The following is a 55,477-nucleotide window of genomic DNA, read 5'->3' as shown; positions in this document are numbered from 1 at the left end:
CACCGGCGCGCTGCGTGCGCATCTGCTGGCCGCCCGGTTGGCCGGGCCCGTCGCCACCTCACGGGAGGAGAGCCTGCGCAGCTACCGGTTGTTCGCGGCGGGGGATCCGCGGGTGCTGCTGGGGCTGGATCCCGAGCGGGGCTGGGGCGAGGGTGATCTGCTGAGGCTGATGGCGGACAAGTGCGGGGTGTCGGCGGACCCTTCGCACGTCAGCGGGCCGGACGTGATCGATCCGGAGCGGACGGTGGCGGCGCTGGAGGCGTTCGCGGGGCGGCTCGGCGAGGCGGCGAGGGCGCGGTCGCGCGTGCTGTTCGGGACCGGCCATCCGCATCGGCTCCTGGGCTTCTACGCCGGTTTGGCCGAGGCGATGTCGGCGGCGGGATGTGTTGTCCTCACTCCGGCGCAGGGGGTGAGTGTCGACATGGCGACCCGGTTCGGCGTACGCACGCACCGCATCGCGTACGTACGGGGGGTCGCACTGGTGCGGGAACCCGGCGTGCAGGCGCCGGGGAGTGCGACCGGCGCGCACAGCCATTCGCCGCTGCCGGTTCGGGTGGCTCTGGGGGCCCTCGCGGAGGCCGGCGGGCCGCTTCCGGACCTGGTGGTGGGGGACCACGGATGGGTCTGCGGTGCAGGTCAGCTCGGCGTGGAGGCGATCGGGCTGGCCGACACGGATGATCCCGCGCTGTTCGTCGGGGAGGCCGAGGGGCGGGTCTCGGTGGCCGTTCCGCTTGATGACGCGGTGCGATCGGACTACTACCATCCGCTTGCCCGGTACGTATTGGGCCGGGCGAGCCTGACGGGGCGGCAGGAGTGGCCGTAGCTCCTCTTCCCCACTCGTATCACGCGCCCCTACTCTGGGGAGTGAGCGTGCGACGACGAGGAGTAACCGGAGGGGAAGCCGGTGCCCGTCATGCGCGGAAGGTCAAGGTGTGTCATGGCTGCTGGCGAGAGGCCTCTCAGTGAGGTTCAGTTCCTGACCGTGGCGGAGGTCGCCTCGGTGATGCGAGTGTCGAAGATGACCGTGTACCGGCTGGTGCACAACGGTCATCTGCCCGCAATCCGGGTGGGCCGGTCCTTCCGGGTCCCCGAGAACGCGGTCCACGAGTACCTCCGAGAGTCCTATGTGGGGGTGGAGTCGGCCTGAGACTGACGGACCCTGACGCCTTCGTAACCCCTGGGAAGCACTCGGATTACGGGCTCGGAGCTCGGGCGGGTAGGCTAGGCCGACGTAGGTCGTGTGGGCCCAGACGCCCCGCACCAGTGAAGAGAAGTGAGCGAGGGTAGTCGTGGGCTCTGTTATCAAGAAGCGGCGTAAGCGGATGGCCAAGAAGAAGCACCGCAAGCTGCTCAAGCGCACCCGCGTCCAGCGCCGTAACAAGAAGTAAACGGCAGCTGTACGTGTTCTCCGCAGCCCCTCCACCATCCTTGGTGGAGGGGCTGCGGTGCAGCCGGGTACTTCTTCGAGGGAGGCGCTGAGCTCGTGGGGAAGGTCGTACTCGTCACCGGGGCTGCCCGGCAGCTGGGCGGCCGCTTCGTGCGCCGGATCCAGCGCGACCCGGAGGTCGAGCGGGTGATCGCGGTGGATGCCGTGACACCGCCGCACCGGCTGGGGTCGGCGCAGTTCGTCCGTACGGACATCAGGCAGTCGTCGATCGCCCGGGTCCTGGCCGAGCACGCCGTGGACACGGTGGTGCATCTGGCCGTCACGGGCGGCCGGCCGGTCGCGGGCGGCGCGCACAGCGCCGTCAAGGAGACCAACGTCATCGGGACGATGCAGCTCCTGGGGGCCTGCCAGAAGTCGCCGACGGTACGGCGGCTCGTGGTGAAGTCCAGTACCAGCGTGTACGGGGGCACCCCGCGGGATCCGGCCGTCTTCACCGAGACCACGCCGCCGAAGTCGCTGCCGTCGGGCGGCTTCGCCAAGGACGCCGCCGAGGTCGAGGGGTACGTACGGGGCTTCGCGCGCCGGCGGCCGGACGTCGCGGTGTGCGTGCTGCGGTTCGCGAACATCTTGGGGCCCTTCGCCGATTCGGCGCTCGCCGAGTACTTCTCGATGCCGGTGATGCCGACCGTGCTGGGCTACGACCCGCGGCTGCAGTTCGTCCACGAGGACGATGTGCTGGAGGTGCTGCGGCTGGCCGCGCAGGAGCCCAGGCGCGGGACGCTGAACAGCGGGACCTTCAACATCGCGGGCGACGGCGTGCTGCTGCTGTCGCAGTGCTCGCGGCGGCTGGGGCGGCCCACGCTGCCGCTGCTGCTGCCGGCGCTCACCTGGGTGGGGTCCGCACTGCGGGCGGTCGGGGTCACCGACTTCTCGCCCGAGCAGATGAGGCTGCTCACGCACGGCCGGGTCGTGGAGACCACGCAGATGCGCGAGGTGCTCGGGTTCGAGCCGCTCTACACGACCACCGAGACCTTCGCGGACTTCGCGCGGAGCCGGGGCAACGGACTGCTGCCGCCCGAGCGGGTCGGGCGCGCCGTGGACCGGATGGCGGCCATGCTGGATGCGGACGGCCTGCGGGACGACGTCGACACGGTTGAAGGAGCGAAGCGATAGTGGCGGACGCCAAGGTCATTCCGTTCGACGAGGACCGGCCGCGCCGCCGGATGCCCCGCCGGGTGCGGGCGGTGCCGGCACCGGGGCCTGCGGAGCAGGAGCCGCTCGCTCCCGTGCCGGCGCCCGGGCCGGAGCCCGAGGCGGCCCCGGCGGAGCGCGGAGACGGCTGGGACCGGCGGATCGCCGGCGGGCTGGCGTTCCTGCGCCGACGGGTCACCGGGGAGTACGAGGTCGACGACTTCGGCTACGACAAGGAGCTGACGGACCAGGTCCTGATGTCCCTGATGCGGCCGCTGTACGACAAGTACTTCCGGGTCGAGGTCAAGGGCATCGAGAACATCCCGGCGGAGGGCGGCGCGCTGATCGTGGCGAACCACTCCGGAACCCTCCCGCTGGACGGCCTGATGCTCCAGGTCGCCGTGCACGACCACCACCCGGCGGAGCGTCACCTGCGGCTGCTGGCGGCGGACCTGGTGTTCATGCTGCCGGTGGTGAACGAGCTGGCCCGCAAGGCGGGGCACACCCTGGCGTGCGCGGAGGACGCGCAGCGGCTCCTGGAGGCCGGGGAGCTGGTCGGTGTCATGCCGGAGGGCTTCAAGGGCATAGGGAAGCCGTTCGGGGACCGGTACAAGCTCCAGCGCTTCGGGCGGGGCGGGTTCGTGTCGACGGCGCTGCGGGCGGGCACGCCGATCGTGCCCTGCTCGATCGTGGGGGCGGAGGAGATCTACCCCATGGTCGGGAACGCGAAGACGCTGGCGCGGCTGCTGGGGATCCCGTACTTCCCGATCACGCCCACGTTCCCGTGGCTGGGCCCGCTGGGGGCGGTGCCGTTGCCGACGAAGTGGACGATCCAGTTCGGTGAGCCGATCCCGACCGACGGGTACGCCGCGGAGGCGGCGGAGGACCCGATGCTGATGTTCAACCTGACGGACCAGGTGCGGGAGCAGATCCAGCACACGCTCTACAAGCTGCTGGTGCAGCGGAGATCCGTCTTCTTCTGACGCCCTTCTGCGGTGGCGGGCAACAGGACGTGGTGGTGGGCCGGGGCATCGCCCCGGCCCACCACCGTTTCTCCTGCTGTTACTCCGCGTCCTCCGCACCGAGGCCCAGGCCCGGGAGGAGCCCCGGGAGCAGGGGCGGGAGGGTGATGTCCGGCTTCGGGTTCTCCGGGGTGCCGGCGGAGGGCTGAGCCGACTGCCCCGAGGGCGGGTTGAGCAGGTCGCCCGTACCACCGAGGAGGCCCCCGTCGGCCGGTGGCCGGGTGCTGCCCGAGGGGGCCGGCGCCGGGCTGCTGCCGGACGGGGTGCCCGCGGCCGGGGCGGACTGCTTGGCACCGCTGGGCGCGTCCGGCTTGGCGGGCGAACCCGACGAGCCGGTGCCGCGGGACTGCTCGGGCGGCTTGGGCAGCAGGCTCTGCAGCGGCGCCACGTCTTCGTCTATGGCCTGGAAGACCGAGTCCACTTCACCGCCGACGTCGGTGAGCTGCACGGGGAGCTTCTCGCGCAGCTTGCCCCACGCGTCCCGGTGGGAGCGGGAGAACGACGACAGCGTCTGGATCGGGCCGAGGGAGCCGTCCCGGTCGAACGCCGCCTGGAGGAGGCGGTGGCCCTCTTCCGCGTCGTGCTTGACGCCCGAGAGCGCCCGCCGGATCGCGCCCAGGGACTCGTGGTCCAGGGTGCCCGTCCGGCCCCGCTCCATCAGCCTGCGGGCTTCCGACAGACGGTTGGACGCGCGGTCGAGATAGAGCTCGCCGCGCTCCGCGTCGTCGTCGGCCATCCCCAGCTTCAGGTCCTCCATGCCCCGCTTCACGGGGTAGAGGTGGTCACCGGGCAGGGCGTCGGAACTGGCAGCGGCCACTCCGCTGAAGGCCCCCGCGGCCACACCCACGGTGAGGCCGCCCGCTGCGATGCCCTTGGACCAGCGGGAGCGGGGCCGCAATTTCCGGAGCGGGGTCGCCCGGTGGGCGCCGCGGCCGGTCCGCTGTTCGGGCACTTGAGGGTCCGAGGCGGCACCGCCCCCGGCCCTCTCCTCCAGCACCATGGCCTCCATGGCGGCAACGAGCTGTGCTCGCTGCACCACCTTGACCTCGGGGTCCAGCACGGGGCGCGGCATTCGTTCGCCGAGCACGCTCGCCAGGGCCAACAACCGGTCGTGGTCAGCAGGTTCGGCAGGTGCCTCGGACTGCTCGGCCGCCGGGTCCGGTTCCGAAAGGTCGGATGGGTTCCGATCCTCCAGGGCCTGGGCGAAGGCGTTCGCCCGCCGGTGCGGGGTCACGTTCGCGATCACTGGCGGCACCTCCTCTCGTCATGACGATCGACTCCCCAAGGTGTCCGGAAGGTTGCCTTCCTTGAGCACGTCCACACTTTCGAGTGAGCGGCTTCGGGCAGGGCGTGTCCACAGGGAGCCTGCATTCCGCACAACGAGCGTCGCGGCAGTTGGGTTACGGACGAAGGATGATCGGACCACAGCGTCATCGAGGGGTCACCGGATGTGAGGTCGGGTTGTGTTGTCTGGACGGTCCGTCAGCGGGCGTCTTCGGGGAGGAGGCGGGCCAGGGTGCGGACCGCCCGGTACTGGAGCGTCTTGATGGCGCCCTCGTTCTTCCCCATCACCCGGGCCGTCTCGGCGACCGAGAGGCCCTGCAGGAAGCGCAGGGTCACGCACTCCTGCTGCTGCGGATTCAGCTTCCGTACGGCTTCCAGGAGGGCCGCGTTGGAGAGGGACTCCAGGACGGAGTCCTCGGGGCTGCGCTCCACCTCGTTGGCGTCGAGCATCTCCCCGGTGGTGACCTCCAGCCTGAAGCGGCTGGACTTGAAGTGGTCCGCCACCAGGTTGCGGGCGATCGTCACGAGCCAGGCGCCGAAGTCGCGGCCCTGCCAGGTGAAGGTGGAGATGCGGCGCAGGGCGCGCAGGAAGGTCTCGCTGGTGAGATCCTCCGCGGTCGCCTTGCCGCCGACGCGGTAGTAGATGTAGCGGTAGACCGTGTCGCTGTACTGGTCGTACAGGCGGCCGAAGGCCTCGGCCTCTCCGGCCTGGGCGCGCTCGACCAGGTCCATCATGCGGGCCTGGTCGCTGTCCGCCAGGGGGCGGCGGGGGGCGGCCTGGGTGCTCGTGCCGGCTGCGCCGTTCGAGCCCCCGGCGGCCGAGCGGCCTCGTCTGCCCACCGTAGCCCCGCCGTCGGTCAGGGCGTAGCAGGGACCGGCCGGGCCGAGGCCGGCAGGAACCGCGGCGGCGAAGGCGGGGGCGGTGTACGCGGTGGGGACGAAGCCGCGCAGGTGGTCGAGGACCGTTGCGCGCAGCTGAGCCAGGCCCGAGGCGTCAACCCCGACAGGTGGGTACACGGGACTCCCAGAGGCAGAGCTTCCATCACGTGCAGTGCGGAACCGTTCACCCGTCGTGGCGACAGGTGGCCGGTGGCATGCGTTTGAGGAGAATAACGCTTCGTACAGGCAGCGCTACACCCAGTTGCTCAAATCACCGGTTCCGACACTTCTGTTGCGTGTCGAGGGCATATTCAGTCGCGGTTGGTGATCGATTCTTGATCGCTTGGGTGCGCGGAATGGACGCTTCCAAGGGGGCCCGCGACCGAGTCGGGCAGGGCGGAGTGCCGCGCCCGGAGCGCGGGTAGAGGTGAGCGAATGCCCGTGGCGGGGCCGGGCGGTGGCGCCGGCGGCCGCGGGCGCGGTGTGGCCTGGGCCTGGGCCGGATCCGTTACCTGCGGCGCCGGTGGAGGGCGATGGCGGCGGCCGCGCCGCCCGCGATCGCGCCGACTCCGGCCGCTGCCGGGACGCCGACCTTCACGGCCTTGCGGCCGGTCCGATAGTCGCGCAGCCGCCAGTCGTTGGTCCGGGCATGCTTGCGCAGTTTTGTGTCGGGATTGATCGCGTACGGATGTCCGACCAGTGACAGCATCGGGATGTCGTTGTGCGAATCGCTGTACGCGGCGCAGCGTTCGAGGTCGAGGCCCTCGGCGGCGGCCAGGGCGCGGACCGCCTCGGCCTTGGCGGGGCCGTGCAGCGGCTCGCCGACCAGGCGGCCGGTGTAGACCCCGTCGACCGATTCGGCGACGGTGCCCAGGGCGCCGGTCAGGCCCAGCCTGCGGGCGATGATCGTGGCGGTCTCCACGGGTGCGGCGGTGACCAGCCACACCTTCTGCCCGGCGTCGAGGTGGGCCTGGGCCAGGGCGCGGGTGCCCGGCCAGATCCGCTCGGCCATGTACTCGTCGTAGATCTCCTCGCCGATCGCCATCAGCTCGGAGACCTTGTGGCCCTTGACGATGGACAGGGCGCTGTCGCGGGCGTCCTGCATGTGCTCGGGGTCCTCGACCCCGGCGAGCCGGAACCAGGCCTGCTGCCAGGCGAAGCGGGCGAGTTCGCGGCGCCGGAAGAACTCGCGCTTGTAGAGGCCACGGCCGAAGTGGAAGATCGCGGCGCCCTGCATGACGGTGTTGTCGAGGTCGAAGAAGGCGGCTGCGAGGTCGTCGCCGGCGACCGGGAAGACGGGCTCCGCGGGCCCCTCGGCCGGTTCCCCGGCTTCGAGGAGGTCGAGGTCGGCTTCGTCCGTCTCGGCTTCGGCGAGCTGGTCGGCCCCGGCCTGCGCGGTCTTGCGGGCGGCTTCGGCCGAGGCTTCGCCCGCCAGCACGCTGCGTGCGGTGGCGGAGCGCCTGCGAGGGGGGAGCCATCCGAGAGCGGCCATGACGCGAGCATAGCCACTGTGTTCGGGAGTTCCCGAACCGGTGGGAAACGGAGGCGTTAACTCTTCGCGACGCCGCCGGAGGCGGGGGACGGGGCGGAGGCGGGCCGCGCGGGCGCGGGAGAATGGGGGCATGAGCCCTTTGTTGCGCCGTAAAGAGAAGAAGAGTCCCGGCGAGCGGATGGTGACGCTCATCGGGAAGCCGGGGTGCCACCTGTGCGACGAGGCCGAGGAGGTCGTCGCGAAGGTCTGTGCCGAGACCGGTGCGCAATGGGAGAAGAAGGACATCTCGCAGGACGAGGAGCTCTACCGGCTCCACTGGGAGCAGATTCCGGTGGTCCTGGTTGACGGCGAACAGCACACCTTCTGGAGGGTGAACCCGGACCGGCTTCGCCGGGCGTTGGGAGGGTGACTCTCTCCCCGGTTACCATCGTGGGCGATTTGTGGGGTCTGGGGGCGTATCTGTGAGGAGTGTGCACGGTTTTGCCCCCTTTGGTATTTGAACGGGTTCGACGTGCCGTCGGTTCCGGGTTTGCGTACCGAACTCGCGTGACCCCGGTCACTTTGGTCGGACAAAGCGGACACAATCTTTGTGCACGCGTTCACAAAGGCATAGCCTGCTGTCGACGGGGCGGTCCTGGGACAAGAGGCCGCCTGCAGCCCCGCTCATCCCGCAGGAGCATCGTGGCAACTGGCCGAACTCACCGACCGGCGACCCGCAGCCGAGGTATTCCCGAGGCCACTGTCGCCCGGCTTCCGCTGTACTTGCGTGCCCTGACCGCGCTCTCCGAGCGATCGGTCCCCACGGTGTCCTCCGAGGAGCTCGCGGCCGCCGCCGGAGTCAATTCCGCCAAGCTGCGCAAGGACTTCTCGTACCTGGGTTCCTACGGCACCCGAGGCGTCGGCTACGACGTCGAGTACCTCGTCTACCAGATCTCCCGCGAACTCGGCCTGACCCAGGACTGGCCGGTCGTCATCGTCGGCATCGGCAACCTCGGCGCCGCCCTCGCCAACTACGGCGGCTTCTCCGCGCGCGGCTTCCGCGTCGCGGCCCTCATCGACGCCGACCCGGCGATGGCCGGCAAGCCGGTCGCCGGCATGGCCGTGCAGCACACCGACGACCTCGAGAAGATCATCGAGGAGAACGGCGTCTCGATCGGGGTCATCGCGACGCCCGCCGGCGCCGCCCAGCAGGTCAGCGAGCGGCTGATCGCGGCCGGGGTCACCTCCATCCTGAACTTCGCGCCGACCGTGCTGTCCGTGCCGGACGGCGTGGACGTGCGCAAGGTCGACCTCTCCATCGAGCTCCAGATCCTGGCCTTCCACGAGCAGCGCAAGGCCGGCGAGGAGGCTGCCGCGTCCGCCGCCGAGCCCGGCTCCACCGTGGGCGGCGCCGCACCCGCCGCAGCCGTCCTGCCGCCGGCCGGGCGCACCGCCGCCGAGGCGCGCAAGGGCGGTCCCGAGGGTGACGTCCCGGCGGTGATGCCGGCATGAGCCTGCTCGTCGTTGGGCTGAGCCACCGCAGCGCCCCCGTGAGCGTGCTGGAGCGCGCCTCGCTGTCGGCCGACGCCAAGATCAAGCTGCTGCACGACACCCTCGCCGCCGAGCCGGCGACCGAGGCGGCGGTGCTCGCCACGTGCAACCGCATCGAGCTGTACGCGGACGTGGACAAGTTCCACGCCGGTGTCGCCGAGCTGTCCACGCTGCTCGCCCAGCACAGCGGCGTCGCGCTGGAGGAGCTCACCCCGTACCTGTACGTGCACTACGAGGACCGGGCGGTGCACCACCTGTTCTCGGTGGCGTGCGGACTGGACTCGATGGTCGTGGGCGAGGGGCAGATCCTCGGCCAGATCAAGGACGCCCTCGCGCTTGGCCAGGAGCTGCACTCCGCGGGCCGGCTGATCAACGACCTGTTCCAGCAGGCGCTGCGGGTCGGCAAGCGGGCGCACTCGGAGACCGGGATCGACCGCGCCGGCCAGTCGCTGGTGACCTTCGGGCTGGAGCAGCTCGCGGTGGGCACGCCGGTGGCCGAGTGGGCCCGGGGCAAGCGGGCCCTGGTGATCGGCGCCGGGTCGATGTCCTCACTGGCCGCCGCCACCCTCGTGCGGGTCGGCGTCGCCGAGATCGCCGTGGCGAACCGGACCGCCGAGCGGGCGGAGCGACTCGCGGAGATTCTGGTTGCCTCGGGCACCGGGGTCACCGCCCTCGCCATCCCGATGGCCGAGGTCGCCGATGAACTGACACGAGTCGACGTGGTCGTGTCCTGCACCGGAGCCACCGGGCTCGTGCTGACCGCCGACGACGTGCTGGCCGCCGTGTCCTGGGGCGCCGCCCCGGACCCAGCGCCTCAATCCCCCCCGGCTACCGCTGGGAGGGGCCCCCGGACGGGGCTGGAGTTGGCGGGGCTGGACACCGGCGTGCTCGCCCGGCTGGTCGCCGCCGCCGAGGCCGGCGGGCGGATCGCCGACGCCGGAGCCGCGCGGACCATCAGTGCGCCCGCGGACGCCGAGGCCGACGGGTGTCCCGTGGGGCTCGACGGACGCTCCGCGCTGACCGGCGTCGACGCCAACTCCCTGGAACTGCACGGGACCTGGGCCGACCAGGGCGAGGCCGCCGCGCAGCGGCAGCCCCGCCGCAGCGCCCGTACGCAGGCCCACGCCACCGACGTCCGGCTCGCGCTGCTCGACCTGGCCATGCCCAGGGACATCGACGCGGCCGTGCACCGGATCCCCGGCGTCCGGCTCGTGGACATCGAGTCCCTCGCCGAGGCGTCCGCCGACGCGCCGATGGCGGCCGACGTCGACGCCGTACGCGGGATCGTCGCCCAGGAGGTCGCCGCCTTCGGCGCGGCACAGCGGGCCGCCCACATCACGCCCACCGTCGTCGCCCTGCGCGCCATGGCGGCCGAGGTCGTGGCCATGGAAGTGGCCCGCCTCGACGGACGGCTCCCCGACCTCGACGAGCGACAGCGCGCCGAAGTCACCCAGACCGTGCGCCGCGTCGTGGACAAGCTCCTCCACGCCCCGACCGTGCGCGTCAAGCAGCTCGCGAGCGAGCCCGGCGGCGCCGGGTACGCCGACGCACTGCGCGAACTCTTCGACCTCGACCCTCAGACGGTTGCTTCCGTCAGCCGGGCGGACGCGGCCGATCCGAAGAACGACGACCCAGGACGGGCATCATGAACACACGTCCCGACCAGCCGCTGCGGCTCGGTACGCGGCGGAGCAAGCTGGCCATGTCCCAGTCGGGGCACGTCGCCGAGGCGGTCCGGGAGGTCACCGGCCGACCCGTCGAGCTCGTGGAGATCACGACGTACGGCGACGTCTCGCGCGAGCACCTCGCCCAGATCGGCGGGACCGGCGTGTTCGTCACCGCCCTGCGCGACGCGCTGCTGCGCGGCGAGGTCGACTTCGCCGTGCACTCGCTGAAGGACCTGCCGACCACGCAGCCGGACGACCTCGTGATCGCGGCCATGCCGCAGCGCGAGGACGCCCGCGACGCGCTCGTCGCCCGCGACGGCCTGACCTTCGAGCAGCTGCCCGACGGCGCCCGCATCGGCACCGGCTCGCCCCGCCGCACCGCCCAGCTCAACCACCTGGCACGCTCGCTCGGCAAGCGGATCGAGACCGTGCCCATCCGCGGCAACGTCGACACCCGCATCGGATTCGTCCGCGACGGCGAACTCGACGCCGTCGTCCTGGCGGCCGCCGGCCTGAACCGGATCGGCCGCGGTGACGAGGCCACCGACCTGCTGTCCGTCGACAGCATCCTCCCCGCTCCCGGCCAGGGAGCCCTGGCCGTGGAGTGCCCTGCGTCCTCCACGGACCTCATCGCCGCGCTCAGCAGGCTCGACGACCCGCACACCCGGGCCGCAGTGACCGCGGAGCGTTCTCTGCTCGCCGCCCTGGAGGCCGGCTGCAGCGCACCCGTGGGCGCGTTCGCCGACCTGCTGGCCGACGGACGGATTGTCAATGAAATGCGCCTGCGCGGCGTCGTCGGAACCCTCGACGGCTCGACGCTGGTGCAGCTGTCCACCACCGGTCCCGTGCCCCAGTCGTACGACGAGGCCATGGCGCTCGGCCGCGAACTCGCGGACGAGATGCTGGCCAAGGGCGCGGCCGGTCTGATGGGGGAGCGATCGCTTTGAACCCCTCAAGTCCGACCACCTCCGCTTTTCCGGCCGTCGCCGCCCACGGACGCGTCACCTTCCTCGGTGCCGGCCCGGGCGACCCGGGTCTGCTGACGCTGCGCGCCGTCGAGGCGCTCGCCGCCGCGGACGTACTGATCGCGGAACCCGAGGTGCTCGAGGTCGTACGGACGCATGCGCGCGCGGGTGTCGACACGCCGCAGCTGACGGTGGCTGACGAAGTGTCAGCAGCCGCCGGGGTCCCGGTGATCCGGGACGCGGCCAATCTTGTCATGGAGGCCGCACGCTCCGGCAGGCGGGTCGTGCGAGCCGTCACCGGCGACCCCGGACTCGACGGCAACGCCGCCGAGGAGATGCTCGCGTGCGCCAACGAGGGGATCCCCTTCGAGGTGGTGCCCGGCGTCGCGACCGCCGTCGGCGTGCCCGCGTACGCCGGTGTGCCGCTGCGCGACAAGCAGGGCGCGGACGTGCGGTTCGTCGACGCGAAGACCGCGTCGGCGCGCTGCTGGAGCGAGGCCGGGACGAGCGACGGGATCCTCGTCGTCTCCGCGACGCTGGAGACGGCCTCGGCCGCCGCCGCCGAGCTGGTGGGCGCCGGGCGCAAGCCCGACACCCCGCTGACCGTGACCGTCTCCGGCACGACGACGCGGCAGCGGACCTGGTCGGCGACCCTGGGCACGATCGCCCAGGTGTTCAAGCAGGGCAAGGTGCTGCCCTCGCCCGAGGGCGCCCGACCCGTCATATGCGTGGTCGGCGAGCACGGCGCCGCCGCGCGCCGCGAGGACCTGTCCTGGTTCGAGTCGAAGCCGCTGTTCGGCTGGCGGGTCCTCGTACCGCGGACGAAGGAGCAGGCCGCCTCGCTCTCCGACCAGCTGCGTTCCTACGGCGCGGTGCCGCACGAGGTGCCGACGATCGCCGTGGAGCCGCCGCGCACCCCGCAGCAGATGGAGCGCGCGGTCAAGGGCCTGGTGACGGGCCGCTACGAGTGGATCGCCTTCACCTCGGTCAACGCCGTCAAGGCCGTCCGCGAGAAGTTCGAGGAGTACGGGCTCGACGCGCGCGCCTTCGCGGGCATCAAGGTGGCCGCGGTGGGCGAGCAGACCGCGGCCGCGCTGGTGGAGTTCGGCGTGAAGCCGGACCTGGTGCCGAGCGGCGAGCAGTCCGCCGCCGGGCTGCTGGAGGACTGGCCGCCGTACGACCCGGTCTTCGACCCGATCGACCGCGTCTTCCTGCCGCGGGCCGACATCGCCACGGAGACGCTGGTCGCCGGGCTGATCGAGCTCGGGTGGGAGGTCGACGACGTCACCGCCTACCGGACCGTGCGCGCGTCGCCGCCGCCGGCGGACACGCGCGAGGCGATCAAGGGCGGCGGTTTCGACGCCGTTCTCTTCACGTCCTCGTCGACCGTCCGCAACCTGGTCGGCATCGCGGGCAAGCCGCACAACGTGACGGTCATCGCGTGCATCGGGCCGGCGACGGCCAAGACCGCCGAGGAGCACGGCCTGCGGGTCGACGTCCTCTCCCCGGAGCCGTCGGTGTCGAAGCTGGCGGAGGCCCTCGCCGAATACGGCGCGGCGCGCCGCGAGGCGGCCAAGGAGGCCGGCGAGACGGTCTTCCGCCCGAGCGAACGCCGGCCTGGCGCGCGTCGTCGTCGTACGACGTGAGCGGCTTAGCCGGCCGGAGAACGGCGGACGGTACGGGCGAGGGGCCCGGGTGCGGAGCGATTCCGCGCCCGGGCCCCTCGCACGTAATCCCGTTGTGCGGCGGGCCCCTGTCCGGAAAGGATCACCGCCGGACGGAACGGGGACACGGGAGCGGATGACGGACAGGGACGCGCTGCTGGTGGCGGCGGTTCGGGCAGGGAACCTCCGGGAGGTCAACGCCCTGCTGTGGCCCGGGGGTAATCCCGACGCGGCCGACGAGGGCGGCCTGCCGGTGCTGTGCACGGCGGTGGCCGCGTACGACCCCGCCGTGACCGAGGCCCTGGTCGAGGCCGGCGCGGACCCGGACCGGGAACTGCCGGACGGCACGACTCCGCTGCTGAGGGCGATCGAGGGCGGCTCCCCGACGGTGTTCGAGGCTGCCCTGGGCGCCGAGCCGCGGCTCCGGCTCGCACCGCAGCGGCGCACCGAGCTGCTGGAGGCGGCCCGCGGCTGGTACGAGGAGGGCCCGCCGGCCCGGCTGCGCCGCCTGACGGGGGACTCGGGCCCGGTGTGTGCACGGGCCGTCCGGGAGGGCGAGAGCAAGACCCTCACCGAGTACACCGCGGGCGGGCGGCGCGTCCGGGACGGCCACGGCGCGATCCTGACCAGCCTGGAATGGGCCTTCCGGATCCTGACGCCGGTCGCGGAACTGGTCGCCCGCGCGGTACGGCACGCAGACCCGGAACACGCCGACTGGTCGGAGTCCGAGTGGAACCTCACGCAGCGGCGCAGCGCCGAGACCTGGGCCGAGGTGGTGGCCTTCCACCGGCACCCCGATCCGCTGTCGCGTCTCTTCGTCGTCGACGTACTCGACATGCACGCCATGACGGGCGGACTCACGCAGCACGCCGGCTGGTACGAACGCGAACGCCTCAAGCTGCTGGGCGCCTGGGTGGAGGTGGAGGACGACGGCGCCGTCCTGGCCAGGCTGCTGCGGGCCCTGGCCGACGAGGGCCACCCCGGGGCCGAGGCCGTCGGGCTGCGCCGTGTCGGGCATGCCGAGGCGCGAGTACGCCGCGAGGTGCCGGGCCTGCTCGACCGGCCCCTGACCCCGCGGGGGGCCGGAGCCGTACGTGCCCTGTGCCAGGACCCCGACGCCGGCGTACGGTCGGCTGCCGCCGAGGAACTGGCCCGGGAGGCGTTGCAGGCGGAGGACCGCCCGCTGCTCCTGGCCCTGCTCGCCGACGCCGACCCGCAGGTGGTGCGCCGCGCCGCGTACGCCACCGCCTGGGGCGCCGACCGCTCACCGGACGTCGGCGAGGCGCTCGTACGGCTCCTCGGAGCCGAGGACCAGGACGTCCGGCTCAGCGCCGCCCACGGCCTGGCCCTGCGCGACGCCCCGCACACCCCGGAGGCCTACGCCCGCGTGGGACCGCTGGGCCCGGAGTACGAACACGACCACCGGGCCGACGGGCTGTGGCGCTGGAGGAGCAGGAACGAACCCGGCGGGTGAGACCCGTCCGAGCGGACGCGGGGCGGGCTCTAGGCTTGTTGCGACTGCTGTCGATGCTCGAAGAGGCGACTGGAACATGAGCGCGTACGGATCCTTCCCCGGTTCGCGGCCCCGGCGGCTGCGCACCACCCCGGCGATGCGGCGCATGGTCGCGGAGAACCGGCTGCACCCCTCGGACCTGATCCTCCCGGCCTTCGTACGCGAGGGCATCAGCGAGCCCCTCGCCATCTCGGCGATGCCGGGCGTGGTCCAGCACACGCGGGACACGCTGCGTAAGGCGGCCGTGGAGGCGGTCGAGGCGGGCGTCGCGGGCATCATGCTCTTCGGCGTCCCGGCCGACGAGAACAAGGACGCGCGCGGTACGGCGGGCACCGAGCCGGACGGCATCCTCCAGGTCGCGATCCGCGACGTGAAGGCCGAGGTCGGAGACGACCTGGTGATCATGTCGGACCTGTGCCTCGACGAGTACACCGACCACGGCCACTGTGGCGTCCTCGACGAGCACGGCCGCGTCGACAACGACGCGACGCTGGAGCGCTACGCCGAGATGGCGCAGGTCCAGGCCGACGCCGGCGTCCACGTGGTCGGCCCCAGCGGCATGATGGACGGCCAGGTCGGAGTCATCCGCGACGCCCTCGACGAGACCGGGCACGAGGACGTCTCGATCCTCGCCTACACGGCGAAGTACACCTCCGCCTTCTACGGCCCCTTCCGCGAGGCCGTCGCCTCCTCCCTCCAGGGCGACCGCAAGACGTACCAGCAGGACCCGGCGAACGCCCGCGAGTCCCTGCGGGAGCTGGCCCTCGACCTGGAGGAGGGCGCCGACATGGTGATGGTCAAGCCGGCCGGCCCCTACCTCGACATCCTGTACCGGGTCGCGCAGGCCGTGGACGTACCGGTGGCGGCGTACCAGATCAGCGGCGAGTTCGCGATGATCGAGGCGGCCGCGGAGAAGGGCTGGATCGAGCGCGACCGGGCCATCCTGGAGACCCTGCTCGGCATCAAGCGCGCGGGCGCGGACACGATCCTCACCTACTGGGCGACCGAGGTCGCGGGCTGGCTGCGCGAGGCCCGCTGACGCTCCTTTCGTCCTACGGCCAGTCGACGAGGCCGTGGAAGACGATGAAGTCGAAGACGACGGCGGCCGGGGCGATCACGGCCGGCCACACCCTGGCGGCGGCATTGCCCCGCCGCCAGGGCAGCGCCCACGCGGAGAGCAGCACGACCAGGACCACCACCAGGCCGAACCCGAAGACGGGGAAGGCGAGGTTGTAGGAGTCGTCGAACCGGTCGCTCACCGCACCCCCGCAGGAGTCGCAGGCCATCGGAGCCAGCCCGACGAAGAAGAACGCGACGGCCGCCATCGGCAGCGTCAGCAGGGTCGAGACGAGCGGCGCGACGAACGCGCGCGGATGCCGGTCGGCGCCGCTGTCCGGGGCCGGGGTCGGGTTCATGCCTCCAGTGAACTCCGCGACAGAACGGCGAACATGAGTGCGCGTACTCAGGTGCGCGGCGCGGAGGTCTGTGAACCTCATAGGCATACGTGCGCACTTGGCACGTCGTACCGAGAGGTTCTGTATGCAGGCTGAACACCTGTCCGTTGCCGACCAGGCGTCCTGGGAAGCGGCCGTCCGGCACCTGTACGAGGACGCGACCACGTTCAGTGCGACCGGTCCGCGCGCGCACGAGGACTGGCGGGCGGACGTGCTCGCCGTCATGGCGCGCGCCGTCCCCGACCCGCGCGGCTGGGCGGGGCTCGACGACACCGCGAACGAGCGCTCTCAGGAGCACCCGGACTTCCCGTTCTGCCGGCCGGCCGTCAGGGACGATCCGTCCCGCCCGCTCACCCCGGCCGACATCGGGGAACGGTTGCACGAGATCAACCGTGCGAGTGCCGAGAACCTCCTGTTGGCGCTCACCGACGGCGGCTGCACCCTGCAGAACCTCAAAAGGTTCACCGAGAGCTTCGACGAGCTGCGGGACATGGCCCGCACCATCCTCGCCCGCTACGGGGACACGTTCACGTGCTACACCAACGTCACCGTCGGCGCGCGCAAGGACGACACGCTGGACTTCGGAGCGTCCCACTGGGGCTACACCCCGATGACCTTCTACTGGGAGGACGCCGGCCTGGTCATCGTCTCCGACACAGAGGTCGGGTTGTTCTGGACCTTCGCCTGCTGAGCCAGAGGAGGAATCCATGCAGCCCCGATCCACCGATGCCGCCACCTGGGAAGCAGCACTGCTGCGGCTCCTGGAGGAGGTCTACACCTTCGCTTGGAGCGGGCCTCGGTTGCACGAGGACTGGGCCGAGGACGTCTGCGCCGTCATGGAGCGGTCGGTCGCCGACCCACGGGGGTGGGCCGTCCTGGAAACGCACACGCACAAGGTGGGACGGGAGAGCGGCTATCCCTCTTATCCATTCCATGCGCTGACCGCCGACGAATTGCGGGCCGGGCTCCGGCCGATCACGGCCGGCGCCGCCGTCGAGCTGCTCGCCTCGCTCGCGCAGGAATGGTTCTTCGAGAGCAACCCGGTCCGGTTGAGGGAAGACCGGGGCGTGGTGCTGGCGGACGCCCGGACCCTGCTGGACCGCTTCGGCCCGGACGCGGCGCTCTGGACCTCTTCCCGCCTCGCCCGTACTAGCGACGCGCCCGACTTCCTGGCACAGGACCTCAGAAGCGGCCACCCCTTCACCGGCTACATGATGGACCTCGGCCTGATCGCGGTGTCCGCCGACGAGGTCGGAGTCTTCTGGTCGTTCAACGCGCTGTGAGCGCGCGGCGGGGGCTTCGACAGTGCGGGGTGGTGTGGGGGCGGGAGCCGGTCGGGCCTTGGTCAGTGACGCGTATGGGGGTTTCCCGTCAGTCCCATCGTCTCTCCGTGTCGTGCCGGCCTGTCAAGAGCGCTCCTTCGTCACGTCGCTGCGCGATGTCGCTGCGCTCCACCCCTGACAGGCCGTCCCGCCCCGGAAATCCGAAAGACTGCCGGGAAACCCCCAAAGGAACGGGCCGGGAGCAGAAAGACACAGACGGAGCGGCCGGAAGGCGCGGGCGAAGCCCGGAGCGCCCCAAATCGCTACGCGCTCCTGCGATGAGGCGTCTGCCGGCCTCTTGGGCTGGACATAGGCCGCCATCGATCGCTACGCGCTTCTCGATCACGCGGCCGCAGACCGTCTGGGGCCGGTCATAGGCCGCAGAGGCCGGAATTGCCTCCCATGAACGGCGCCAGAGGGCTGTCGCGGGGAGGGAATCCGGCAGATGACGGCTGAGGCGAAGTCGATCCGGGTCTGGGGGGTGGGCGCCTCAAAGATGCTTCAATATGCCCCAAATGCCCCTGTCTGTGCGCGTGGATGGGATCTCACGGTGGCCCTGACAGGGATTGAGTTCGGCTGAGGCGATGGATCGGCCTTTCGGGCCTCTCATTCGCCCCGATCAGCCCCCCAACTGGGGGCGGACGCCCTCTCGGAGGAACGCGTAGCGATCGATGGCGGCCTATGACCGACCACAGGGGCTCGCAGTCGCGTGATCGCGAAGCGCGTAGCGAACTGTGGCGGCTTATGACCAGACCAAGGGGCTCGCAGACGCCTTCCGGTAGGAGCGTGTAGCGAATGTGGGCGGCTTATGACCAGCCCGCGGGGCTGGCAGACGCCTCTCGACAGGAGCGTGTAGCGATCGATGGCGGCTTATGACCAGCCCAAGAGGCTGGCAGACGCCTCTCCACAGGAGCGCGTAGCGATTGGGGGCGCACCGGGCTTCGCCCGCGCAGCGCCCCGCCCCGTCTCTATCTCACTCCCCCCGGCCCGTTCCTTTGGGGGCTTCCCGGCAGTCTTTCGGATCTCCGGGGCGGGACGGGCGGTCAAGGGTGGAGCGCAGCGACATCGCGCAGCGACGCGACGAAGGAGCGCCCTTGAGGGACCGGCACGACACGGAGAGACGATGGGACTGACGGGAAACCCCCATACCCTCTCTGATGCTGCCCGGCCGTACCGCCGCCCCCGTGCCGCCGCCCCACCGATTTCGCCCGGGCCGGCCCGCCCCCGTACCCCCGCCCCGCCGGCCCGTTGTGGTTGCGGTCGCGTCCGTCGGGGCGTGGGCGCACTCTGGAGGGAAGGGTGACCCCTGGAGGTGATGCACCATGGCCACGCTCGTCGGGTGGCATGTGGAGCTCGAATTCACCGAGGAGGGCCACCGCACCAGTGCGGCGGCCCTGGTAAGGCTCGGGGACGGCTCCGAGATCAGGGCGCGGGGCTATGCCTTGCGTCACCCCTCCGACCCGGAGCAGATGAGGGTCGGGGAAGAGATCGCGGGCGCTCGTGCGCTCATGGATCTGGCGCAGCAGATGTTGCAGAAGGCCCACTCGGAGATCGACGAGGCGACGGGCCGTCATTCCTACCCGCTCAACCGCTGAGCGGCGGGCGGACCACCGGCCCGCTGAGGGGCTCCTGCCGGAGCCGCTCAGCGGGTCCTGCTGCGGAAGAGGACGGCGGCCAGGGTCACGGCCACGGCCGTGATGCCCGCGCACCAGGTCAGGGCCGTCCAGGGGGCGCTTCCGGCGGGCTGCGCAAGGAGCAGCGCGCGCAGGGATTCGATCACCGGGGTGAGCGGCTGGTGCTCGGCGAAGCCGTGCAGCCAGCCGGGCATGGTCTCGATGGGGACGAAGGCGCTGGACGGGTAGGGCAGGAACATCATCAGGAAGGTGAAGCCGCCCGCCGCCTCCGGCGTCTTGGCGAGCAGTCCGAGCGTGGCGGCCAGCCACGAGATCGCCGTGATGTACGCGAACAGCAGGCCGGCCGCGGCGAGGAAGGCGGCCGGGCCCGCCTGGGGCCGGAATCCGATCGCGAGGGCGACGGTGAGGACCAGGGTGGTCGAGAGCAGGTTGCGCAGGACGGAGGCCGTGACGTGCCCGGCCAGGATGGGGATGCCGCCGATGTTGAGGGTGCGGAAGCGGTCGATGACGCCGTTGCGCATGTCGTCGGCGACGCTGACGGCGGTGCCGGCCGCGCCGAAGCCCGCGCAGAGCAGCATGGCGCCGGGGACCACGTACGTCACGTACTCCGTCCCGGTGTCGATGGCCCCGCCGAAGAAGTAGACGAAGATCAGCATCAGCATCACGGGCAGCATCAGCGCGGTGATCAGCGCGTCGGGCTGCCGGCTGCTGATGCGCAGGCTGCGGCCGGCCAGGGCGAGGGCGCTCACGGGTGCGGCGGTCATCGGTCGGCTCCCGTCAGGGTGAGGAACACGTCGTCGAGGGTGGCGGTGCGGACGGCGAAGCGGTCCACGGAGGTGCGGTCCGGGTCGAGTTCGTCGAGCAGGGCGCGGACGTGGGAGGCGCTGCCGTCGGTGGCGACGCCGAGGGTGAGGTCGTCCGGGGCGAGGTGGACGGCGCGCGGGACCAGGGCCTCGTAGGCGGCCTGTGTGGTGAGGGTGAGGTCCAGCCGGTGGCCCGCGACGCGGGCCTTGAGCTCGGCCGGGGTTCCCTCGGCGGCGATCCGTCCACCTGCGAGGACGGCGACGCGGTCGGCGAGCCGGTCGGCCTCCTCCAGGTACTGGGTGGTGAGCAGCACGGTCGTGCCGTCGGCGCGCAGTTCCCGTACGAGTTCCCACAGGTCCTGGCGGCTGCGCGGGTCGAGGCCGGTGGTCGGCTCGTCGAGGAAGATCACCTCGGGGCGGGAGACGAGGCTCGCGGCGAGGTCGAGGCGGCGTCGCATACCGCCCGAGTACGTCTTGGCCGTGCGCGCGGCGGCGTCGGCGAGGCCGAAGCGGGTGAGGAGTTCGTCGGCGCGGGTGCGGGCGGCGCGTGGGGCGAGTCCGCTGAGGCGGCCCATCATGCGGAGCATTTCGGCGCCGGTCTGGAGGTCGTCGACGGCCGCGAACTGGCCGGTGAGGCTGATGCGTTCGCGGACGAGGGCCCGCTGGGCGACGGTGTCGTGCCCGGCGACGCGGGCGGTGCCCGCGTCGGGGGCGGTGAGGGTGGCGAGGATCCGGACGGTGGTGGTCTTCCCGGCGCCGTTGGGGCCGAGGAGGGCGAGGACGCTGCCGCGGGGGACGGCGAGGTCGATGCCGTCGAGGACGCGGACGTCGCCGTAGGCCTTGGTCAGTCCGGTGGCGTGGATCCCGAGGGCGCCGGAGGCGTGCGTGGTCATGAGGGGATGTGCTCCCTTCGCGGGCTCTTCTGCGTATGCCTTACGCTCTTCTGTGTAAGTAATACACAGAACTAGGATGGGGGTCAATCGAGGAGTGGGCGGTCATGGCGGACGAGGACGACGAGGGCGGCGAGAGCGGCGGGACCGGCCTCCCGGCCAGCCTGGAAATGGCCTGGGGCCTGCGCGAACGCCCCGGCAAGGGGCCGCGCCCCACGCTCACGCTGCCGCGCATCGTGGAGACGGCCGTGACACTGGCCGCCGGTGAGGGGATGGACGCCGTCTCCATGGGCCGGGTGGCCAAGGAGCTGGGCGTCTCGACGATGTCCCTCTACCGGTACGTCACGGCGAAGGAGGAGCTCTACATCCTGATGTCGGACGCGGGCGTCGGCGCCCCGCCGGCGCTGCCGCCGGAGGCGGAGGGGTGGGGCTGGCGCGAGCTGCTGACCCAGTGGGCGTACGCGCAGCGGGCCGTGCTGATGGCCAACTCCTGGATCCTGCGCATCCCGATCACCGGGGCGCCGGTGAGCCCGAACCAGCTGGCCTGGATGGAGCGCGGGCTGGCGGCGATGGCCGGCGCGGCCCTGACCGAGGGCGAGAAGATCTCGACGATCATCCTGATCGGCGGCCTGGTCCGCAACGAGGCGACCATGGCCGCGGACATGATGGACGCCATCGTGAAGTCCGGCGTCGCACCGGACCAGGTCCTGGGCCAGTACGTGCGCACGCTGCGGCTGATGACGGGCCCGGACAGCCACCCGGCCGTGACGCGACTGCTGGAGTCGGACGCTTTCACGGGCTCGGACGAGCCGGACTTCCAGTTCCGCTTCGGCCTGGACCGGATCCTGGACGGGCTCGCGGCGCTGGTGGAGGGGCGGGCGGGGGACTGACGGGGGCTCCGGCGGGTCGGGATTGGAGACGCGACGGCGGCGGTGTGGGGAGCGGGATGCGCTCGGGCGGGAGTCAGATGCGTTCTGGGGTTTTCCCGTCCGTCCGATGGTTTTCCGGGTCGTGCCGGTCCCTCAAGGGCGCTCGTTCCTCGCGTCGCTTCGCGATGGCCTTCGGCCACCCTTGACCGCCCGCCCCGCCCCGGAACGACAAGGACCGCCGGAAAACCCCAAAAGAACGAGCCGGTCCAAGTTTCCAGGGACGGGTGTCGGCGCTGCCCGGGCGGAGCCCGGAGCGCCCCACATCGCTACGCGCTCCTGTTTGGAGGCGTCTGCGAGCCCCTGTGGCTGGGCACAAGGCGCCATCGATCGCTACGCGCTTCGCCCTGACCGCGTCCGGCCCTGGTCAGGGGCTGATGGGGGCGGAGTTCCGGCAGGTCAGACGGGTGGCAGTAGGTCGCTCTCGCTGACGGTGTACGTCAACGAGGGGTAAGTGAAGGCCGTTTCGTCGTTCTCGCGGCGCCGCAGTCGGTAGAACTCGCGCCGCTGCTCTGCGTCGGCTGATGTGAGGCGCGCGCCCTGCGGGAGGTAGGGGTGTCCGTCGCGAAACCGAAGGAAGGTCTTCGACGTTCTGAACGTCACGCCCAGCCAGTGGTTATCCGCCGTCGGGACGGCGTCCAGCACGATCTTGTGCTTGAAGCGCCGATTCGACTCGACGGAGAACACGACCACACTGTTGTGGGTGAGGGGGATCTCGAACCTGTCCGAATCCGACTCCTTCGATTCGAAGACCAGCTTCCGTGGGTCCGCTTCGGGGTGCTGGTAGCAGGAGAAGACGGCGATGAAGGAATCATCGGCCAGATCCAGGGCCTGGTCGGAATGGCTGCCCATGGCTCTGTAGGCGTTCGTGTAGCTCTCGATGAGCGCGTTGTTGAATCCGACAGGGATCGCCGCGTGTTCTTGGATCTGGTGCGCCAGCCATTCGTGCACCGTGCGGAAACGTTGTATGGGCCTGCTGTATTGGGTAGTGGTGCGTACGAGAGGGACTCCATTCGCCTCGTCGACCCTGGTGAGCGTGGCGCCTCGCCGGCCCTTCCCGACGTCTTCCCAGCAGATCGACGCGGACAGCTCCGCGAAGAGATCCCGCCCGGTCGGCACGGAATGCGAGGTGATCCTAGACCCGGGGGGCAACGTAGTCTCCCGTGTTCATGCTGAAGAGGAACCTGTCGCCGTAGTCGATGAAGGACGACGTCCTGTTCTCCTCGGCGTACAGCCCGCGCAGCTCGTCCATGCCCTCAGGTGTGGGCGGACCCAGCTCCACCAGTCCGTCTGCCACCTTGAGGAACGTACGGCCGCTCTTGTGGACCGCCTCGGCGCTCGAACAGCGCACCACGTATCCCAGTCGGGTCGGGAGCATGTCGGCGTCCAACGTCGAGGGTCGGATTTCGTGCGTGTACAGACGGTTGGTGGACAGGGGCATGAAGAACACGGAGCCGGGATAAAGGGTGACGGTGAACTGCGAGGGCAGCGCGTCCGTTGCCGGTTCCTTGAGACGGAAATGCAGCCGGGTCAGCCCGCTGGCGCGCTTCACACCGTAGTCGAAGGCGTCTTCCGCCATCGGATGGAGCTTGTCGAGACCGTCGTAGAAGGTGCAGAAGGCCATGATTCCGTTGGCGGGCATGTCCTTCGTCTTGTCGGCATGGGCCGATATCTTCGCCTTGGACTGCTTGCGCTCGGCCGTGGCCAGGGTGTTGTGATAAACCTGCGCCAGCACGTGATTGAGCGGTGCCTGATTCCGGAATACGGTGGAGGCCTCGCGGTTCAGAGCCTCGACGATTCGGTTGTCCGTCGGACGAAACCCCTCGGTCGGTCCCGACAGATTCGTGGAGCACCGCAGCAGACGGAAGTGCAGGTCGTCACCGTCCTGTGTGACGGGTGTCAGATAGATCCCGCTCCGACGAGCCGTTCCGGGCTTGGTGGACTCCGTCAGCGACTGAAAGGCGTGCTCCGCGCGGATCCGCCCGAAGTGATCGGCGTCGAGGTCGAAGAAGCGGCGGTAGTACACCCCCGCGCCGTGCGCCCGAAGGGGAACCCGGCCGCCATCGACGACGGTCCACCCCGTGTCGATGTCCCCATGGAACAGCTCGCGGACGACGAACACCCGCTCCGCCGAAACCAGTTGCTGTCTGCCGATCTCGGAGGCGTCCCCGCACAGGTAGACGGTCTTCTGCGCGAGGTCTGCCGACCCCAGCTGCTCCGGCGTGATCGTGGACCCGAAGAAGTCCCTGACCAACTGGTCGTCCTGCAACGCCGAGGGCGCCACCAGGATGTTGCTCGCATCATCGATGCAGGCCTCTGTCAGCCCTGCCGGGTGCATCGAACGGCACCTCCCCTTCGTAGATCTTGATCGAGTGAACCGTGGACCAGCCCAAGACGGCCTGCGGACGCCGTCTTGGAAGAGCGCGTAGCGATCTGGGGCGTTCCCCGACCGCCCCGCGCATCGCTGATCTCCCCGATGGTCTCTTGTCGCCCGGCTCGTTCTTTTGGGGTTTTCCGGCGGTCCTTGTAGTTCCGGGGCGGGACGGGCGGTCAAGGGTGGCCGAAGGCCATCGCGCAGCGACGCGACGAAGGAGCGCCCTTGAGGGACCGGCCCGACCCGGAAAACCATCGGACGGACGGGAAAACCCCAGAACGGCCCCGACTCCCGGCCGGCGCAGATGCCGTCCCCGTGCTGCGGCTCCGGTTCGCGACGAGCCTCTCTCTGTCTGCCGCCGCTCACCGCGGGCTAGCGAGCGAGCCAGCCCGTCAGCGCCGTCCAGCTCGCCGGCGCGAGCGCCAGGATCGGCCCGTCCTGGACCTTCGAGTCCCTGACGTGCACCGTGTCCGGGCCGGTGGCCACCTCGACGCACTGGCCGCCGTCGCTGCCGCTGTACGAGGACTTGCGCCAGCCCACGGCGACCTCCAGGCAGGCGCCGCCTTCACTGCCGCTGTAGCTGGACTTGAACCACTTCAGTGCGGTCGTGGCGCTCATGTCTCTCCTGCCAGGCGGTCCAACAGGCCCCGTGTCTGCTCGGTGTTGAGGGCCTGAGTCCGCAGCATTGCATACTTGCGCGCCATGATGCTGACCTCATCGGGGGCGGAGATGAGCTGGCTGCCGCGTTGGGTTTCGGTGTAGCCGAGGTGCTGATGGTCCGGTGTTTCGAGGAGGATGAACGGGCCGTCGAGAGCGGCATGCGAGGTCCGTCCCAGCGGCAGCACCTGGAGGCTCACGTCCGGCAGACCAGTGCACGTGTGGAGGTGGCGCAGCTGCTCCGCGTACACCTCGTCCCCGCCGAGCCGGTCGCGTAGTACCGCCTCCCAGACCACGAAGCTCAGCGTCGGAGGAGTGCTGCGGCGCAGGATTTCCTGGCGGGCGAGGCGGCGGGCGGTCAGGGCCTCGATCTCCGCCTCCGGGTAGGCCGGGACGCGGCACCTGAAGACGGCCCGGGCGTAGTTCTCCGTCTGGAGCAGGCCAGGTACCACCTGGTTGTCGAACCAGGACAGCGCGACCGCGCTGTCCTCAAGGTCCATGTACTCCTCCGCCCACGGTGGAGTCGCATCGATCGCCGGCATTCCGTTGGCCGCCAGTGTCAGCAGTCCCGGCAACCCCAGGTGCTGGTCCATCAGTTCGGCGACGTTCGGCATCAGGGCCCGCCGTCCCTGCTCGATCGACGCGATCGTCTCCGCGTCCAGGCGGACCAGCTCGCCCAGCTGGCGCTGGGTCAGGTTCTTGGCGACTCGGCCGGCGGCCACCTGCGAGCCGACCATCTTCATGGTCGTCGCGTTCGGCCGTGCGCGTTTCCTCGGTGGCATGACGACGAACTCCCCACCCGAACATGCGGAATACCCCGTGCGGACCCGTACTCATCGAGGAGTACGGGTCGGCGCTCAGCCACACGCTAGTGACGCAGCGCGACGATCGTCCCGTGAATCCAACTATTCAGGCGGCGCTCGTGCGCGAGCGGCTCTACCTGCGCTCACCCCGGACCGTCGCAGCTGCGCGCCAGTTCACACGTGACACCTTGCGGGCGTGGGACGCCCACGACCGCCTCGACGACGTGTTGCTCTGTGTGAGCGAGCTGGCGACCAACGCCCTCCGCTACGGCGTCCCGCCCGGCCGCGGTTATCTCCTGCGGCTGTTCGGCTTCGAGGACGCGACCGTGCGGGCCGAGGTGCACGACAGCGGGCCGGGCCTGTCGCGGATCACTGACCGGCCGCACGGGCGGGGCCTCACCCTCGTCCAGGCGCTCGCCGACGAGTGGGGGGTGCTGGCGCGCACGCCCGGAAAAGTCGTCTGGTGCGAGTTCCGGAACGCCCCCGACTGCCGGAATCAGCCGGGGGGTACTCGCGCACGGGGTGACCGGATCAGGCGGGCTGCTCCGGGGCGGTCGCCTTGATCACCGAGAACGTGCCGCCCTGGGGGTCGGCGAGGACGGCCATGCGGCCCGCCACCATGTCGAAGGCCGGGGCCATGACGTTGCCCCCTGCGCGCACCGCGGCGGCCTGGATCTCGTCGACGTCGTCGACGTGGAAGTACGGCATCCAGTGCGGCGGCACGCCGGCCGGCAGCTTGGCGAGGTCCATCATCCCGCCGACGGCGCGGTCGCCGACCTTGAACTCGGTGTACTCCCCGGCGTCCGGCATCTCGGACCTCGCCGTGGTGACGGGGAGGATGGAGGTGTAGAAGGCGGCCGCGGCGGGGACGTCGCCGGTGCTCAGCTCGTTCCAGATCAGGGCGCCGTGCTCGTTGACGATGCCCGCGCCGTCGAAGGTGCCGGCCTGCCACAGTCCGACGACGGCGCCGGTCGGGTCGGTGATCACGGCCATCCGGCCGAGGTCCATGACGTCCATCGCGCCCATCATCACCGAGCCGCCCGCGTCGGTGACCGACTTCAGGGTGGAGTCGATGGAGTCCGTGGCCAGGTACGTGGTCCACGCGGTCGGCGGCATCGGGTCGGGCACGGTCCCGTCCGGGTTGCTCGCCTTCATGATGCCGGCGACGGGCTTGCCCTTGAGGAGGCAGACGGAGTAGCCGCCCTGCTCGGCCGGGCCGACCTCGCCCTGCCAGCCGAAGAGGTCGCAGTAGAAGTCGAGGGCCGCCTGCTGGTCGGGGACCATCAGGTCGATCCAGCACGGGGTGCCGGGCTTGTAGGGGCCGTTCATGTCGGGCACGGATGCCTCCGCTGGTGGATGGGGGAAGGACGCGCCGTCCCCTACCCGGCCCGCATACCCCGAATCGGCCCATTCGGGTGACCGTCGAACCCTTGGGGCGGCTCACCAGCCGCTGATATCTTCTTCTCGGATCGTATATACAGCGGCGTTGCGACCTGGAGGCGGCCATGTCCAGAACGGTGATCGACCTGGACGACGACGCGCTCGCCGAAGCCGCGCAGCTCCTGGGCACCACGACGAAGAAGGACACCGTCAACGCGGCGCTGCGGGAGATCGCGGACCGCAGGCGACGGGCGGCGGCCATCGAGCGGATGCGGCAGATGGTCGACGAGGGCGAGATCGACTTCAGGACGATCGAGCACGGCGACGCCGACGCCGACGCCGACGGTCTGGCCGACGGCAAGGGGCAGTCGGCCGCGTGAGCGAAAACTTCCTCATCGACACGAGCGCGCTCGTGCGGTTCTACCGGCGGCAGGCCGGATCCGAGTGGGACCAACTGGTCGAGTCGGGCCGCGTGGGGCTGTGCGAGCCGGTCCGGCAGGAGTTCCTGCGAGCGGTCGGCGGCCGGCCCGCCTACTACGAGGCCGACGGCCTCCTGCGGGCGGTGTTCCCCTACTGGACCGCACGCGATGCGGTGTGGACCGGGACGGAAGCCCTCCAGCGGCAGTTGGCGGACGCCGGTGCGCACCAGTGCGCGAGCCCCGTGGACCTGCTCGTGGCCGTCATCGCGCAGCAGCACGGGCTGACGGTCCTCCACCAGGACGCCGACTTCGAGACGATTGCCGAGGTCACGGGGCAGCCGGTACGGCGCATCCTGGGCTGACGGGAACGCGACGGCCCCCGGCGTATCCGCCGGGGGCCGTCGCGTGGATCAGGGGATGAGGTCAGAGCTTCTCGGGGGTGCGGATGCCCAGGAGGGACATGCCCTTCGAGAGGGTGCGGGCCGTCAGCTCGCACAGGAACAGGCGGTTCTCGCCCACGACGAGCTCCGGCTCCGGCTTCACGACCGGGCACTCGGTGTAGAACGTCGTGAACAGCGACGACAGCTGGTAGAGGTACGCCGCCACCTTGTGCGGGGCGTGCTCCGCGGCCGCCTCGGCGATCAGCTCGCCGAAGCCGTCCAGGTGCAGGCCCAGCGCGCGCTCCGCCGGGGCCAGCTCCAGCTCCGGGTGGGCGACCGGCTTGCGGTCACCGGCCCGGCGCAGGATCGACCTGATCCGGGCGTACGCGTACTGCAGGTACACGGACGTGTCGCCGTTCAGCGAGACCATCTGGTCCAGGTCGAACTTGTAGTCCCGCGACGCCGACGTCGACAGGTCGGCGTACTTCACCGCGCCGATGCCGACGTACTGGCCGTTCTCGACGATCTCCGCCTCCGTCAGGCCCACCTTCTCGGCCTTCTCCCGGACCACGGCGGTCGCCCGCTCCACCGCCTCGTCCAGCAGGTCCACCAGCCGGACCGTCTCGCCCTCACGGGTCTTGAACGGCTTGCCGTCCTTGCCGAGTACGGTGCCGAAGGCCAGCTGCACGGCCTTGACGTCGTCGTTCAGCCAGCCCGCCCGGCGCGCCGTCTCGAAGACCATCTTGAAGTGCAGCGACTGCCGCGCGTCGACCACGTAGATCAGCTCGGTCGCGCCGAGGTTGGTCACGCGGTCCCGGATGGCCGACAGGTCGGTGGCCGCGTAGCCGAAGCCGCCGTCCGACTTCTGCACGATCAGCGGGGTCGGGTTGCCGTCCGGACCCTTGACGTCCTCGAAGAACACGCACAGCGCACCGTTGGAGCGGACCGCGACGCCCGACTCCTCCAGCAGCTTGCACGTCTCGACCAGCATGTCGTTGTAGCCGGACTCGCCGACCACGTCCGGGTCCTGGATGTCCATGTCCAGCTTGTTGAAGACGGAGTAGAAGTAGATCTTCGACTCGTCCACGAACCGCTGCCACAGGGCCAGCGTCTCCGGCTCGCCCGCCTGCAGGTCCACCACCCGCGCCCGGGCCCGCGTCTTGAACTCCTCGTCGGAGTCGAAGAGGGCGCGCGAGGCCTTGTAGAGGCGGTTGAGGTTGGACATGGCCTCCTCGCCGGAGACCTCCGAGTCCGACTTGTGGTCCAGCTCGTGCGGGTGCTCCAGCAGGTACTGGATGAGCATGCCGAACTGGGTGCCCCAGTCGCCGATGTGGTGGCGCCGGATCACCTTCTCGCCCGTGAACTCCAGGATCTCCACCATCGCCGCACCGATCACCGCGGACCGCAGGTGCCCGACGTGCATCTCCTTGGCGACGTTCGGCTGCGCGTAGTCGATCACCGTCGTGCCGGCGGAGGCGTTCAGCGGGACGCCGAGCCGGTCGTCCGCCGCGCGGGCGGCCAGCGTCGAGATGATCGCCCCGTCGGCGACGGTGATGTTCAGGAAGCCCGGGCCCGAGACCTCGATCTCCTTGATCAGGTCACCGGTCGGGATGCCCTCGACCACGGTCGTGGCCAGCTCGCGCGGGTTGGCCTTCGCCTTCTTCGCGAGCGCCAGGATGCCGTTGGCCTGGAAGTCGGCCCGGTCGCTTCGTCGCAGCAGCGGGTCGGCGCCACCGGCCTCCGGCAGGGCGGAGGCGAGGGCGTCGGCGACGCGCTGGTTGACGGACGAAGCGAGCGAAGGGACCGAGGCCATGAGCTGCCGTTCCTGTGAGGTCTGGTACTGGGGTCGGACTTGGGTCTTCCGACAAGTGCCGAGTATCCCACGGGGGCGCCATCCGTTTCGCGGGATATCACTGTGCGGAAGCAACCCCGGAGTGGCCCGTTCCGTCTGGGAGAATGGCCAAAGCCATCATTCGAGATAGAAGGACGTGTCGTGGCTCAGAGCGCGCAGAGCAGCACCGAGACCGACTGGGTCTCCCGTTTCGCGGACGAGGTCATCGCCGAGGCGGAGCGCCGAGCCCCGGGCAAAGCCGTCGTCGTCGCGTCCGGACTCTCCCCCTCCGGCCCGGTCCACCTGGGCAACCTCCGCGAGGTCATGACCCCGCACCTGGTCGCCGACGAGGTCCGCCGCCGCGGCCACGAGGTCCGCCACCTCATCTCCTGGGACGACTACGACCGCTTCCGCAAGGTCCCCAAGGGCATCCCCGGCGTCACCGAGGAGTCGCACGCCCAGCACATCGGGCGCCCGCTGACCGCCGTCCCCGCCCCCGAGGGCTCCGCGTACCCGAACTGGGCCGAGCACTTCAAGGCCGCCATGGCCGAGTCGCTGGCCGAGCTCGGCGTCGAGTACGACCCGATCAGCCAGACCGAGCAGTACACCACCGGCGTCTACCGCGAGCAGATCCTGCACGCGATGAAGCACCGCGGCGACATCGACGCCGTCCTCGCCCAGTACCGCACCAAGGTCAAGCCGGGCGGCAAGAAGCCCCAGCAGAAGCAGGTCGACGAGGCCGAGCTGGAGGCCGCCGAGGGCTCCGGCGCGGCCGCCGAGGACGACGGCAGCGCCGGCGAGGGCGGGTACTTCCCGTACAAGCCGTACTGCGGCCAGTGCGGCAAGGACTTCACCAAGGTCACCTCGTACGACGACGACACGACCGAGCTGACCTACGTCTGCACCGAGGACGAGTTCACCGAGACGGTCAAGCTCAGCGAGTTCAACCGCGGCAAGCTCGTCTGGAAGGTCGACTGGCCGATGCGCTGGGCCTACGAGGGCGTGATCTTCGAGCCCTCCGGCGTCGACCACTCCTCGCCTGGCTCCTCCTTCCAGGTCGGCGGCCAGATCGTCCACATCTTCGGCGGCGAGCAGCCGATCGGCCCGATGTACGCCTTCGTCGGCATCAGCGGCATGGCGAAGATGTCCTCCAGCAAGGGCGGGGTCTTCACCCCCGGCGACGCCCTGAAGATCATGGAGCCGCAGCTCCTGCGCTGGCTCTACGCCCGCCGCAGGCCCAACCAGTCCTTCAAGATCGCCTTCGACCAGGAGATCCAGCGCCTCTACGACGAGTGGGACAAGCTGGAGGCCAAGGTCGCGGACGGCACCGTGCTGCCCGCCGACGCAGCCGCGCACGCCCGCGCCGTACGCGTCGCCTCCCACGAGCTGCCGCGCACCCCGCGCCCGCTGCCGTACCGCACCCTCGCGTCGGTCGTCGACATCACCGCAGGACACGACGAGCAGACCCTGCGCATCCTTTCCGACCTGGAGCCGGAGAAGCCGCTCACCTCCCTCGACGAGGTACGGCCGCGCCTGGACCGCGCCGAGAACTGGATCACCACCCAGGTCCCGGCCGACCAGCGGACCCTCGTGCGCGAGGACGCCGACACCGAGCTCCTGTCCTCCCTGGACGACGAGGGCCGCGAGTCCCTGCGCCTGCTCCTGGACGGCCTCGACTCGCACTGGTCGCTCGACGGACTGACCACGCTCGTCTACGGCGTCCCGAAGGTCATGGCCGGGCTGGAGCCTGACGCCAAGCCGACCCCCGAGCTCAAGGTCGCGCAGCGCACCTTCTTCGCCCTGCTCTACCGGCTCCTCGTGACCCGGGAGACCGGGCCGCGACTGCCCACGCTGCTGCTGGCGGTGGGCGCGGACCGCGTGCGCAAGCTGCTCGCCGTCTGACACCCGCCGCGGGCCGTGGCCAGGCACGCGGAAGGGCCCGCACCCCGAGGGGTGCGGGCCCTTCCCGCGTCCGCGTCCGGCGAGTCGGCCGCTAGGCGATGTGCTCGTTCTCCAGCTCCCGCTGGTAGCGCAGCTTCAGCTGCGGGAAGATCTTGCGGATCAGCGAGCCGCTGCGCGGGTGGACCACCCCGTAGCGGTCGGCCAGCAGTATGTCGAGCTGCTCGGCGGTCAGCACCTCGCCGCTCTCCACCAGGTGGGTGCGGAAGACCTCGTACGCCGCCTCCGCGAACTTCTCCGCGTCCCCGTCGACGTCGGCTCCCGCCTCGGCTGCCGGGTCCGCCTCGGAGCGGGGACCGGGTACGGGCACCTGCGTCTGCTGCTCGTCCGGGCCCATCGGGGCCAGGACCGGGGTCGGCTCCAGGCCCTCGACGTACTGCGGGTTGTAGCCGCCCTCGTACGCGGCCTGCGGCGCCAGCGGCGCCGCGAACCAGGCGCTGTTGTGGGCGGCGGGCATCGCCGTCGGGTCCACGGCGAACGCCGGCGGGGTGTGGGCGGCCGCTGCCGAGGACGCCGCCTGCTGGGCCTGGGCCTGGGCCGCGGACTGCTGTGCCTGGGCCTGCTGAGCCGGGTCCTGCTGCTGGAACTGCTGGGCCTGCGCGCTCTGCCCGTCCAACTGCGGGGCACCCGCCACGGCACCCGTCACCGGGGCCTCCAGAGCAGGAGCCGCACCCGCGAGCTGCTGCTCCAGCGGAGGCAGCACCGCCGGGTCGATCCCGGTCGCCGCCAGCGCGTCCGGCGTCGTCTGCGAGAGCGGGACACCGATCCGGGCCAGCTTCAGCGGCATCAGGGCCTCCACCGGCGCCTTCTGCCGCCAGAAGCGCCCGTACCGCGCCTGCAGGCGCGCCTGGTAGATCAGCCGGTCCTGCTCCATGCCGATCGCCTGCTCGTAGGAGCGCAGCTCCCACAGCTTCATGCGGCGCCACAGCTTGAACGTCGGCACCGGCGACAGCAGCCACCGCGTGATGCGCACGCCCTCCATGTGCCGGTCCGCCGTGATGTCGGCGATCCGGCCCACCGCGTGCCGGGCGGCCTCCACCGTCACCACGAACAGGATCGGGATCACGGCGTGCATGCCCACACCGAGCGGATCCGGCCACGAGGCCGCGCCGTTGAACGCGATCGTCGCAGCCGTCAGCAGCCACGCCGTCTGGCGCAGCAGGGGGAAGGGGATCCGCATCCAGGTCAGCAGCAGGTCCAGAGCCAGGAGCACGCAGATACCGGCGTCGATGCCTATCGGAAACACCAGGGAGAAGCTGCCGAAGCCCTTCTTCTCCGCGAGCTCGCGCACCGCGGCGTACGAGCCCGCGAAGCCGATGCCCGCGATGACGACGGCTCCGGCGACCACGACACCGATGAGTATTCGGTGCGTACGAGTCAGCTGCATCGCGGCCACCCGCGATCCCCTCCCCTTGTCGAGCACAGACCGAGCGCTTACCGCGCCTTTACGGAGCTGCGGCAGGCACAGCGTACGGGTGACCGGAAGTCAGCGCTCCACGAGGCCCCGACCTGCCGCCGCTCCTACTGGGGCTGGGGGGACTGGGGCTGCTCCGCAGGCTTGTTGGCGCCCGCGACCGAGCCCACGGCCTCCTTGGCCGCGGTGATCGCGTCCTGGAGCAGCTTCGCCTGGTCCGGGGCGCCGGCGCCCTCGTAGGCGGCACCGTTGTAGTCGAGCGTGACGACCACGTTCTGGGTGCGCGCCACGATCGTCGTGTTGAAGAAGTCGACGTCCTTCTTCACCGAGTAGACGATCGACGTGCCCTGGTCGCCCAGGCCCTCAGCGGCCTCGGCCTTCACGTTCTGCGCGCCCTCGGAGGCCTTCGCCGCCTCGACCTGCTTGCCGTACTGCTCCTCGGCGCGCTTGTTGGCGCCGCCGAGCGAGGCGTGCGAGTCGGTGCGGAAGAAGGAGAGCGACAGCCAGCGGTACTGCGAGCCCTTCAGACCGTCCTCGTCCAGGCCGTTCCAGGAGCAGCTGGCGCGGGTGGCCAGGTCGTTCGACTTGGTCGCCGTACCGTTCTTGTCCTTCGCCTCCGGGACGAGGGTGTCTATCGTCCCGGCCTGGAGCGCCTTGCAGGGGTCCGGGAGCGTGGCGAAGGCGGCCTTCTCCAGCTCCGGCTTGGGCTTCTCGCCGGGCTTCGAAGAGGCGGACGAGCCGGACTTCTTCTCGTCCTTCGCGGCCGATTCCTTGCCCGAGTCGGACGAACACCCGGCCACGGTGAGGATCACCGGGACGGCTGCGCAGGCGAGAACGCGGGTGAGGCGCGAGGCTGATCGGTGCATGGTTCCTTCAGTGCTCGGGGGTCTTCTTCGGACGCGGGACCCGGTCAACGGTAGCCCGACCGGGCGTCGCACTGCTGTGCGCGCCGTCACGTGGGGGTGTGGGGCGCCCCGCTCACTCGTTGAAGCGTTCGGCGAGAGCCTGCGCCAACTGCCTTGCCCTGTCCTGGGTTTCGCCGCTCGGCGGGATGGTGCCGGGCAGGGTCGGCTGCACGCTGTATTCGACCTTGACGATGACATTCGAGGTGCGGAACACAATCCGCACGGTGCGCGACTGCGCGGCCGTGGCCCCGGCGGCGCTCAGCTTGTCGTCCAGGAACGCCTCGGTGCCGAGCCCTTCCAGGACGCGGGAGCCGAGCTCGGGCTGGGCGGACGGACTGGTGCCGGGAGCGGGCGTCCCCGCGGCCGGTGCCCCGGCCGACGGTGCCCCGGCCGACGGCGCGCCGCTCGCGGGCGGTGCGGCGGGCGGGGGCGGGGAGGCGGCGGGGCCGGCCGGGTTGGCGGCGCCCTGGCCGGGGGTGGTGGCGGGGCCGGGGAAGGGCAGGTGCGCGTCGGTGAGCAGGCGGACGTAGACCTGCTTCGCCTTGTCGTCGTCGCTGGCGGCGCCGCGGTCGTAGGAGACCACGCGCTCGAAGCCGACGGACAGCAGCCGGGTCTCCTCGGGGGTCTGCGAGGTCCAGCGGCAGCCGACGTGCCGGTCGCCGTCGTACGAGGCGTCGGCGACGCCCGCGTACAGCTGGTCGCGCTGTTCGGGGGTGAGGCCGTCCGGCTCGGGGAGCATGGCCTTGAGCTTCTTGCTGTCGGCGGCCGCCCTGCAGGGCGCGGGCAGGCTGCGGTACTTCCCCGGCTGGGCGGGCGCGGCGGAGCTGCCGCCGGCCTTCGAGTCGCTGGTGCTTCCCCCGTCGCTCGCGCCGCTGCACCCGGTCAGGCCGGCCGCACCGGCCGCGAGCGCGGTGAGCATCGCGAGGCCGGGCAGGACTCGCCGTACCGCTGTGCGCTGCACGTCCACTGGCTCCCTTCGACCGGCGGGCCCCCGACGGTCAGGAAAATGCGTTGCCGCGACTTGGGCGCGGCTGGACACAATGTCTATCGCACACGCTGGTGCTGGCGCCGGTCCCCTGTCGTATTTGGGATCAAGAGCGAGGCTTTTGCGCATTCTCACCTTTCTGTTGGTTTCGGGGGATTGATTCCTATGTCGTATGTAGAGGTACCGGGGGCGCAGGTCCCGATCCGGATGTGGACCGACCCGGCGTCGGTCGAGGCGGGAGCGATGCAGCAGCTCCACAACGTCGCCACGCTTCCGTGGATCAAGGGCCTGGCGGTCATGCCGGACGTCCACTACGGCAAGGGGGCCACGGTCGGCTCGGTGATCGCCATGAAGGACGCGGTCTGTCCGGCGGCGGTGGGCGTGGACATCGGCTGCGGGATGTCGGCGGTGAAGACCTCGCTGACGGCGAACGACCTCCCGGGCGACCTCTCCAAGCTCCGCTCGAAGATCGAGCAGGCGATCCCGGTGGGGATGGGCCTCCACAAGGAGGCGGTGGACCCGTCGCGGCTCTACGGCTTCTCGGTGCCGGGGTACGAGGACCTGTGGAAGCGGTTCGACTACCTCACCGATGCGGTCAAGTTCCGTCAGGAACGTGCCACGAAGCAGATCGGAACGCTCGGATCCGGGAACCACTTCATCGAGTTCTGTCTCGATGAGTCAGGTTCGGTCTGGCTGATGCTGCACTCCGGCTCCCGGAACATCGGCAACGAGCTCGCCGCGCACCACATCGGCGTGGCCCGGGGTCTCGCGCACAACCAGAACCTGGTAGACCGGGACCTGGCGGTCTTCCTCGCGGCGACGCCCGAGATGGCGGCCTACCGCAACGACCTCTTCTGGGCGCAGGAGTACGCGAAGTTCAACCGCGCGGCGATGATGAGCCTCTTCAAGGAGGTCGTCCGCAAGGAGTTCCGCAAGGCCAAGGTCTCCTTCGACCGCGAGATCAGCTGCCACCACAACTACGTGGCGGAGGAGCGGTACGACGGCATGGACCTGCTGGTCACCCGCAAGGGCGCGATCCGCGCCGGCAGCGGCGACTACGGGATCATCCCCGGCTCCATGGGCACGGGCTCGTACATCGTGAAGGGCCTCGGCAACGAGAAGTCCTTCAACTCCGCCTCGCACGGTGCGGGCAGGAAGATGAGCCGGACGGCGGCGAAGAAGAAGTTCTCGGCGCGCGACCTGGCGGAGCAGACCAAGGGCGTCGAGTGCCGCAAGGACTCGGGCGTCGTGGACGAGATCCCGGGCGCGTACAAGTCGATCGAGCACGTCATCGACCAGCAGACGGACCTCGTCCAGGTCGTGGCCAAGCTCAAGCAGGTCATCTGCGTCAAGGGCTGAGGCCCGGGCGCGGCTGTCGGGGGAGTGGAGGGGCCCGGACCGATCACGATCGGTCCGGGCCCCTCCGCGTCGAGCTTCAGGCCTTGCCTGTGCGCAGGCGCCGGAGTCGCATGGTGCAACTCTGCTCGGTCCGGTCGAGTGCGACGGCTGCGGCGGCGGGGTCGTTCAGCCGCGAAAGGGTCTCGTCGTCCTGTGGACTCCACCTGCGGCAGGGTGGGGCCGCCCGCATGCCGAGGGCCGCCGGGCTGAAGCCGGCGGCCCTGATGCCGCACCTGAAGAGTGCCGGGGTGCTGTAGGCGGACGACCTAGAGCTCGCGGTGGACCTTCGTGTTCGAGGCCTGGGCGCGGGGGCGGACGACCAGGAGGTCGATGTTGACGTGGCTGGGGCGGGTCACCGCCCAGGTGATGGTGTCGGCCACGTCGTCGGCGGTGAGGGGCTCGGCGACGCCCGCGTAGACCTTCTCCGCCTTCTCCGCGTCGCCGCGGAAGCGGGTCTTCGCGAACTCCTCCGTCCGGACCATGCCGGGGGCGATCTCGATGACGCGTACGGGCTGGCCGACGATCTCCAGGCGGAGGGTCTCGGCGAGGACGCGGGCGCCGTTCTTGGCGGCGACGTAGCCGGCGCCGCCCTCGTACGTGGCGTGGCCGGCGGTGGAGGAGAGGACGACGACGGTGCCGTCGCCGGAGGCGGTGAGGGCGGGGAGCAGCGCCTGGGTGACGTTGAGCGTGCCGATGACGTTGACCTCGTACATGGTGCGCCAGTCGGCGGGGTCGCCGGTGGCGACGGGCTCGGCGCCGATGGCGCCGCCCGCGTTGTTGACGAGTACGTCGCAGCGGTCGAGGGAGGCGGCGAGGGCGTCGACGGCGGCGCGGTCGGTGACGTCGAGGGCGTGGGCGGTCGCGGGGTGTCCGGCCTCGGTGAGCTCGGCGGCGAGGGCCTCGATGCGGTCCTTGCGGCGGGCGGTGAGGACGACGTGGTAGCCGGCTTCGGCGAGCTGCCGGGCGGTGGCCGCGCCGATGCCGCTGCTCGCGCCGGTGACTACGGCGGTTCGGGTGCCGGCCGTGCTCATGTGCGTGCTCCTCGGTCGTTCGTACGGGCGATTAACCGCCAGCATAGGCGCGGCCGGGTGGCTCAGCGGCCGCGCGGGGCGTACATGATCACGGCCATTCCGGCGAGGCAGACGAGGGCGCCGGCGATGTCCCAGCGGTCGGGGCGGTAGCCGTCGGCGACGGCGCCCCAGGCGAGGGAGCCGGCGACGAAGACCCCGCCGTAGGCGGCGAGGACCCGGGCGAAGTCGCCCTGGGGCTGGAGGGTGGCGACGAAGCCGTAGAGGCCGAGGGCGATCGCGCCGGCGCCGATCCAGGCCCATCCCCTGTGTTCGCGCACGCCCTGCCAGACGAGCCAGGCGCCGCCGATCTCCAGGAGGGCTGCGAGGGAGAAGAGGGCGGCGGAGCGGGCGATCAGCATGGCTCAAAGGTACGCAGGGCAGATGGGGGAGGGCGCGCCCTCGTTCGTGTGATGGTCCGACTTTTCGGGGCGGGTGGGGGCTAGCCTCCGCGCGAGACGCGAGGAGGTGGTGGCGGTGCGCCGTGTCGCCGTACGGAGTGTGGTGGTGGCGGGGTTGCTGGCGCTCGGGGCGGGTGTGCCCGGGCCGGCGCAGGCGTGGGGTTCGGGGTGGGCCGGGCCGGAGGCCGACGTGTCGTACCGCGGCCGGGTGGCCCTGTCCGGGGCGCAGCTGCGGGTGTGGCTGGTTCCGGAGAACGACGGGCCGGCCGCGCTGCCGAACGCGACGCTGCGGGTGCGGCTGTCGGCGGACCTTGCGGACCGGCAGCAGCTGGCGGAGGGCTGTGCGCGGGCCGGTCTGCGCGAGGTGGTGTGCGAGACGGGGCCGTTGCCGCTGCACGGGCGGGGCCGGCACGTGGGGCTGGCGCTGGAGCTGCGGGAGCCGGCGGCGGAGGTGGTGGTGCGGGTGGACACGTGGTGGAACGGCGGTGCGACGGACCGGAACCGCGCGAACAACGAGCACGTGGTGCTGGCTCTGGACACGGGTGACGCCTACGCCTTCTAGGGCCCGGAAGGCGCGGGCGTCCGGTCGGGCCTTCCGTCAGGCGGTGCCGAATTCGACCAGTGCCTCGTCGACGATCCGCTCCAGGCGGGCGTGGTGGGCGCCGCGCCAGTAGACGCGCTCGCATTCGGTGCACTGCGCGAAGACGTCGTAGGAGCGGTGCGTGCCGTGTTCCAGGCGGTCGCCGACGCTCTCCTTGTCGGCTTCGTGGAGCGGCCCGTTGCAGGCGGTGCAGCGGGTCCACGGGGCCAGGGCGGGTGCGAAGCGGCCGAGGACGTCGCGCAGTTGCTCGTCGGGGTTGTCGCTGTAGACGTACGCGCCGGCGAAGATCTCGCGGCGGCGGAGCAGGCCGCGGTCGCGGGAGAGCAGGACACGCCGTTCGGCGGCGGAGCGGGTGGCGAGGGCGGGGTCGCCGATGTCCTCGTTCTCGTAGGCGGCGTCGACGCCGAGCAGGCGCAGGCGGCGGGCGAGCGTGCCGAGGTGGACGTCGAGGAGGAAGCGGAGCGGGGCGCCGGTGATCTGTTGGGGGCGCTCGACCCCGAACACCTCGACGTTCTGGCCGTCTTGGGGCACGTAGGAGACGGGGACCTCCTGGCCGTCGACGAGGAGGCGGCCGACCTCGGTGAGCGGGACCCCGGCGGACTCGACGACGTGGCCGAGGCTGGAGGCGCCGTCGGTCGCGGTCGGTACGCGGTCCGTGCGCCGGCTGGGCGGGGCGAAGAGGCGCAGTTCGGGCGCGAGGGTGAGCTGAATGCCGGGTCCGTTCACCCTGTCAGCATGCCATTGCGGGGTGGGTGGTCGCGCCTGATTTCAGGAGGCCGCGGCGGCCCGGTCGTAGGTGTCGCGGTGGGCGCTGACCTCGTCGAAGTGGTTCTCGGCCCAGACCTTCACGGAGGAGAGCAGGCAGCCGAGGCTGCTGCCGAGGTCGGTGAGCCGGTAGTCGACGCGGACGGGGACGGTGGGGGTGACGTGGCGGGTGATGAGCCCGTCGCGTTCGAGGGAGCGCAGGGTCTGGGTGAGCATCTTCTGGCTGACGCCGGGGATCTTGCGGCCGAGGTCGCTGTAGCGCATGGAGCGGTCGTCGGCCTCGCCGAGGGCGCTGACGATGAGGCCGACCCACTTGTCGCTGATCCGGGCCAGCAACTGGCCGGTGGGGCATTCCTTGAGGAAGGCGTCGTAGGCGGAACGGGCTTCCTCGCGGCGGGCCGCGGCGGTGCTGGTGGCCATGGGCACCCACTTCCAGGTCCGGTACGCACCTTGGAGTACGCACTTACGAAAGGAGAGTACCTCTCCCTAGGTTAGTGGTCATCGGAACGAGCGAAGACGACGGAACGGGGAGAACGATGACCGAGCGGACGAGTGCCGGGCGGACGATGCTGGCGGCCGTGGTGACCGGGTTCGGCGGCCCGGAGCGGGTCGAACTGGCCGAGGTGCCGGTGCCGCGTCCGGGGGCGGGCCAGGTCAGGATCCGGGTCGTGGCCGCCGGGCTCAACCCGGTGGACGCAGGGGTCCGCGCCGGGATCTTCGGCGGAGCCGGGCAGCGGCTGGGCCTCGGCTGGGACGTCGCCGGGGAGATCGACGAGACCGGCCCGGAGGTGACCGGCTGGAACCGCGGCGACCGGGTGGTGGGCCTGCACTACGGCACGGTGAAGCCGCTGGGCACGCACGCCGAGTACGCGGTGCTCGACGCCACCGCCGTGGCCGCCGCACCGGCCGACGCTGACGACCTGGCCGCGGCGGCGCTGCCGCTGGCCGGCCTGACCGCCGCCCGCGCCGTGGAGCAGCTGGGGCTCGCCCCCGGAGCCTCGGTGCTGGTCACCGGCGCGGCGGGCGTGGTCGGCGGCCTGGCGGTGCAGCTCGCCGCGCGGGCCGGCCTGGTGGTGACGGCCCTGGCGGGCCCGGGGGACGAGGAGCTCGTACGGTCGCTGGGCGCGGCCGCCTTCGTCCCGCGCGGCGGGGCTCCGGCCGGGCCGGTGGACGGGGTCCTGGACGCGGCCGTCCTGGGCGGGGCCGCGCTGGCCCTGGTCCGCGACGGCGGGGTCTACGTGGGACTGATCCCGAACCACGCCCCGGCGGCGGAGCGCGGGATCCGGGTGGAGGAGCAGGAGGTCGCCGCGGACGGGGAGCTGCTGGCCCGCCTGGTGTCCCTCGTCGAGGAGGGCGCGCTCACCCTGCGGGTCGCGGACGTCTTCCCGCTCGCCGAGGCGGCGAAGGCGCACGACCGGCTCGCGACGCCGGGCGTGCGCGGCCGGATCATCCTGACGGCGTGACCGCGGGCCGCGGCCCCACCCGGTAGCGCCAGTCGAGGCTCGGGTGGGGCACGCCGGGCGGGTACTCGAAGTCGACCTCGCCGAGGCATTCGAAGCCGGCGCGCCGGCAGACGGCGTTGGAGGCGGGGTGGTCCGTTCCGGGGAAGGCGTGCACCCGGTCGCGGGAGCCGTGGGCCCGTACGTAGGACAGGAGTTCCGCCAGGGCCGCCACGGCCAGCCCCCGGCCCTGGAACTCGGGCAGGATGCCCCAGCCGGCCTCGTAGACCGGCTCGCCCCGCCACTGCCGCTCCCAGAAGCCGATGGCCCCGGCGCTGTCGCCGGAGGCCTCCAGGACCACCCGGAACATCCGGCCGGCGGCCGGCTCCCGCGCACTCAGGGCCTCGTAGCGCCGCTGGCGGTCGCGGAGCCGCTCGTCGGACTCGGGGCCGCCGAGGTGCTCCGTCATGACCGGTTCGTTCGTGCGTTCCAGCAGCCAGAAGTCCCGGTCGGACCACGGTTCGAGTCGTAGGCGTGTCTTCTCCACGGGCCCACCCTACGGACGGTGCAGGAGGGGTGCCGGCCGGCCGGTCCTGATGTCCCCGTCCCGGCCGGGAAGCCTGCTGCCCGTGGCCGTTGACCGCACGTCAGGGGTCGGTTTCGCGGTGTGACGAGGGGTGTCGGGCGCCGAGATTTTGTTCGCGTGTTCGCGCCTCGTCCGGGCGCCGGGGATCCGGACAGCGCGCACCCCTCGGGTTCTGCCTCTCCCGCGGCGTGGCTGACCTGCGCCGGTCCCCCGGGCGGAGCGCGGGTGGCGCGCCGAAATGGAAGACCGACGAGCCGGATATCGGACACTGAATGATCAATTCCAAACGCCAACGATCCCTGTTGCAAAGGGAATTGACCTTTGACTTCCGATCGGCGTGGCCTAGCCTGGCTCTCAGCCGACCGGGGGGAAGGGCTTCGGCTGCCCTGCCCTCTCACTGCATCAGTCACCACCCGAAGAGGGGGAGTAACGAGTGCTCAGTAAGAGGATTTCGGCCGGATTCATCGCGATGGCGGCGGTCGTCGGCGTCATCGCCGCGGCGCCGTCCGCATCGGCCGTGGACCGCACCTGCTACGACGGCAATTTCTGCATCTACAAGGACCGGGACTACTCCAAGAACAACTCGATGTACCGGACGAAGTACGAGTCCGCCCGCTGGGACATCGACATGCCGGCCGTGTACGAGGCCGACAGCTCCTGGTGGAACCGGCGTGGCCAGTCGTCCAAGACCTACGGCGGTCGCTGGATGTCGTTGGGCGTCGAGATCTGTCTCATTCCCGGCGGTTCCGTGAACTACTACTGGGACGCCAACGACGATGGTGCGAGCAACACGCTGAACGACGGCTCCCGCTGCTGACCATCGCTCGAAGGCCGGGCCCGCCCCCGCCGCGCGGGGGCGGGCACGGCCGCACCTTCCGGAGGACACGGACATTGAACAAGCGCACCCGGGTTGTGACGGCGATCGCGGTGGTGGCGGTCTTGGCCGGCTCCGCCACAGCCTGCTCGGAGGAGTCCCCCAAGGACATGGAGACGGCCCGAAGGGCGCAGGCCGCGCTCGACAGCGCCGGCGAGGCGCTGGATCAGGAGCGTGAGGCCGAGACCAAGCTGATCCGCAAGTGCATGAACGACCAGGGCTTCAAGGTCTTCCCGTCCGACGGTGCCAACAGCAACAAGGGCCAGAAGCGCAGCGAAGACCTCACCCCGTCGCTCGAGACGGCGCGCGCGGTGGGCTACGGCGCGGACCCGCGCCGGTCGGAGAACCAGAAGGCCCAGGAGGTCGGCGACGACTTCGACGCGTTGCCCGAGGACGTCAAGCGGGCCCACAGCATGGCCATGGACGGCTACGTCGACAAGCCCGAGGGCGGGGTCGAGTTCGACTTCGGCGGCGGCAAGGTCATGGTGCCGTCGAAGGGCTGCCGCGGCGAGACCCTCAAAGCCGTGTACGGGGACGTGAAGGAATACCTGCGCCTCAACTGGACGGTGTACAACACCGTGAAACAGGACAGCGCGCGCATTCTCGCCGACGACGACGCGTACCAGAAGGCGTTGTCGGAATGGGCCTCCTGCATGAAATCCGCCGGCTATCCGGAGATTCCGACTCCCGAGAAGGCCAGGGAGGCGGCGCTTTCGCATTATGCGAATGTTCCGGACGGTGACACCGCCGCGCTCGACAATGCCCAGCGTGCCGAGATCAAGCAGGCCACCACCGATGCCGAATGCGGTACGAAGGTCGGGCTCAACACGAAGGCGCGGGAGGCCAAGAGCAAGGCGTCCGCCGATTCGCTGGTGAAGCACGAAGCGGAGATCACCGCCTGGCTGGAACTCGTCACGAAAGCCAAGGGCAGGGCACAGGAACTACTGCGAGAGACGTCCTAACACCGTGATGAGCCTCGAACACCCCGAGCGCCCCGAACGGTCCCAGCCGACCGAGCCGGCCGGCGGGCGGGCCCGGCGCAGGTCCAGGCGGGGCCTCGTCATCGCCGCCGCCGTCATCGTGCTGTTCGGAAGTTCCGGATCCGTCTGGTGGATCGCATCCCAGGCCAGAACACCCGAGCAGCGTGCCTCGAACGCCGCGGCGCCTCCGCCCTCCCGCATCACGGGGAAGGTCTCCGACCAGCAGCTCGTCGAGAAGATGGAACTGACCGGGAAGGTCGAGACGGCCTCACGGACGACCATCACCGGCGTCCAGCCGCAGGGCACCAGCCGCGCGGTCGTGACCGCCCTGCCCGCGACCTCGGGCAAGAGCCTCAAGGCCGGCGCGGTCGTCGCCGAGGTGTCGGGCCGCCCGGTCCTCCTCCTTCCAGGACGCTTCCCCGCGTACCGGGATCTGAAGGCGGGCGACAAGGGCCCGGACGTGCAGCAACTGCAGCGGGCGCTGCAGCCGTTGTACGGGACGGCCGTGAACGGCACGTACGGACAGGCCACCGTCGAGGCGGTGCGCAAGCTGTACGCGGCGGCCGGGTACGAGGCGCCTTCCGGGCAGGAGCAGGGGCAGGGGCCGAGCCAGGGCGCCAGCGGGGCGAGGGGTGGCGGGGCCGCGGCCCCCCGCGGCGGCGCGGAGACCGACGGTGGCACGGGTGCGGCCCCCGCTGCGAACGGAGCCGCGAGCACGGCGCCCGCCCGCGGCAACGACGCGCCGCCCGCCTCCGGGGCAGCCAAGCCCGGGGAACTGCTGCCGGCCGCGGAAGTCGCGTACGTCAGCGCCCTTCCCGCCACGGTGGTGCAGGTCACCGCGGTGGTGGGTGACGCGGCCGACAAGCCGCTCGTCGTCCTCGGCAGCGGCGGCCGCCAGGTGCGGGCGACCCTCACCGCGGACCAGCGCACCCGGCTGCGCGATCTGCCGGACGACGCTGTCATCCGCTTCGGCACCGGGCCCTACGAGGGCCGGGAGGGCAGCCTGGGCTCCCTCGCCGACCCCTCGGACGCCAAGAGCGGCGACCAGCAGCAGGGCAACGCGAAGGCGGGCGGACAGGACGGCGGGGGCACCTCCGGCGCCGCGGGTAACGCGGGCGCGGGCGCGGGAGCAGGAAATGCCAGTGGCGGGGGAGGTGGGGGCGGCGGTGGAGCGGGCCAGCACGAGGCGCTGTTCGTCCCCAGCGGCTCGGAGGCCAAGGAAGGGGCGGTCCAGCAGATCAGCGTCGAACTGCGGCGCAGCCCCAAGGGCGCGCTGACCGTGCCGGTGTCGGCCGTCTGGACCGACCTCGGCGGCGCGTCCACGGTCACCGTCGCCGAGAACGGCAAGGAGCGCAACGTCCCCGTCGAGGTGCTGTTCACCCATGAGGGCCTCACCGCGCTCAACGCGCTCGACGCGAACCTCGGCGCCGGCCAGACGGTCGTCCTCGTGCGCCGTGGAAAGGCCGCGGACGGCTCCGAAGGGGGCTCCGATGGCTGACCCGGCCCCCGTCATCGAGATGGCCGGCGTCGCGAAGACGTACCCGGGACCGCCGCCCGTGCACGCGCTGACCGACGTCACCCTCGACATCCGGCCCGGCCGGCTCGCCGCCATCGTCGGCCCGTCCGGTTCGGGGAAGTCCACGCTGCTGAGCGTGCTCGGGCTGCTCGACGTCCCCACCCGCGGCCGCTACCTGCTGGAGGGCAGGGACACCACCGACCTGTCCGAACGGGCCCGTACCGCCCTTCGGGCCTCGACGCTCGGCTTCGTCTTCCAGGCCTTCCACCTGGTCCCGCACCTGACCTGCGTACAGAACGTGGCACTCCCGCTCGTGCACCTCGGTGTGCCCCGTGCCCAGCGGCGGCCCCAGGCCGTGGCGGCCCTGGAATCCGTAGGACTCGGGCACCGGCTGGACGTCAGGCCCACCACCCTGTCGGGCGGGGAGCGGCAGCGGGTCGCGGTCGCGCGGGCGATCGTCCACCGGCCGGCCGTCGTGCTCTGCGACGAGCCGACCGGCAACCTGGACACCGCCAACTCGGCCCGCGTCATGGACCTGCTGACCGGACTCGTGGCGCAGGACCGGGCCGTCGTCGTGGTCACGCACGAACCCGACGTGGCGGCCCGCGCCGACCGGGTGTTCAAGGTGGTGGACGGCCGTGTTGCGTAGGCGCGGGACGCGCGAGCCCTCCGCGGAGGGGACGGCGGCCCCCCGGACGTCCGCCGCGGACCTGCTCGTCCAGGCGTTCCTCGCACTGTTCGGCCGCCGGTTCCGCACCCTGCTGACGATGGTGGGCATCTCCGTGGGGCTGGCCGCGGCGCTCGCGACGCTGGGCATCACCGCCAGCGCGGCCGGCGCCGTCTCCGACCAGTTCGACTCCCTCAAGGCGACCCGGGTCACGGTCAAGTACCCGTCGGAACCCGTCGCGGGGATCCGGCCGAGGCCCGACGGCGGCGACACCCAGCAGGTACGGGGCCTCAACGGGGTCCGCACCGCAGGTCTCGTCAGCAAGGCCGGTGAACAGCCGCTGGTCTCCAGGCTGTCGTCGGGCACGTCGAACGACCTGCCCGAGGGCACGGTCCTGGCCGCGCAGCCCGACGCACTGCTGGCCATGTCGGCCGAACTCACGCAGGGCCGGTGGTTCGACACCGGGCACGACGCGCGGCGGGAACGGGTGGCCCTGATCGACACGGCCGCCGCGTCCCGGCTGACCGTCGACGGCGGTGCCGGCAACTCCGTGATCCACGTCAACGGCGTCGCGTTCAGCGTGCTCGGCGTCTTCCGCGCCCCCTCCGGCGACACGAACCTCACCGGCTCCGTGGTCGTCCCCTACTGGGCCGCACTCCAGGACCCGGCCGGGCTGAGCTTCGCCCCCGCGGAAATGATCATCCGTACGGATCTGGGCGCCGCCGACCAGATCGGCGCCGAGGCCCCCTTCGCCCTGGCCCCGGGCGCCCCGGACAAGCTGGTCGCGCTGGTGCCCCCGGACCCCCGGTCCCTGCGCCGGGGCGTCGAGTCGCAGACCCGGGCCCTGTTCCTGGGACTGGCCGCCGTCTCCCTCGGCGTGGGGGCGCTCGGCGTCAGCAACACCGCTTACGTGTCCGTACTGGAGCGGCGCTCCGAGATCGGCCTGCGCCGCGCCCTGGGCGCCTCGCGACGGGCGGTCGCCGGGCAGTTCTGCATCGAGAGCGGCCTGGTCGGGCTGGCCGGCGGTGTCGTCGGCACGGTACTGGGCATCCAGATCACCGCCGTGACCTGCCTGGCCAAGAACTGGCTGGTGGTCCTCGACCCCGCCCTCACGTCGGCGGGGCCGCTGGTGGGCCTCGTGGTGGGTCTGGCCGCAGGGCTGTACCCGGCCCTGGCGGCCGCCCGCATCCTTCCCGCCGAGACGCTTCGCGCGGGCGTCTAGCGGGCGCTCGGGCGGGCGGACGCCTGAGCGGGCGGGCGCCCGCGCGGGCGTCCGGGCGTCAGCTGCGCTGGAAGAACTCCACCTCCGCGAGGGCGAGGGGGCCTTGCGGGGCCGAGCCGGCGGGTTCTTCGAGGGTCAGCCGGATCGTCGTGGCGTCGCTGATGCCCGTGGGGAACGTCTGGGGTCCGGGCTTGTCGCTGAGGACGAGCTTCTTGTGGACCGTGGCGCCGTCCCGGTCCGTGACCTCCATGTCGATCCGCAGCGCCCGTCCCTGCTTCGCGTACTCCTCGGGTGCCGGCGAGGCACCGTTGGTGACGATCACGGCGACCAGGCGGAACGGCTTGCCGAAGGTGTACGTCGCCGAGGTGCCGGGTCCGGGCGCGCCCCAGTAGCGGTTGCTGAGCCCGTCCGTGCTCTGGCCCACCGGGTGCCCGGGGAGTTCGGCGCTCGCCCGGACGCGGGTCGGGGTCACCGCCTTGGCCTTGCCGAGCTTGTCCAGGGTGTCCTGCACCAGGTGGCGTCCGGCCGGCAGGAGCAGGAAGCCGGCCGCGCACAGGGCCAGTACGACGGTCAGGACCACCAGGAAGCGGACCATCCGGCCGGAGCCGGCGCGTGTGCGGCGGCGGAACGGCCAGACCGTGCGCCACCAGGGGAGGGGGGCGGCGGCGGTGGAGGGCGTCAGCGGTGTCGCGCAGCGGCGGCAGAAACGGCGGTCGGGCGGGTTGGGTGTGCCGCAGGCCGGGCACGGCACGCCGGCGACGTCGTCGTTCACCGCGAGGGGACGGATGACGGGACGCGGTGCGACGGGCATGGCGGGCAGCACGGGAGCGGGGGACGCTGCCGCTGGGGGTGCGGGGGGCCGCGGCGCGGGCGGTGCCGGGCGTGCCGGAGCCACGGGCGCGGGCCCGGCGGCTACCGCCGCCCCCGAGGGCGCGACCGGTCCGGGCTCGGCGGGCGCCGCCGCCGTCCGGCCGGCCTCGGACGCGGCCCCTGCAGGCTCGGCGGATTCGGCCGCGTGCGGCTCTGCCCCGGCGGGTGCGGGCCGGCCGGGCCGCCTGCGCGGCCATGCCCACCGCCGGTCCGCGGCAGGGCCGGACTCCGTCCCGGCGGGCGCGGCCGCGGAGGGCCCCCTGCGCAGCCGGGAGAACCACCGATCCGCAGCGCCGGGCGCGGGTGCGGCCGACTCCGCCCCGTCCTCCGTCGCACTCTCCTGTGCGGCGCCCTGTCGGGGGTTGGCCCCGTGGGGGGTGTCCTGCCGGGACGGCGTTCCGCCGCGCGGGGTGCCTTCTTGTTCCGTGCGCCCGTGGGGTGTTGTGGCCTCGGGCGTACCCTCCCGGGCGGTCCCGCCCTGCGGTGCGCCGCCAGGGTGCGCCGGATCCTGGGCGGCGCCCCTCCCGGGCGTGCCGCCCAGGGGTGCTGCCTCCTGCGTTGTGCCCGGTCCGGGGGTTCCGGTCTGAAGGGTGGGTTCCTGGGGCGTCCCGCCCAGGGGCGCTGCTTCTTGTGCTGTGCCCCGTCCGGGGGTCCCGCCCTGCAGGTGGGCCTCCTGGGGCGCGGTGCCTCGGACCGTGTCCTGCCGAGGCACGTCGGCGCGGGGGGCGCCGCCCAGAGTGGTGCCCTCCGCGTTCGTGCCCTGCCGGGGCGTGCCGCCCTGGGCCGCGGCCTGTCGGGGGGCGCCTTCGTGGGGCGTGGCCCCGGGGTGCGCCGCCCCTTCGGCCGCCCCCGGCCGGGACGTGCCGCTTTGAGCCGTCCCGCCCCGGGCCGCCCCCTGCCGGGCCGTGCCCCCCTGGGGGGTGGTCTCCGGGGTCGTTCCGCCCTGGGCGGTGGCCTGTTGGGTCGTGCCTCCTTGGGCCGTGCCCTGCCGGGCCGTGCCCCGCTGGGGGGTGGCCTCGGGGGTCGTTCCGCCCTGGGCGGTGGCCTGTTGGGTCGTGCCTCCTTGGGCCGTGCCCTGCCGGGCCGTGCCCCGCTGGGGGGTGGCCTCGGGGGTCGTTCCGCCCTGGGCGGTGGCCTGTTGGGTCGTGCCTCCTTGGGCCGTGCCCTGCCGGGCCGTGCCCCGCTGGGGGGTGGCCTCGGGGGTTGTCCCGCTCTGGAGGGTGGTCTTCGGGGTCGTTCCGCCCTGGGGGGTGCCCTGTTGGGTGGTGCCTCCCCAGGGCGCACCCGCCTGGGTGGCCGTCCCGGGGTGGGGCGTGCCCCGCTGGGGGGTCGCCTCTTGGGCTGAGGTGCCCTGAGCCGGGGCGGCCTGGTGGGTGTCCTGACCGGTGGTGTCGTTCTGGGGCGTTGCGTCCCCGGGGGCGCTCCCCTGGGCAGTGCCTTCCCGGGGTGTGCCGGCCTGGGCCGTACCGCTGGGGTGGGTGCCGTCCTGGGGCATGCCCTGCCGGGCCGTTCCGCCCTGGGCCGCGCCCCGGGGCGTGTCGCTCCGGGCTGGGGCCGGCTGGGGTGGGGCGGGCTGAGGGGTGGGCCCCTGGGCAGTGTTGTCCCCGGGTGTCCGACGCCGGCCCGTGGCTCCCGGGGGCGGTCCGCTTCGGGCCGGACCGGTCCGGCCGGGCGTCGTGCCCTCGGGGGCGTTCCCCTGGGCCGGAGCGGCCTGGGGCGTGCCCTGCTGGGGGGCGGGCTCCTCGGCAGGGGGTGCCGTTGGGGTGGGGGAGGACCAGTTGAGGTAGGCGCCGCAGTTGGTGCAGAAGTCGTCCGTCGGGGCGTTGGAGGCCCCGCACGCGGGACACGTACGCATGGCCGTCAGCTCCCTTCGGGCGCGGGCGGGCCGGGCAGGATCTCCACCCGGCAGACCGTGTGCACGGGGCACAGGGTGCGGACGAGTGCGCGGACCCGGTCGGCGTCCACCCCGTACGGGGCGTCCGCCTCGCGCGGCCACACCCGTACGAGGACCTCGCCGGCCGCCACGGGGGTCGGCTCGGTGCCGGCCGTGCGGGACCAGACGGCCCCGCCGTCCCCGCTGACGTCGGCGGACACGCCCAGGACCAGGCGCAGGGCCTCCACCAGGCCGCGCCGGGTGCCCCGCCACCGGTGCAGTTCCACCGCGCGGGCCACCGCCTCGCGCCGCAGTGCGGTCGGCCAGTCGGCGTCGTCCGCGGCGCCGACCCAGGAGGCCAGCCAGGACAGGAAGTCGGCCGGGGCCAGCCGGGGGTCGAAGTACGCGGGCAGGTTGTCGAGGGTCGTGAACATCGGGGCCAGGACCGTGTCCAGGCCCGCCGTGAACCGCTGGGCGAAGTCGTCGTCGGCGTACAGCGCGGGCAGCTGCTCGCCGATCGGATGCCGGCTGGGGAGGCCGGGTACGGCGGCCCGGTTCATCCGTGCACCCCCGTCCCCGGCTCGGGCTCGGTCACGACCACCTGGTGCTGGTAGGAGAAGACGAGCGTGCCCGCGCCGATGTCGATGCGGTCGACGGGTGCGCCGCGCCGTCCCGTGATCGGGTCGGCGGCGAACAGCCTGATCTCCTCCACCAGCACGTCCCCGACGGCGCGTTGCAGTACGCCGAACACCTCGCCGTACTGCACGGGCCGGCCGAACGGCCAGCCGGTGCCGTCGGGTCCGCCGTGCAGCGGGTTGAGGTGCCGGAACAGTGCGGCGAGCGCCGCGTCGCGCACCCGGTCGGCGTCGGCGGCGGGCGCCGACAGGCGGGCGACGACGGTGACGCCCTGGTAGACGGGGGGTTGCACGACGAGGCCGGTGCCGATCAGGCGCCTTTCGTCGAGGGTCGTGGTGATCGCGGCGAGGACCTGGTCGGAGGGGATCAGCTGCTCGAAGCGGAGCCGGTCGCCCTCGTCGGCGACCGCGTCGGGCACCACGAGGACGCGTACGGAGCCCGCGCCCTGCCCGCCGTCCGTGGCGGGCAGGCAGCGCACGCGGCGCACCGAGGGCGCCGCCCGGCGGGCGATGATCTCGTAGTCCTCGGCGGTGACCGCGCGTTCCTGCATGCGCAGTGCCTCGGGAGCGCGCAGCTTGGCGTTGTCGATGGTCTCCCCGGCGACGCCGCCGCGCGCCGCCTCCCGGTTGACGACCCGGGCTATGTACGGGACGGAGCTGCGCAGTACGGAGATCGCGCCGCGCGAGACGTTGCCCGCCGGGCCGCCGCCCGTGCGGTAGCGGGCCACACGGATCTGGGAGCCCTTGGGCGGTACGGCGCCGCAGGGGCGCAGGCTGCCGTCGGCCTCGCGCAGCACCGGCGGGAAGGAGAACTCGCCGGTGGTGGCGTCCACGCGGACGTGCCGGTCGTCGGGCCCGGAGCGGCCGAAGTGCTCGACGACGTCCCAGCGCTGCCAGCCCTCGGGAGAGGACACCTCCACCACCGGGGGCTCCCCGTCGAGCAGTACGGGCGGGCGGCCGAGGCGGAAGCTCTGCCCGGCGACGCCCTCGGACGCGCCGAGCGGTACGTCGGCGACGCGCTCGGCGTGCTCCACGGTCATGGTGCCGCCGACGGTGAAGACGGCGGCCTCGCGCACGGTCGGGGATTCGGAGTAGAACGGCTGGCCGGGCTCGGGCTCGGTGACCCGGCAGCGCAGCCAGCCCGCGCGGGTCCCGCTGACCACCGACGCGGTGTGTCCGGCCGGGACGTAGACGATGATCTCGCCGGGCCGGTTGAGGCCGCCGGTGCTGTCGGAGTCGGTGGCGCAGCGCTGCCAGCGGCCGCCGTCCCAGGCCTCCCACACCAGCGGGGGCTGGCGCGGGTCGACGCCGACGCCTTCGACGCGGCTGTCGAGGCGTACCGCGACCACGCAGCGCGGCACCGCCGTCGGCAGGCCGAAGAGCAGGGCGTCGCCGGGTTCGGGCGTCGCCTGGAAGCACGGTATGTCGCGGCCCTCGGTGAGCGCGCCGGTCCGGTCGGCGGGCTCGCCGGTGCGGGGCGCGGTGACCAGTTTCGTCAGCTCGCTGGGCAGGATCCGCAGGTCGTCGGTGGTGGCGAAGACCACGGCCTCCTCGGTGTCGCCGGCCGCGGTGGTCACCTCGGTCGTCACCTCGGTGCCCGCGGGCAGGGTGACGGTGTCGGGCTGGGGTGCCGACAGCCAGAAGTCGACGTCGGCGGCGGCCGCCGCGGGCGGGTACAGCTGGATGCCCAGCAGGTCGAGGAACGCCAGGTAGTTCTTGTCCGGGACCCGGTTGAGCCGGTACAGCAGCTGGTCCACGAGGTAGGCGAACGTCTCGATGAGGGTGACGCCCGGGTCGGAGACGTTGTGGTCGGTCCACTCCGGGGCGCGCTGCTGTACGTACCGCTTCGCCTCGTCGACGAGCTGCTGGAACCGTCGGTCGTCCAGGTTGGGGGAGGGCAGGGCCATCAGTCCGCGACCATTTCCTCGGCCCCCTCCTCGGAGGGGATCGTGTAGAAGGGGAAGACCAGGTTGCGCCGGTCGTTGGTGGTGCGCACCGTGTAGTGCACATCGATGTAGAGGGTGCCCGCCTCGACGGCGTCGAAGGCGACGACGACGTCGTCGACGGTGATCCGGGGCTCCCAGCGTTCCAGGGCCTCGCGCACCTGCTGGGCGACCCGGCCGGCGGTGTCGCCGTCGCCGGGGGCGAAGACGTACTCGTGGATGCCGCAGCCGAATTCGGGCCGCATGGGCCGTTCGCCGGGCGCGGTGCCCAGGACGAGGCGGATGGCCTCCTCCAGTTCGCGTTCGCGTTCGACCATGGCGATGCCGCCGGTCGGTCCGACGCGCAGGGGGAAGGCCCAGCCGCGTCCGATGAACCGTTCGCTCATCACACGCCTCCGATCAGGACGTCGAGGGCGCCGGTGAGGACCATCGCGCCGCACGCCGTCTGGTCGCGGGCGCGGGCGGCGGGCAGCCCGCCGATGAGCACCGTGCCGGAGGCGAGGGCGGCCGGGTTCGGCATGATCACGTTGGCCGGTCCGAGGGCGGCGTGCGGCGGGACCACGCAGACGTGCAGGCTGCCCACGACGGCGGCGGGTCGGCCGCCGATCAGCACCGTGGCCACCCGCGCGGCGGCGCCGGGCGGTGGCGTGGCGAGCCGGCCACCGTGGTTGGTGGGGTCGCCGGTACGGGCTGCGGCTGGCATCGGGTGCTCCTCGGGGACGGCGGGCGTGGCGTAAGGGGGCTGGGGCGGGCGTCAGTTGATGCGGATGAGGCGGGCCTTGAGGACGGCGAGCAGGCCGCCGTTGACCGTGACGTCCGCGGTTCCGGACACCTTCACCGACCGGCCGCCGATGCTGACGCCGGCGGTCCCGTCGATGTCCACCTGGCGGCCGGACACCTTCACGGTGCCCTGCCGGGCGTCCAGGGTGATGCCGTTCTTGTCCATGAGGACGGAGGTCAGCGGGCGGCCCCGGCCGGCGTACACGGTGAGCTCGATGCGGTCCCGGCGGTCGTCCATGCGTACTTCTAGCCGCTCGTCCCCGGTCACCAGCCGCAGCCCGGAGGGGCCCGGCGCCGCCGCGTCCAGCAGTTCCACGCGGTGGCCCGAACGCGACACGATCGAGCGGCGGTTGACCTTGCCGCTGGTCTTGTCGACCAGCGGCACGTCGTGCGGCGAGGGCTGGTCGACGCCGTTGTAGAGGCCGCCGATGACGTACGGGCTGTCGAGCAGGCCCTGCTCGAAGCCGACGAGCACCTCGTCGTTGACCTCGGGGCTGACCACCCCGCCGCCGCCCTTGCCGCCCCACTGGACGGTGCGCACCCAGTCGGAGACGTAGGTGTCGTCCAGCCACGGGAACTTCAGCCGGACCGCGCCGCGTTGGGAGCCGTTCGGCTCGCGCACGTCCGTCACCACGCCGATCGCCAGCCCGGGGATGCGCGGCCCGCGCCCCGGCGCGTTGGCGCCGGTCACCAGGCCGGTCAGGGAGCGGTCCGGGCTGGCGCTGACCCACACGGTCGTGCGGAAGCCGCCGTGCGGCTCCAGGACGTGCTGGACGGCCGTGGCCGTGTACCGGCCGGAGAACGCCTGCCCGACGTTGCCGAGCGCGACGGGCTTGCCGGCCCGCAGCAGCGGGTTGCCCTCGGCGACCGCCTCCAGTTCGCCGAAGCCGGCGCTGATCTGGGCCGCCGTCGCCTTCGCGACCGCCGCCGTCTCGGCCTGCGTGCGGTAGGGGGTGTCGGTGACGGACACGGACGCCGTCCCGAAGCGCGCGGCGGTCTGCGGGCCGAGGCCCGGCACCACCGTGTCGCTGACCACGGACGGCTGCTCGGCGACGAGCGGCCGCTTCGTGGTCACGTCCCAGCCGCGCACCTGCACCTTCGAGGCGCCGTCGGCGGCCGACAGGGCGGCCCGCAGGGCGAGGAGGTTGCGCCCGTACTCCAGGACCATCGGGTCGCGCACCGCCGACGTCGACGGGGCGGGCGCCCCGGACGCCTTCACGGGCCGGGTGAACTGGAGCAGTCCCTTGTCGTCGACGCGTACCTGTGCGCCGCTCTCGCCGGCGAGGAACTGCAGGAAGTCCCAGTCGGAGACGTTCGCCTGGGACAGCTGCTTGTACGTGACCGGTGCGGCTTCGACCTTCCCGACGGACAGGCCGGCTCCGGCCGCCACCTTGCGGACGATGGCGGCGGCCGTCATGTTCCGGTACGCGACGACCTTGCGGCCGCGCTGGAGGCGGTGCGCCTTGGAGTAGGCGCGCACGACGGTGAACGAGCCGGTGCGGTCCCGGTCGATCTCCAGGGCCGTGACCTCGCCGTTGAACAGCCGCTCCCGTGCCTGCCCCTTCACGGTCGCCACCGACACCCGCAGCGGGGTGCCGATGGTGATGCCGGTGGCGCGCAGGAACTCGTGGTCGGGGTCGCGGTAGGTGAGCAGCGCGGTGTCGGGCAGGCCGACGTTCTCGTCGACGACGCAGGAGACCAGCTGCGCCGCCCAGATCTGCGGCAGTTCACCGGGGGCTTCCACGATGGGGTCGGCCGCGAACGACCGGCCCCCGGACTCGGACCCGCTCACCGCTGTTCCTCCTCGCCGTGCTGGTCCCGCGTGCCCGGCACCACGATCTCGGTGCCGGGGACGAGTGCCATCGGGTCGTCTATGCCGTTGGCCTCCGCGATGACCCGCCAGGCCGTCGCGTCGCCGTATTCGCGCCAGGCCAGCATGGCCAGGCTGTCGCCCGCCACCACGGTGTGCGTGCTGCGGGCGGTGCGTGAGCCGGAGGTCGGGTTCTGGCCGGGCGGGTCGACGCTCGCTTCCTCGATGGACAGCGAGCAGGTGGCCCGCAGCGGCTTGCCGTCCACGTCGAAGAGCGTGTACGACACCGACAGGTTCGACAGGACCCCGTCGAACGACGTCGTCCGCGCGCTGCCCCACTCGAAGCGCACCCAGGGGCTCGCCGGCTTCTTGCGGCCGAGGCTGGCCGGGGTCGGCACGCACGCCTTCATCAGCTTCTCCACCGCCTGCTCGACCGAGTTGTCGTGGGTGGCGGTGGCGTCCAGGAACACGTCCAGGCTCAGGGTGCGCGGTCCGCTGCCGACGAACTCGGGCAGCGCCGACTGGCCCGCCATCCTGGACGGGGAGCGCCGCCACTCGGTGGTCTTGCCCAGTTGCAGGGTCGACGGGTTGAACTGCAGGTCGAGCCGGGCGATCGTCCCGCCGGGCTTGGCCCCGACGGAGGCCGGGGGCTCCTTGAGGGTGAGCTGGGCCCGGGCGCGGCTGGCGCGTGCCGATGAGGCCATGCCGTGGACTTCCTTCCGGGGCGGCGGGGACGGGGACGAATGGGGGGCGGAGGGGGCGGACGGGGACGGTGGGAGGTCAGGAGGGCAGCAGCCCCTGGTGGGCGATCTCCAACGTCTCCACCGCAGCTGCGGAGTTGGCCGGGTCGAAGGACGGCCCCTGCCAGCGCACCGGGACGATCCCGAACACCTGCCAGCTGATGATCCGGCTCAGGTCGGGCCGCAGCGCCACGATCTCGCCGTCCTTCGGCTCGACCCGGCGCAGCGTCTCGTCCAGCCAGCGGCCGATCTTCGCCGTGTCGGCGGTGACGGGCCGGGTGAGGGTGATGTTCGACCAGGTCACACGGCCGGGCAGCTGCCAGGTGAAGCCGTTGTTGCCGCCCTCGGCGTAGCTCTCCATCTCGACCTCGGCGCCCATGCCCGAGCAGGTGTGGAAGGCGCCCAGGTCGTTGCCGCCGATCGCCAGCCGGAAGAACACGCTTGTCGCGAAGATGTTGTCCGTCATCGGTCCGTCGTCGTCCGTTTCTCGTGCGTACGTGTTCTCAGCGGCGCCCGTCGAAGGGCCTGCCCGCGCGTTCCCGACCGCGCCGCAACTCGGTGCGCAGGAGGCGCGCGACCG

The 55,477-nt window shown here is 71.9% G+C and carries 57 protein-coding genes (2 of these 57 running past the window's edge); 28 read left to right on the top strand and 29 right to left on the bottom strand.

Annotated elements, in window-relative coordinates:
- The 5 genes from OHA91_RS16920 to OHA91_RS16900 all read left to right on the top strand — a co-directional run.
- On the top strand, positions 1-823 hold the 3' portion of the coding sequence (locus tag OHA91_RS16920) for a phosphatase (RefSeq protein ID WP_031155310.1). The gene continues 8 nt to the left of window position 1, outside the view; 823 of the gene's 831 nt are visible here — the last part of the coding sequence; its start codon lies off the left edge, out of view; it ends in the stop codon at positions 821-823.
- A gap of 114 nt (positions 824-937) precedes the next feature.
- Positions 938-1,147, top strand: coding sequence for a helix-turn-helix domain-containing protein (locus tag OHA91_RS16915; RefSeq protein ID WP_008738568.1), 210 nt, complete (start codon positions 938-940; stop codon positions 1,145-1,147).
- Positions 1,148-1,289: 142 nt separating this feature from the next.
- Positions 1,290-1,388, top strand: coding sequence for a 30S ribosomal protein bS22 (locus tag OHA91_RS16910; protein ID WP_003948845.1), 99 nt, complete (start codon positions 1,290-1,292; stop codon positions 1,386-1,388).
- Positions 1,389-1,483: 95 nt separating this feature from the next.
- The gene (locus tag OHA91_RS16905) at positions 1,484-2,560 is read left to right on the top strand and encodes an NAD-dependent epimerase/dehydratase family protein (RefSeq protein ID WP_037633414.1); all 1,077 of its coding nucleotides are present in this window, start codon (positions 1,484-1,486) and stop codon (positions 2,558-2,560) included.
- On the top strand, positions 2,560-3,561 hold the full coding sequence (locus tag OHA91_RS16900; RefSeq protein ID WP_031155314.1) for a lysophospholipid acyltransferase family protein: 1,002 nt from the start codon (positions 2,560-2,562) through the stop codon (positions 3,559-3,561). The genes OHA91_RS16905 and OHA91_RS16900 overlap by 1 nt, the downstream gene beginning before the upstream one ends.
- Positions 3,562-3,640: 79 nt before the next feature.
- Here the strand turns inward: OHA91_RS16900 and OHA91_RS16895 are convergent, their stop codons facing one another.
- From OHA91_RS16895 to OHA91_RS16885, 3 genes are all read right to left on the bottom strand, one after another.
- The gene (locus OHA91_RS16895) at positions 3,641-4,846 is read right to left on the bottom strand and encodes a DUF5667 domain-containing protein (RefSeq protein ID WP_266498766.1); all 1,206 of its coding nucleotides are present in this window, start codon (positions 4,844-4,846) and stop codon (positions 3,641-3,643) included.
- 236 nt (positions 4,847-5,082) lie between these two features.
- Entirely contained in the window at positions 5,083-5,901 is an 819-nt protein-coding gene (locus tag OHA91_RS16890) for an ECF subfamily RNA polymerase sigma factor, BldN family (protein WP_030833467.1), read from the bottom strand.
- A 370-nt stretch (positions 5,902-6,271) separates the two neighbouring features.
- Positions 6,272-7,255 carry an HAD family hydrolase gene (locus tag OHA91_RS16885; protein ID WP_328739559.1) on the bottom strand — a complete coding sequence of 328 codons (984 nt, stop codon included), beginning with the start codon at positions 7,253-7,255 and terminating at the stop codon, positions 6,272-6,274.
- A gap of 130 nt (positions 7,256-7,385) precedes the next feature.
- On the opposite strand from OHA91_RS16885, the gene OHA91_RS16880 reads away from it, so the two are divergent.
- The 7 genes from OHA91_RS16880 (at position 7,386) to hemB (ending at position 15,633) form a co-directional block, all read left to right on the top strand.
- Complete coding sequence (locus OHA91_RS16880) at positions 7,386-7,664, top strand: glutaredoxin family protein (protein WP_031155320.1); 279 nt, start codon at positions 7,386-7,388, stop codon at positions 7,662-7,664.
- A gap of 272 nt (positions 7,665-7,936) precedes the next feature.
- The gene (locus tag OHA91_RS16875) at positions 7,937-8,746 is read left to right on the top strand and encodes a redox-sensing transcriptional repressor Rex (RefSeq protein WP_031155322.1); all 810 of its coding nucleotides are present in this window, start codon (positions 7,937-7,939) and stop codon (positions 8,744-8,746) included.
- Positions 8,743-10,434: a glutamyl-tRNA reductase gene (locus OHA91_RS16870; RefSeq protein ID WP_031155324.1), complete on the top strand. Its 1,692-nt coding sequence runs from the start codon at positions 8,743-8,745 to the stop codon at positions 10,432-10,434. Before OHA91_RS16875 ends, OHA91_RS16870 begins: the two co-directional genes overlap by 4 nt.
- A complete protein-coding gene (gene hemC, locus OHA91_RS16865) occupies positions 10,431-11,399 on the top strand; it encodes a hydroxymethylbilane synthase (protein WP_031155326.1) in 969 nt (322 codons plus the stop codon). The genes OHA91_RS16870 and hemC overlap by 4 nt, the downstream gene beginning before the upstream one ends.
- Positions 11,396-13,063: a bifunctional uroporphyrinogen-III C-methyltransferase/uroporphyrinogen-III synthase gene (locus OHA91_RS16860; protein WP_031155329.1), complete on the top strand. Its 1,668-nt coding sequence runs from the start codon at positions 11,396-11,398 to the stop codon at positions 13,061-13,063. The genes hemC and OHA91_RS16860 overlap by 4 nt, the downstream gene beginning before the upstream one ends.
- Before the next feature lie 154 nt (positions 13,064-13,217).
- Complete coding sequence (locus OHA91_RS16855) at positions 13,218-14,555, top strand: ankyrin repeat domain-containing protein (RefSeq protein WP_328739558.1); 1,338 nt, start codon at positions 13,218-13,220, stop codon at positions 14,553-14,555.
- A gap of 76 nt (positions 14,556-14,631) precedes the next feature.
- Positions 14,632-15,633, top strand: a complete 1,002-nt coding sequence (gene hemB, locus OHA91_RS16850) for a porphobilinogen synthase (RefSeq protein WP_266498754.1) — start codon at positions 14,632-14,634, stop codon at positions 15,631-15,633.
- A 13-nt stretch (positions 15,634-15,646) separates the two neighbouring features.
- On the opposite strand, the gene OHA91_RS16845 is transcribed toward hemB, so the two are convergent.
- Complete coding sequence (locus tag OHA91_RS16845) at positions 15,647-16,009, bottom strand: hypothetical protein (RefSeq protein ID WP_328739557.1); 363 nt, start codon at positions 16,007-16,009, stop codon at positions 15,647-15,649.
- Positions 16,010-16,133: 124 nt separating this feature from the next.
- Between OHA91_RS16845 and OHA91_RS16840 the strand changes: the two genes are divergently transcribed.
- The 3 genes from OHA91_RS16840 (at position 16,134) to OHA91_RS16830 (ending at position 18,965) form a co-directional block, all read left to right on the top strand.
- A complete protein-coding gene (locus tag OHA91_RS16840; RefSeq protein WP_031155339.1) occupies positions 16,134-16,739 on the top strand; it encodes a hypothetical protein in 606 nt (201 codons plus the stop codon).
- Between the two features lie 16 nt (positions 16,740-16,755).
- Complete coding sequence (locus OHA91_RS16835; protein WP_328739556.1) at positions 16,756-17,331, top strand: hypothetical protein; 576 nt, start codon at positions 16,756-16,758, stop codon at positions 17,329-17,331.
- 1,361 nt (positions 17,332-18,692) lie between these two features.
- On the top strand, positions 18,693-18,965 hold the full coding sequence (locus tag OHA91_RS16830; RefSeq protein ID WP_030027023.1) for a DUF1876 domain-containing protein: 273 nt from the start codon (positions 18,693-18,695) through the stop codon (positions 18,963-18,965).
- A 47-nt stretch (positions 18,966-19,012) separates the two neighbouring features.
- Here the strand turns inward: OHA91_RS16830 and OHA91_RS16825 are convergent, their stop codons facing one another.
- Positions 19,013-19,768: an ABC transporter permease gene (locus tag OHA91_RS16825; RefSeq protein WP_328739555.1), complete on the bottom strand. Its 756-nt coding sequence runs from the start codon at positions 19,766-19,768 to the stop codon at positions 19,013-19,015.
- On the bottom strand, positions 19,765-20,700 hold the full coding sequence (locus OHA91_RS16820) for a daunorubicin resistance protein DrrA family ABC transporter ATP-binding protein (protein ID WP_031155347.1): 936 nt from the start codon (positions 20,698-20,700) through the stop codon (positions 19,765-19,767). Before OHA91_RS16820 ends, OHA91_RS16825 begins: the two co-directional genes overlap by 4 nt.
- 104 nt (positions 20,701-20,804) lie before the next feature.
- On the opposite strand from OHA91_RS16820, the gene OHA91_RS16815 reads away from it, so the two are divergent.
- On the top strand, positions 20,805-21,587 hold the full coding sequence (locus OHA91_RS16815) for a TetR/AcrR family transcriptional regulator (RefSeq protein WP_328739554.1): 783 nt from the start codon (positions 20,805-20,807) through the stop codon (positions 21,585-21,587).
- A 435-nt stretch (positions 21,588-22,022) separates the two neighbouring features.
- On the opposite strand, the gene OHA91_RS16810 is transcribed toward OHA91_RS16815, so the two are convergent.
- From OHA91_RS16810 to OHA91_RS16795, 4 genes are all read right to left on the bottom strand, one after another.
- On the bottom strand, positions 22,023-22,775 hold the full coding sequence (locus tag OHA91_RS16810; protein WP_328739553.1) for an alpha-ketoglutarate-dependent dioxygenase AlkB: 753 nt from the start codon (positions 22,773-22,775) through the stop codon (positions 22,023-22,025).
- Positions 22,759-23,961, bottom strand: a complete 1,203-nt coding sequence (locus OHA91_RS16805; protein WP_328739552.1) for a hypothetical protein — start codon at positions 23,959-23,961, stop codon at positions 22,759-22,761. The genes OHA91_RS16810 and OHA91_RS16805 overlap by 17 nt, the downstream gene beginning before the upstream one ends.
- A gap of 408 nt (positions 23,962-24,369) precedes the next feature.
- The gene (locus tag OHA91_RS16800; RefSeq protein ID WP_328739551.1) at positions 24,370-24,615 is read right to left on the bottom strand and encodes a DUF397 domain-containing protein; all 246 of its coding nucleotides are present in this window, start codon (positions 24,613-24,615) and stop codon (positions 24,370-24,372) included.
- On the bottom strand, positions 24,612-25,436 hold the full coding sequence (locus tag OHA91_RS16795; protein WP_328739550.1) for a helix-turn-helix domain-containing protein: 825 nt from the start codon (positions 25,434-25,436) through the stop codon (positions 24,612-24,614). The genes OHA91_RS16800 and OHA91_RS16795 overlap by 4 nt, the downstream gene beginning before the upstream one ends.
- A 113-nt stretch (positions 25,437-25,549) precedes the next feature.
- Here OHA91_RS16795 and OHA91_RS16790 point away from each other — a divergent pair, with 113 nt between their 5' ends.
- Complete coding sequence (locus OHA91_RS16790; protein ID WP_328739549.1) at positions 25,550-26,020, top strand: ATP-binding protein; 471 nt, start codon at positions 25,550-25,552, stop codon at positions 26,018-26,020.
- Here the strand turns inward: OHA91_RS16790 and OHA91_RS16785 are convergent.
- Positions 25,989-26,786, bottom strand: coding sequence for a VOC family protein (locus OHA91_RS16785; RefSeq protein WP_266499893.1), 798 nt, complete (start codon positions 26,784-26,786; stop codon positions 25,989-25,991). The genes OHA91_RS16790 and OHA91_RS16785 overlap by 32 nt on opposite strands.
- Positions 26,787-26,962: 176 nt before the next feature.
- Between OHA91_RS16785 and OHA91_RS16780 the strand changes: the two genes are divergently transcribed.
- Together OHA91_RS16780 and OHA91_RS16775 are read left to right on the top strand one after the other, a co-directional pair.
- The gene (locus OHA91_RS16780; protein WP_328739548.1) at positions 26,963-27,217 is read left to right on the top strand and encodes a type II toxin-antitoxin system VapB family antitoxin; all 255 of its coding nucleotides are present in this window, start codon (positions 26,963-26,965) and stop codon (positions 27,215-27,217) included.
- A complete protein-coding gene (locus OHA91_RS16775; RefSeq protein ID WP_328739547.1) occupies positions 27,214-27,618 on the top strand; it encodes a PIN domain nuclease in 405 nt (134 codons plus the stop codon). Before OHA91_RS16780 ends, OHA91_RS16775 begins: the two co-directional genes overlap by 4 nt.
- A 61-nt stretch (positions 27,619-27,679) precedes the next feature.
- On the opposite strand, the gene argS is transcribed toward OHA91_RS16775, so the two are convergent.
- Positions 27,680-29,449, bottom strand: coding sequence for an arginine--tRNA ligase (gene argS, locus OHA91_RS16770; RefSeq protein WP_266498722.1), 1,770 nt, complete (start codon positions 29,447-29,449; stop codon positions 27,680-27,682).
- 180 nt (positions 29,450-29,629) lie between these two features.
- On the opposite strand from argS, the gene lysS reads away from it, so the two are divergent.
- On the top strand, positions 29,630-31,369 hold the full coding sequence (gene lysS / locus OHA91_RS16765) for a lysine--tRNA ligase (RefSeq protein ID WP_031153569.1): 1,740 nt from the start codon (positions 29,630-29,632) through the stop codon (positions 31,367-31,369).
- Positions 31,370-31,460: 91 nt separating this feature from the next.
- Here lysS and OHA91_RS16760 read toward each other — a convergent pair whose 3' ends face one another.
- From OHA91_RS16760 to OHA91_RS16750, 3 genes are all read right to left on the bottom strand, one after another.
- On the bottom strand, positions 31,461-32,822 hold the full coding sequence (locus tag OHA91_RS16760; protein ID WP_328739546.1) for a DUF2637 domain-containing protein: 1,362 nt from the start codon (positions 32,820-32,822) through the stop codon (positions 31,461-31,463).
- Positions 32,823-32,947: 125 nt separating this feature from the next.
- Positions 32,948-33,706, bottom strand: coding sequence for a DUF3558 family protein (locus OHA91_RS16755; protein ID WP_051893335.1), 759 nt, complete (start codon positions 33,704-33,706; stop codon positions 32,948-32,950).
- Positions 33,707-33,818: 112 nt separating this feature from the next.
- A complete protein-coding gene (locus tag OHA91_RS16750; protein WP_031153563.1) occupies positions 33,819-34,706 on the bottom strand; it encodes a hypothetical protein in 888 nt (295 codons plus the stop codon).
- A 189-nt stretch (positions 34,707-34,895) separates the two neighbouring features.
- Between OHA91_RS16750 and OHA91_RS16745 the strand changes: the two genes are divergently transcribed.
- On the top strand, positions 34,896-36,089 hold the full coding sequence (locus OHA91_RS16745) for an RtcB family protein (RefSeq protein WP_266498714.1): 1,194 nt from the start codon (positions 34,896-34,898) through the stop codon (positions 36,087-36,089).
- Between the two features lie 305 nt (positions 36,090-36,394).
- Here OHA91_RS16745 and OHA91_RS16740 read toward each other — a convergent pair whose 3' ends face one another.
- Both OHA91_RS16740 and OHA91_RS16735 read right to left on the bottom strand, forming a co-directional pair.
- Positions 36,395-37,159, bottom strand: a complete 765-nt coding sequence (locus tag OHA91_RS16740) for an SDR family NAD(P)-dependent oxidoreductase (RefSeq protein ID WP_031153558.1) — start codon at positions 37,157-37,159, stop codon at positions 36,395-36,397.
- Positions 37,160-37,221: 62 nt separating this feature from the next.
- Entirely contained in the window at positions 37,222-37,557 is a 336-nt protein-coding gene (locus OHA91_RS16735) for a YnfA family protein (RefSeq protein ID WP_031153556.1), read from the bottom strand.
- A gap of 115 nt (positions 37,558-37,672) precedes the next feature.
- Between OHA91_RS16735 and OHA91_RS16730 the strand changes: the two genes are divergently transcribed.
- Entirely contained in the window at positions 37,673-38,158 is a 486-nt protein-coding gene (locus tag OHA91_RS16730) for a hypothetical protein (protein ID WP_031153553.1), read from the top strand.
- 36 nt (positions 38,159-38,194) lie between these two features.
- Here the strand turns inward: OHA91_RS16730 and OHA91_RS16725 are convergent, their stop codons facing one another.
- Complete coding sequence (locus OHA91_RS16725) at positions 38,195-38,923, bottom strand: Mut7-C RNAse domain-containing protein (protein ID WP_031153551.1); 729 nt, start codon at positions 38,921-38,923, stop codon at positions 38,195-38,197.
- Positions 38,924-38,965: 42 nt separating this feature from the next.
- Positions 38,966-39,382 carry a winged helix-turn-helix transcriptional regulator gene (locus OHA91_RS16720; RefSeq protein WP_031153549.1) on the bottom strand — a complete coding sequence of 139 codons (417 nt, stop codon included), beginning with the start codon at positions 39,380-39,382 and terminating at the stop codon, positions 38,966-38,968.
- A 146-nt stretch (positions 39,383-39,528) separates the two neighbouring features.
- On the opposite strand from OHA91_RS16720, the gene OHA91_RS16715 reads away from it, so the two are divergent.
- Positions 39,529-40,425 carry an NADP-dependent oxidoreductase gene (locus OHA91_RS16715; protein WP_031153547.1) on the top strand — a complete coding sequence of 299 codons (897 nt, stop codon included), beginning with the start codon at positions 39,529-39,531 and terminating at the stop codon, positions 40,423-40,425.
- Here the strand turns inward: OHA91_RS16715 and OHA91_RS16710 are convergent.
- Positions 40,409-40,948, bottom strand: a complete 540-nt coding sequence (locus OHA91_RS16710) for a GNAT family N-acetyltransferase (RefSeq protein WP_328739545.1) — start codon at positions 40,946-40,948, stop codon at positions 40,409-40,411. The genes OHA91_RS16715 and OHA91_RS16710 overlap by 17 nt on opposite strands.
- A gap of 472 nt (positions 40,949-41,420) precedes the next feature.
- Here OHA91_RS16710 and OHA91_RS16705 point away from each other — a divergent pair, with 472 nt between their 5' ends.
- The 5 genes from OHA91_RS16705 (at position 41,421) to OHA91_RS16685 (ending at position 46,246) form a co-directional block, all read left to right on the top strand.
- Entirely contained in the window at positions 41,421-41,804 is a 384-nt protein-coding gene (locus tag OHA91_RS16705; protein WP_158714825.1) for a peptidase inhibitor family I36 protein, read from the top strand.
- Positions 41,805-41,878: 74 nt separating this feature from the next.
- Positions 41,879-42,823 carry a hypothetical protein gene (locus tag OHA91_RS16700; RefSeq protein WP_266498700.1) on the top strand — a complete coding sequence of 315 codons (945 nt, stop codon included), beginning with the start codon at positions 41,879-41,881 and terminating at the stop codon, positions 42,821-42,823.
- Between the two features lie 7 nt (positions 42,824-42,830).
- On the top strand, positions 42,831-44,339 hold the full coding sequence (locus tag OHA91_RS16695) for a peptidoglycan-binding domain-containing protein (protein WP_328739544.1): 1,509 nt from the start codon (positions 42,831-42,833) through the stop codon (positions 44,337-44,339).
- Positions 44,332-45,006 carry an ABC transporter ATP-binding protein gene (locus OHA91_RS16690; protein ID WP_031153536.1) on the top strand — a complete coding sequence of 225 codons (675 nt, stop codon included), beginning with the start codon at positions 44,332-44,334 and terminating at the stop codon, positions 45,004-45,006. Before OHA91_RS16695 ends, OHA91_RS16690 begins: the two co-directional genes overlap by 8 nt.
- Positions 44,996-46,246, top strand: a complete 1,251-nt coding sequence (locus OHA91_RS16685) for an ABC transporter permease (RefSeq protein WP_266498693.1) — start codon at positions 44,996-44,998, stop codon at positions 46,244-46,246. The genes OHA91_RS16690 and OHA91_RS16685 overlap by 11 nt, the downstream gene beginning before the upstream one ends.
- 58 nt (positions 46,247-46,304) lie before the next feature.
- Here OHA91_RS16685 and OHA91_RS16680 read toward each other — a convergent pair whose 3' ends face one another.
- The 9 genes from OHA91_RS16680 to OHA91_RS16640 form a co-directional block, all read right to left on the bottom strand.
- Positions 46,305-47,057 carry a zinc ribbon domain-containing protein gene (locus OHA91_RS16680; RefSeq protein ID WP_328739543.1) on the bottom strand — a complete coding sequence of 251 codons (753 nt, stop codon included), beginning with the start codon at positions 47,055-47,057 and terminating at the stop codon, positions 46,305-46,307.
- Between the two features lie 1,919 nt (positions 47,058-48,976).
- Positions 48,977-49,549, bottom strand: a complete 573-nt coding sequence (locus OHA91_RS16675; RefSeq protein WP_328739542.1) for a phage tail protein — start codon at positions 49,547-49,549, stop codon at positions 48,977-48,979.
- Positions 49,546-51,531, bottom strand: coding sequence for a putative baseplate assembly protein (locus OHA91_RS16670; RefSeq protein ID WP_031153526.1), 1,986 nt, complete (start codon positions 51,529-51,531; stop codon positions 49,546-49,548). Before OHA91_RS16670 ends, OHA91_RS16675 begins: the two co-directional genes overlap by 4 nt.
- Positions 51,531-51,953 carry a GPW/gp25 family protein gene (locus tag OHA91_RS16665; protein WP_030664125.1) on the bottom strand — a complete coding sequence of 141 codons (423 nt, stop codon included), beginning with the start codon at positions 51,951-51,953 and terminating at the stop codon, positions 51,531-51,533. Before OHA91_RS16665 ends, OHA91_RS16670 begins: the two co-directional genes overlap by 1 nt.
- On the bottom strand, positions 51,953-52,270 hold the full coding sequence (locus tag OHA91_RS16660) for a PAAR domain-containing protein (protein WP_031153524.1): 318 nt from the start codon (positions 52,268-52,270) through the stop codon (positions 51,953-51,955). Before OHA91_RS16660 ends, OHA91_RS16665 begins: the two co-directional genes overlap by 1 nt.
- Before the next feature lie 51 nt (positions 52,271-52,321).
- The gene (locus OHA91_RS16655; RefSeq protein WP_031153522.1) at positions 52,322-54,139 is read right to left on the bottom strand and encodes a VgrG-related protein; all 1,818 of its coding nucleotides are present in this window, start codon (positions 54,137-54,139) and stop codon (positions 52,322-52,324) included.
- The gene (locus OHA91_RS16650; RefSeq protein WP_031153520.1) at positions 54,136-54,861 is read right to left on the bottom strand and encodes a CIS tube protein; all 726 of its coding nucleotides are present in this window, start codon (positions 54,859-54,861) and stop codon (positions 54,136-54,138) included. The genes OHA91_RS16655 and OHA91_RS16650 overlap by 4 nt, the downstream gene beginning before the upstream one ends.
- A 76-nt stretch (positions 54,862-54,937) precedes the next feature.
- Entirely contained in the window at positions 54,938-55,363 is a 426-nt protein-coding gene (locus tag OHA91_RS16645) for a phage tail protein (protein WP_030710062.1), read from the bottom strand.
- Between the two features lie 37 nt (positions 55,364-55,400).
- A protein-coding gene (locus OHA91_RS16640; protein ID WP_328739541.1) for a hypothetical protein crosses the window boundary here: on the bottom strand, positions 55,401-55,477 show its end. 3,055 nt of this gene lie beyond the right edge of the window; only the last 77 of its 3,132 coding nucleotides appear in the window; its start codon lies beyond the right edge, outside the window; the stop codon is at positions 55,401-55,403.

Origin of the sequence: Streptomyces erythrochromogenes (assembly GCF_036170895.1) — a bacterium.
GTDB lineage: Bacteria > Actinomycetota > Actinomycetes > Streptomycetales > Streptomycetaceae > Streptomyces > Streptomyces erythrochromogenes.
The sequence above is the reverse complement of the archived record's forward strand: the minus strand, read 5'-3'. Positions and strand labels throughout refer to the sequence as shown.

Bases quoted from the DNA above. Each gene is read 5' to 3' on its own strand.
- OHA91_RS16915 (WP_008738568.1), top strand. From the start codon at position 938: ATGGCTGCTGGCGAGAGGCCTCTCAGTGAGGTTCAGTTCCTGACCGTG.
- OHA91_RS16885 (WP_328739559.1), bottom strand. From the start codon at position 7,255: ATGGCCGCTCTCGGATGGCTCCCCCCTCGCAGGCGCTCCGCCACCGCA.
- OHA91_RS16880 (WP_031155320.1), top strand. From the start codon at position 7,386: ATGAGCCCTTTGTTGCGCCGTAAAGAGAAGAAGAGTCCCGGCGAGCGG.
- OHA91_RS16870 (WP_031155324.1), top strand. From the start codon at position 8,743: ATGAGCCTGCTCGTCGTTGGGCTGAGCCACCGCAGCGCCCCCGTGAGC.
- hemC (WP_031155326.1), top strand. From the start codon at position 10,431: ATGAACACACGTCCCGACCAGCCGCTGCGGCTCGGTACGCGGCGGAGC.
- OHA91_RS16855 (WP_328739558.1), top strand. From the start codon at position 13,218: ATGACGGACAGGGACGCGCTGCTGGTGGCGGCGGTTCGGGCAGGGAAC.
- hemB (WP_266498754.1), top strand. From the start codon at position 14,632: ATGAGCGCGTACGGATCCTTCCCCGGTTCGCGGCCCCGGCGGCTGCGC.
- OHA91_RS16845 (WP_328739557.1), bottom strand. From the start codon at position 16,009: ATGAACCCGACCCCGGCCCCGGACAGCGGCGCCGACCGGCATCCGCGC.
- OHA91_RS16840 (WP_031155339.1), top strand. From the start codon at position 16,134: ATGCAGGCTGAACACCTGTCCGTTGCCGACCAGGCGTCCTGGGAAGCG.
- OHA91_RS16835 (WP_328739556.1), top strand. From the start codon at position 16,756: ATGCAGCCCCGATCCACCGATGCCGCCACCTGGGAAGCAGCACTGCTG.
- OHA91_RS16830 (WP_030027023.1), top strand. From the start codon at position 18,693: ATGGCCACGCTCGTCGGGTGGCATGTGGAGCTCGAATTCACCGAGGAG.
- OHA91_RS16825 (WP_328739555.1), bottom strand. From the start codon at position 19,768: ATGACCGCCGCACCCGTGAGCGCCCTCGCCCTGGCCGGCCGCAGCCTG.
- OHA91_RS16820 (WP_031155347.1), bottom strand. From the start codon at position 20,700: ATGACCACGCACGCCTCCGGCGCCCTCGGGATCCACGCCACCGGACTG.
- OHA91_RS16815 (WP_328739554.1), top strand. From the start codon at position 20,805: ATGGCGGACGAGGACGACGAGGGCGGCGAGAGCGGCGGGACCGGCCTC.
- OHA91_RS16805 (WP_328739552.1), bottom strand. From the start codon at position 23,961: ATGCACCCGGCAGGGCTGACAGAGGCCTGCATCGATGATGCGAGCAAC.
- OHA91_RS16800 (WP_328739551.1), bottom strand. From the start codon at position 24,615: ATGAGCGCCACGACCGCACTGAAGTGGTTCAAGTCCAGCTACAGCGGC.
- OHA91_RS16795 (WP_328739550.1), bottom strand. From the start codon at position 25,436: ATGCCACCGAGGAAACGCGCACGGCCGAACGCGACGACCATGAAGATG.
- OHA91_RS16785 (WP_266499893.1), bottom strand. From the start codon at position 26,786: ATGAACGGCCCCTACAAGCCCGGCACCCCGTGCTGGATCGACCTGATG.
- OHA91_RS16780 (WP_328739548.1), top strand. From the start codon at position 26,963: ATGTCCAGAACGGTGATCGACCTGGACGACGACGCGCTCGCCGAAGCC.
- argS (WP_266498722.1), bottom strand. From the start codon at position 29,449: ATGGCCTCGGTCCCTTCGCTCGCTTCGTCCGTCAACCAGCGCGTCGCC.
- OHA91_RS16755 (WP_051893335.1), bottom strand. From the start codon at position 33,706: ATGCACCGATCAGCCTCGCGCCTCACCCGCGTTCTCGCCTGCGCAGCC.
- OHA91_RS16745 (WP_266498714.1), top strand. From the start codon at position 34,896: ATGTCGTATGTAGAGGTACCGGGGGCGCAGGTCCCGATCCGGATGTGG.
- OHA91_RS16740 (WP_031153558.1), bottom strand. From the start codon at position 37,159: ATGAGCACGGCCGGCACCCGAACCGCCGTAGTCACCGGCGCGAGCAGC.
- OHA91_RS16735 (WP_031153556.1), bottom strand. From the start codon at position 37,557: ATGCTGATCGCCCGCTCCGCCGCCCTCTTCTCCCTCGCAGCCCTCCTG.
- OHA91_RS16720 (WP_031153549.1), bottom strand. From the start codon at position 39,382: ATGGCCACCAGCACCGCCGCGGCCCGCCGCGAGGAAGCCCGTTCCGCC.
- OHA91_RS16715 (WP_031153547.1), top strand. From the start codon at position 39,529: ATGCTGGCGGCCGTGGTGACCGGGTTCGGCGGCCCGGAGCGGGTCGAA.
- OHA91_RS16695 (WP_328739544.1), top strand. From the start codon at position 42,831: ATGAGCCTCGAACACCCCGAGCGCCCCGAACGGTCCCAGCCGACCGAG.
- OHA91_RS16690 (WP_031153536.1), top strand. From the start codon at position 44,332: ATGGCTGACCCGGCCCCCGTCATCGAGATGGCCGGCGTCGCGAAGACG.
- OHA91_RS16680 (WP_328739543.1), bottom strand. From the start codon at position 47,057: ATGCCCGTCGCACCGCGTCCCGTCATCCGTCCCCTCGCGGTGAACGAC.
- OHA91_RS16675 (WP_328739542.1), bottom strand. From the start codon at position 49,549: ATGAACCGGGCCGCCGTACCCGGCCTCCCCAGCCGGCATCCGATCGGC.
- OHA91_RS16670 (WP_031153526.1), bottom strand. From the start codon at position 51,531: ATGGCCCTGCCCTCCCCCAACCTGGACGACCGACGGTTCCAGCAGCTC.
- OHA91_RS16665 (WP_030664125.1), bottom strand. From the start codon at position 51,953: ATGAGCGAACGGTTCATCGGACGCGGCTGGGCCTTCCCCCTGCGCGTC.
- OHA91_RS16660 (WP_031153524.1), bottom strand. From the start codon at position 52,270: ATGCCAGCCGCAGCCCGTACCGGCGACCCCACCAACCACGGTGGCCGG.
- OHA91_RS16650 (WP_031153520.1), bottom strand. From the start codon at position 54,861: ATGGCCTCATCGGCACGCGCCAGCCGCGCCCGGGCCCAGCTCACCCTC.
- OHA91_RS16645 (WP_030710062.1), bottom strand. From the start codon at position 55,363: ATGACGGACAACATCTTCGCGACAAGCGTGTTCTTCCGGCTGGCGATC.